Here is a 54,596-nt window from a genome sequence, read left to right as displayed (position 1 = left end):
AGTGTAAAAATGCGGCATGAATTCAGAATGGGCTTTAGAAGGGCATTGGAGATTGCAAATGGCTCTAAGTCTGAAGCTAGCTAAAAAGGCTCATTCTTGACGATAACGGCAGCTACTTAACGCATATGGAGGGATTCTGTCTGGATGCAGAGCAGGTCTAAGGCATGCTCACGCTATAATGCTCGACAAGCTGGATTCGTCGTTGGAATAGGCAAGCTGTAACTGTCTAAGTTTAATAGGAAGGATCGCTGGTAGTGACACAAACTGAAAAAGGCACAAACGTTCAGCCATCTAATGCTGCTGAACCATCCAAAGGGCATTTGAGTTCTACCATTCCATTACAGCCTGCGATCGCTACCTCACCGTCTCAAGAAACCGCCTCTGCTGGGTGGCTACTCAAACGTTTAGCCTTGGTCGCTGTAGCGGCACTTTCGACGGCGATCGGTGTCACTGCTGCACTTTTGCTTCCCTTACCCACAGGCATCGCGTCAAGTCAAAAAGGGGCGCAGTCGTCAGACGGCACGTCCTGGCAGTCTGGTTTTCAGTATCAGGTCGGTCGTCCAGTCAATATTCTGGTGATGGGGATCGATCGTGTTCCTGGCGCAAAGGCAGGCTCAAAAGAGCTATTCAACGGTCGCAGCGACACGATGCTACTACTAAGAGTAGACCCGACTGATGAGTCGGTAAGGTTGCTGTCGATTCCCCGTGATACTCAAGTTAATCTCCCTACTATTGGCACTGCCAAAATCAACGATGCCAATGTCAGAGGTGGTGCAGAACTAGCCGCTAAAACGGTCAGTGGTATTTTGAATGGGGTTACGATCGATCGCTACGTGCGGGTTGACACAGCGGCGTTTCGAGAACTGGTTGATCTCCTGGGCGGAGTCGAGGTTTATGTACCCCAGGCAATGTCCTACGTCGATAAAACGCAGAAGCTTACCATCAACCTTACCGCTGGGCTGCAAACACTGAATGGCAATCAAGCAGAGCAGTTTGCCCGGTTTCGTCACGATGCCTACGGGGATATTGGGCGCGTTCAGCGCCAACAGACCTTACTCAAAGCCTTGCTTAAGCGAGTCACTAATCCCACGGTGATCCCACGACTACCTGGGTTGGTGTCAGCCATGCAGAAGTACATTGACACAAATCTGAGCCTGGAGGAGATGCTTGCACTGACGGGCGCTGGGCGGCAATTAAGCCAGGGTAACTTCAAAATGGTGATGCTACCCGGTCGGTTCAGCACGCCTACTGAGTTCGATGCCAGTTATTGGATTATGAGTACTGAGGGGCGCGATCGAGTCGTTCAACAATATTTCAACAGTGAGTCAGCCACTACAACCACTGACCAGCTTCGCTCAGCCAACGACCTCAAAATTGCGATTCAAAACGCTTCGAGCAAACCTGATGCTGCCGACCAACTGCGTCGCTATTTAGTCAAACGAGGGTTTTCCAACGTTTACATTGCCGCTGACTGGTCTGATCAACAGCGCCAGACCCAGATTATCGCGCAGCAAGGCGATTTAAGCGGCGCTAAAACACTAAAAAGCCTGCTGGGGATCGGTCAGGTCGAAGCTGATTCAACGGGTGATTTAGAATCTGACCTAACGATCCGTGTGGGCAATGATTGGACGATGCCGACCAAATAGGCACAAGCAACGCAAATACTATGAAAGTCGAGGCATTGAAAAAGCGGGTTGTTAGCGAACAGCAGTACATATAGCGATCCTGGATGAATGGTGAGAAGCAAGATGGCTAGCAGCGCTTAGCGGTCAGCGGTCAAAGAAAAACTGATAGCTGACCGCTGATGGTTCAAGGCTTCAGTGCCGCTCACAACTGCTTTGGGACTGCTATATTTAACTCGTCAACCAATTTTTTATGCCGTTATCCTTTATTGCTTTGATAAAACGGTCTCTTCTTGTCCTACTGACGATCGCACTAGCATGTCTGTGGATCATGCTAGGAGCCAGCCCAGCTCTGGCACAAGCGAAAACCATCAACTACAGCAATACGACTTTAGACAACCGAGATTTTTCCAACATGGATTTGGTTGGCGGCGTATTTGTAGCGGCTGAAATGCGCGGTACTAACTTTGCTGGAGCCAATATGGTTGGTGCCATTTTGACAAAGGGCAATCTTTTAGGAGCCAATCTTACCGGGGCGAATTTAGAAAATGCGTTGGGCGATCGCGTCACCTTCTACAAAGCGAATCTAACAAACGCCATTCTGGTTGGAGCGACCCTATCTCGCAGCATTTTTGATGAAGCAGATATCACTGGTGCCGATTTTACCGACGCGATTATCGATCGCTACGACATCACTCAACTCTGTAAACGGGCACAGGGCGTGAATCCATCAACGGGTGCGGATACACGCGACAGCTTGGGGTGTCGCTAAGTGACTGCCAGAGCATTTCGCTCTTAGCGGTCAGCCAGTAGCTCTGTACGGTGGAAAGGATCTAGCGACGTTTGCGACGACGCGATCGTGGGGTCGATCGCCGCACGGCTCCAGCCAGCATGACAACCGAGCCTAAGAGAGTCGCGATCGAGCGGGTTTTTGAAGCCGAGGCTGACCGTTTGCTGGACATTGCGCCACTGTCATTTTGGGTAGTGATAGCTGGATCAACCGATTGCTCTACCGACGACTGAGTTGCCCGTGGCAGACGCACCGCATGGGAACTGGGCGTAATTTCAGAGCCACGATATTTTGCAAAGACCTGCGTAAACTCCGCGCCAAACAAAATAATCTGAGCAGAATAAAAGACCCACAGCAAAATCACAACGAGCGAACCTGCGGCACCATATGTCGATGTAGCGCCACTGCTGCCCAAATAAACGCCAATCAGAAGCTTACCAACATTGAAGAGTAAAGCGGTCGCAGCGGCACCAATCCAGAGATCTTTCCACGCGACGTTGACATCCGGCAGAAACTTATAGATAGCGGCAAATAAGAGGGTGATGAAGCCAAAGGAAACGAGAAAGTTGACCAGTTGACCCACGATCGCCACATCGGGCAGTAACTGGTTGAAAAAGGTGCCGATCGCTGCCAATGCTGCCGAAAGTACCAGCGATACCAGCAGCAAGAAACCAATGACCAGCACCATTGCAAAAGACAAAAAGCGAGCCTGAAGAAAACTTTTGATGCCCTGCCCTGGCTTTGGTTTAACGCCCCAAATTGTATTAAGCGCATCCTGTAGTTGCCCAAACACGCCAGAAGCTCCAAACATCAGTGTAACGACCCCAACCACTGTTGCGATCGTCCCTCCTGATCCCGGTCGATTCGCGTTTTGAATCATTGACTGGATGGCAGTTGCCCCTTCTTTGCCCACCAAGCCTTGAATTTGCCCAACGATTTCACCCCGTGCGGCATCTTCTCCAAAAACGACACCCGCGATCGCGATCGCAATTAACAACAGTGGAGCCAGCGAAAAAACTGTGTAGTATGCCAAAGCAGCCGCCCACAGTGGCACTTTGTCTTCCTGCCATTCTGTCACCGTATCTTTAAGCAGTTTGAACACATCCTTGGGTTTCATGCTTGAGTCTTTCTCCGATCGGCGTTCCAATCATGCTCGAACGTCAGCGGCAATGGCGCATCGGTCTGAAGAATGGCATATGATGGACGCTTAGACAGTTCGCTCTCACCTGTCAGAATTCTGAGCAACAAAAAAGCTTCCTACAGAGCACTTCTCACCAGAGATGTATTGCCAATCGCTGATTCTCTTGCTTTCATCGAAAGTAATCTCCTGAGCTTCCGTTTACGCAATGCCGCAACGTTTAGTCAAATTAGAGCCTTCGCTGTTCATAGCGAACGCGCCACTACTAGCAGTTGGTCTTTTGACGTTATCGTCAGCCTTGTTAGCTGCTCACCCGTCATCTGCTAGCTCGTCAGCTCAGCCAACTCCAACCACTGAGAAGCCAGCAGAGTCTGGACGGGCATCGCCTAAGCAACCTCATCAGGGCAGTTCAACGCAGCCCAATCAACTACGGATACCAGCCGCACTCGCACCGTATCTCGATCCAGGCTTTCATCCAGACTTACGCTTTGAGCCAGATTTACAGCCGACTGGTGCCGAGACACAAGCTCTGCGCCTCGAAATTCGCCTTAGCCGTCGTCAGGTCACGCTTTATCGAGGTGAAACACCCCTGAAGCGCTACGCGATCGCGGTGGGTCGCCCAGGCTGGGAAACACCTACAGGCAGCTATGAAGTCAAGCAGATGATTAAAAACCCCACCTGGATTCACCCCTTACAAAAGGGCGTTGTTATTCCAGGTGGTGATCCTGAAAATCCTCTCGGTCGCTATTGGATTGGCTTCTGGACGGATGGTAAAAACTGGATTGGGTTTCACGGCACGCCCACGCCACGCTCTGTCGGTAGAGCCGCGTCGCATGGCTGTGTTCGTATGTACAACAAGGATGTCGAAGAACTCTTCAAGCAGGTCACGCTCGGCACAGTGGTGACGGTTGTGAAGTGATCGGTGATTACATCATCTTGCTACCTGATCTCTTAACCCTTGAGGCGTATGATTTGAAGAGCGTTGCCCGCGGAGCTAGTCACTTTCGCTCCTGACTTCTACTGCAACCTGACTTCTACTGCAATATGAGAATGAAATAGCATCGACCTTTGTCGGTGAATTGATCCACGCTCCTACGTATTGCGCCAACCATCGGCTTGAGAAGGATATTTGCATGAGCATACAAACAGTTTCAACCACGCCCTTTAGCGATCAAAAACCTGGAACGTCTGGGTTGCGTAAGAAAGTACCCACGTTTCAGCAGCCTCACTATCTGGAGAACTTTGTTCAAGCTATTTTTGACAGCCTGGAAGGGTTTCAGGGGCAAACGCTAGTCGTCGGTGGTGACGGTCGTTACTATAACCGCGAGGCGATTCAAACTATTTTGAAAATGGCAGCAGCAAACGGCTTCGGTCGCGTACTGGTGGGGCAAGGCGGCATCCTTTCAACTCCTGCTGCGTCCTGTGTGATTCGCAAAAACAGCGCCTTTGGCGGTATTATCCTGTCTGCCAGTCACAACCCCGCTGGTCCCACAGAAGATTTTGGCATTAAGTACAACATTGGTAATGGTGGTCCCGCACCCGAGAAGGTGACGGAAGCAATCTTTGCTCACAGCAAGACGATCGCCCAGTACAAAATTCTAGACGCAGCCGATCTTGATTTGGACACTCTGGGCAGTTTTCCACTGGGCGATATCACTGTAGAAGTGATTGACCCGGTGACTGACTATACGGAGCTAATGGAGTCACTGTTTGACTTCGATCGCATTCGTAAACTGCTCACTAGCGGCTCGTTTCGCATGTGCATGGATTCCCTCCATGCCGTCACCGGACCTTACGCCCATGCGCTCTTTGAAGGGACGTTGGGCGCACCTGCTGGCACTGTCCAAAACGGTATCCCACTCGAAGACTTTGGTGGCGGACATCCTGATCCCAACCTGGTGTATGCCCATGATTTAGTCGCGTTGCTGTTTGGGGAGAATGCACCGGATTTTGGCGCAGCATCGGATGGTGACGGCGATCGCAACATGATTTTGGGTCGTCACTTTTTCGTTAACCCCAGCGATAGCCTTGCGGTGCTTGCTGCCAATGCCAAACTGGTACCTGGTTATAAAGACGGACTGGCAGGCATTGCGCGATCGATGCCGACGAGTCAAGCCGCCGATCGTGTGGCGGCACGACTTGGTATTGAATCCTATGAAACACCCACGGGCTGGAAATTCTTTGGCAATCTGCTAGATGCAGGCAAAGTCACTCTCTGCGGTGAAGAAAGCTTTGGCACAGGCTCTAACCACGTGCGTGAAAAAGACGGTCTGTGGGCAGTGTTGTTCTGGCTCAACATCCTGGCAGTGCGGCAAGAGTCGGTTGAGCAGATTGTGACAGAACACTGGCAGCAGTATGGGCGCAACTTCTACTCACGTCATGACTATGAAGGCGTAGACAGCGATCGCGCAGCAACCCTTATGAAAGGCGTTCACGAGCAAATGCCCACGCTGAAGGGCAAAAAATTTGGCGCGTACGAAGTCGAGTACACCGATGATTTCAGCTATACCGATCCTATCGACGGCAGCGTCAGCATCAATCAGGGTGTGCGGATTGGCTTTACCGACGGCTCTCGCATTGTACTCAGACTCTCTGGCACAGGTACGCAAGGTGCGACACTACGGGTTTACCTGGAAAGCTATGAACCCAATGTTGCCAGACATCAGCGTGATCCTCAGCAAGCGTTGAGTGAGCTGATCACGATCGCCGACACGATCGCTGGCATTCATACGCACACGGGTATGGAAAAGCCGACGGTGATTACTTGATGGGGCAGAAGGCAGAAGGCAGAGGGCAGGGGGCAGAAGGCAGAAGCTAATACACCTCATACCTCACTTCCGCGAAGAGGCAGGAGGCAGAAGGCTGTGGGTGATCCCAAACGGATCAGAGGTCTAGCAGCTTTAGCTGGATGGTGGCGATGGCGATCGCTCCAAGATTTCTGGGTTAATCCAGCCATTGCGCGTCACCTGATACAACGCCTGAAAGCGAGTCTTTGCCTTGAGCTTCGCCAGAATGTTATTGATGTGAAATTTGACGGTGCGATCGCTGATATGTAGAGTGATGGCGATATCACGATCGCGCAAACCTTGAGCTAGAAGCGTCATAATTTCTTGTTCACGCTCAGAAAGCTTCTTTAACTCTGAGTCTGACTTGGGCGCAAAACCCCAGGTTTCTCCCTTGGTGACGGCTTCTACTGCGGCGCGTAGCTGAGTCGGTGCGATCGTTAAATCAATTTTGGCGCTGATACGTTTGGGTACCGACTGTCTAAGCATTGGCTGCGTCTGCGTTGAGACCCAAAGAATCGGGCTATGGGTTTCTAGCCCTACGGGATCATCCGTGAGGACAGGGATCGAATCGTCTGCTGCTGCACAAACGGTTAAGCCCGCCAGATATGCCAGATGCGTGAACGCCATTTGCAGTACTGGCAACCCACACTGAATCTGCAAGCGGGGTCCTAACACGCAGCCAGGATAAGGAACCGATAGTAATACCTGTGCAGCACGCTGCTCGGTGCCCGCATAGCTTTGCAGGCTTCCCCCTAAGCAGGTTGCTGCGAACAAAAGCTCATCGAAGGGTGAGGCACTGTGAGCGCTATCATGCAACAGTTTGGGCATCAAGGAAGATGCCATCGCTTCGAGGGAGACTTGTGCTGTGCCGTAGGTAAGGCGACAGTACACGCATTGCAGTTCACGCAAAATCTCTGCCGCCCGCAGAAACAGGCACGTGAGCGGTGCTGATAATGGAATTTCCGTGCCAACCAGTGTCAGGCGTACGTTCACTAAAAGGCTTGCCAGTTGCTCAGAAAGGGGGCTAAAAGTCGGAGGATTGTTTTGAGAAGCCGTTTGCCAGGTTTGTTTCTCCTGCTGCCAGGCTTGCTTTTCTTGCTGATGATGCAGGGCAATTTCAAGGGCGATCGCAACGGTAGCACATAAACTCTGTAAGACTTCCAGAAATTCGGGTGCCATTCCCTGTCGGCTAAAGACTGCCAGCACTCCAACGACATCACCACCAGCCGTCAACGGATAGCCAGCAAAACCGTGAATGCCATTTGCGATCGCCCAGGCTCGATCGCGTACCCATGCTTCATCGGCAAGAGCATTGCTCAAAAACGGAATGCCGTTCTGGGCAATTTTACCGACCTTAAACGCGCCCATGGGCACTCTGGCGAAAGAGCCATCAATGCGAGTGTACATGCCTGACGAAGCAACCAACCGCAGTGAAGTGCGATCGGCTTCGACGAGCCAAATGCGGGCAAACGCGCAGCCAAACTCAGCTACCATGCCCTCCGTCACTCTACGTGCGATCGTTTCTGGTTCCAAGCAACCGCTGAGGCTACGGGCAATCTCATTGCCTTGCTGTAGATCAAATAAAAGTTGGGTTGAGTCTAAGAAACCAGAATGCGACTCAGGCACGAGGAGAGTTTACAAAGCTTTCCCCTCCATTGAGACGCAATTACAAGACTAATTTTGTATCTACAAACACAGTCCTGTTGTATCTCCCAGGCTGTACAGGACGGTTCAGCTTTATTTCTCTATGGAGGCGTTACTCCCTAACGCCTCCATAGAGAATGAGGACTTACGCAAAGATCCCCGACTTCTATGCTTGAGTTGGCTTTTAAGACAGAACTTTAATCAGAAGTCGGGGATCTAAACACCTGATGCGTAAGTCCTGAGAATGAATCGTATAGCTGAACATGACCAAACTCAGATGAGCAGAAGCAACTCATTTGACTCCTGACGAAACACGAATTTGTTTTGAACCAGCACTTAGGAGTTGTACAGAAATAACAGCATGGTCTGTAGCCGCCAGCCGTCAGCTATCAGTTTTTAGCTGATCGCTGATCGCTGATCCAAAGTGTGCAGTTATTTTTTAGCCAGCACTTAGGGAGCGCCATAGCTAACTGCACTCGGACTTTTTGCTGTCGGATTCTTCGCTGTTTTGCGAGGTGTCTGCGTGCGCTTGTTGTACCGTTGATGGACTTCAGCAACAGCAGTCCTCGCATTATCCGAACCTAAAGCTTCGCCATCCCAACTGAATGGGTCAACAGGCAGTTCTAGCAGATCAGTCATGCAGCTTTGCCCCCCTTGATGAGCAGAAGCATCTAATTGACTGGCTTCAACGAACTCTTGCGCTTCAGCAGCGTGAGCGATCGCCCCGGTTGTCGTTCCACTTGTGTCAACCGCATGACTTCGTTGCGACTGCTCAAGGCATTCTTCGTAGCGTCGTCGTTGCAAGGTGCATTGACGAGCATATTCTTCTAAATTTGTTGTGGAAAATAGTGACATGATAAAGCCGTCCTCCTAAAAACTAGGCAATGAAGTGAGTCGGGGTACGGTTTGGTTTTGTTAGCGTGTTTGCAAACAGCATGTTTTGCAAACGGTCAGCCAGCAACACTTCAGTGAGCTGATCACTAACAACCAGTTAACGGGTGATTAACAAAATTGCTGAGCAATGAACGATCGAACGATGCACTTTTGAGGTGAACCGGAAAGCCATCAAGTTTGATTGAAGAGCTGAAGGACAGCAAATGCATCATTGCTCTCCTTCATTTAATATCGCTCTTCTCATTTTAATTTGCCATGCTATCAGGGGTAATCCTGAGTCGGTGACTTTAAGAACGCTGGGATCGCCCATTGGTTCGGTCTTTGTTCAGCGTTAAGATCTGCAACTAATGATTGCGCTATGTAAAGTTTTTCTAATATATCCGTATGTATGTCATCACGGATACCTGTATCCACCGTTCTGTATTCGTGCAAAGGTTGGGAAGGACACTTACAGGCTTTTTGATTCTTCTTAGTGGATCTAATACTGCCATTACGCTTCAAGCATTCTCTAAAGCTACCTGCTTCTGCTAACATAGTTATTCTGCAACTGTTTACACAGTGTAACTCTGTGGAGAGATGGCCGAGTGGTTGAAGGCGCAGCACTGGAAATGCTGTTTAGGGCAACTTAACGAGGGTTCGAATCCCTCTCTCTCCGTTCTAAAACTAAAGCAGAGCCAGCTTTGGAAGAAATCTCTTAGATTTAAGGGGGCTATTTTGACTCCCTTTAAGGGAGTCAAAGTGTCTAGACTATCTTTAGCATCGTTGCGTGAGCTATGTTGAGTCTCTGATACTCGCTGCTGAATTTGGGAGCATTAACACTGAGTTGGTTGCGATCGCATTGGGTGTGGTGAACGAGATCGCTCGTTCTACTAATTTAAGGAAACGATCGTAAATCTTATCTAGAATGACATCTTGCTGGAAACACTTGGTAACAACGACCACGCTTCAATTTGAGTTGCCAAAGCTACTTCAGCAAGGCTGTTCCGTTCTTAATTTTGTAGCGCACCGCTAAATACCAAGGAAAGCCAATAATCCACAGTAAAGCGATCGCAATAAAAAGAACGACAGGTCCATATGAAATACCTGTCTTGTACCGCTTGAGCTGTATCTTCGATGAATCGATTGATGCCCATAGCGACGTGCTGAGAACTATCAACCCTGTAATGGGAAAATTAACAGTAGAAGAAATCACGCTACAGACAACTACGAGTCCGATACTGAAAAGAATGGCGATCCAAGCTTGCATATTGGGTCACTCTAGAGATGAGTTAGCTCGGAGTCGTTGTAGCTGATCGTTTTACAGTGTAAATGATTGTTTCCGCTGTGAGTTTTGGAACGCAGTTAACTAACGTTCCGACTTCCTAAGCGGTGATCGCGCTAATCTCAGTAGCCGATCGCCTAAGGAATATGTCACGATCAGATGTTACTCAAATCGGTTCTGACTAACACGCCCAGTTCCCGCTGAATCGGGAGTACGTCCAAAATATCTTGCTGAGAGCAATACTTCAGGTCTTCAATGATGTCCAGACGCAGCAACCGTTTGCCGTGACTGGCATGGTGGAACAGTCCAAGCAGATCGTCTTGCCATTGACGGTAGAGGCTGACTGCCGCGATCGTCTCATCATTGCCAGCCAGAGCATCCAGCGAACAGCCGAGTGCGGTTTGCAAGCCGTGAGCGATCGCGCCAGCACACACAGTATCCTCCAGTGAAAAGCTGCCTTCCCAACCGGAGCCGACAATCCAGATGGTTTCGGGTGTGTGCTCGACGAGATGCTGCACCACAGCGCGACGGTTAATTAAAGCGGCTGCCAAAACGGTAGGAGCGGCTTCAATGCACTGGAGCGCTCGTGTGCCATTAGTGGTGCTGATAAAGAGACGACGACCACCCACGCGCTCTGGTGTGCAGTCAAGGGGAGAATTGCCAAAATCAAAGCCTTTTACCTGTGAACCACCCCGTTCTCCGGCTCGAATCCGCTTATCAGGTGCCCACTTCTCGCTCACCTCTAGCAGCTTATCCAAATCGCTGAATGCTTGTACGGCTTCTGCACCAGCCCCTAGTGCCGTGGCAATCGTCGTCGTCGCACGCAACACATCGACCGCGATCGCGCAATCAGCCACCATCGTTGTTGGGGTGAGTTCAGGCGTATGGAAAACAAAGACGTTCATAGGTGTTTTGTTGAGTGCAAGGGGATAACGAGTGAAAACCAATATATCTCTACCGATATGTCTATACCGATATGTCTGTTCAGTTGTTCTGTTCCAGTGATACCTTCAGAAAACCCTGTTCGAGGCATAGAGAGAGTAGAACAATTCTTAATAAAGATTTTAGGTGCTCAGCATTACTGATAATAGATGAAAGCCTGAGTACTTAAAGTTTCGGTTTTGATGTGAAGGCAGATTGATTACTTTTGCCGTGCGCTTAAACAGCAGCCACATTAGCGCTGGCAGGCGCAGCTTGGCTGTCCCTTTGATTGCGTCACTTCCCGCTCCTTACTTAAAATAAGCCAAATTTGTCAAAACCGTTACTAGACGGCTCATACTGGAGGAAACATGACCGATCGCCCGATTATTCTTGGCATTGTTGGCGATAGCGCTGCTGGTAAAACCACTCTAACCAAAGGGATTGCTCAGTTTCTGGGTCCTGAAAATGTGACCGTCATTTGTACGGATGATTATCATCGGTACGATCGCAAGCAGCGAGCTGAACTTGGCATTACCGCTTTGCATCCAGATTGCAACTATTTGGATATCATGCAGCAGCATCTGTCCCACCTCCGCACAGGGCAGCCAATTCTTAAACCCATCTACAACCATAAAACGGGCACCTTTGACGCGCCAGAATATATTAAGCCCAACAAGTTTGTAGTAGCTGAAGGGCTACTCGGATACTCGACGCGTGGGGCGCGTGATGCTTATGATGTCAAAGTCTACCTCGCGCCGCCAGAGGAACTGCGGACACAGTGGAAAGTCAAGCGAGATACCCAAAAGCGCGGCTATACAGAAGAACAAGTGCGGGCAGAAATGCTCAAGCGCGAAGCAGACTCCGAGGCATACATTCGTCCTCAGCGGCAGTGGGCAGATCTGGTAGTCAGCTTTTACCCTGCTCCTGAACACATCGCCGAAGGGAACGGGCACCTCAATGTTCGTCTCGTCCTTAGACCCAATATCCCTCACCCTGACTTGACTCAAGTCGTCAGTACTGACGCGATGCACGGCGACTCTGCCATTCGGTTGGGTCTCGATCGTGATATGGGCAAACCAGTTGACGTGCTGGAAATTGACGGTCATGCCACGAGCGAACAGGTAACGAGACTAGAGCGGTTTATCTGTAGCGACATACCGAACTTGATTGACGCGTGCGATCGCTCGACCAACCCAGAACTCGGTAGACTGACGGGTACCACTGGCGAAACGCTACAGAGCTATCCTCTAGCACTGACACAGCTATTAATCGCCTATCACATGCTAAAAGCGACTCAACTGCGTTAAACCCCCGCTCAATATCCTGGTGTAGATGCAGTTTTGCACTCAGCCATGCTTATCCTTTAAAGAACCAGGTGATACAGCAGGTTCTTCGTGGCGCTCTGGGATGAAGCATGGCATTAGCAGGTCGAACGATCGCGGTTCTCAAGCCCCTACGACAGCTCAAATGGGTCTTGTAAAAATCAAGCGACTTGGTTGCGGTGCCTTTTGGCAATACGGTTAGCAGCAACTGGCTTCACAATAACCTTCGCTAGAATGCTAACTTCTGGTGTCTTGACCATAATTTTTGCTGGAATGCCAACCGCCGAAGCATTGGCTGGCACATCACAAAGCACTACCGCATTAGCGCCAATTTTGGCGTGATTACCGATTGAGACTGAGCGGATGATCTTGGCACCACTGCCAATATCGACATTGCCTCCAATGATGACCCCTGAGACGATCGTGACTTGTTGCAGAATTAGACAGTTGGGACCAATCACCGCTTCTGAATGAATCACAATGCCATTTGGATGAGGCATCAACAATCCACCCTGAATGCGGCAATTGAGTGGAATATCCGCGCCCGTAACAGCGCTCCAAAATCTGTGCTGGATCACAGTATATTTAGTCAAAAAGTAACCTAGTACCCCGCCACGCTCTCGCCAATATTGATAGTTGCGTATTGACTTTAAAAGTTGTCGCGCTGGATCCCACCACTGAAGAGATTCTTCACGGCTCCAATCTGGCTCTGACGAAGAAATTTTCCGGGAAATCATAGGTTTGGCATGAGATTGGCTATCTTAGCTATGCCCAACTAAAAGTGGATAACCCGCAGTTGCAGTTAGTCTTCAGGGAAACAATATTTCTCAGTACTGTATTTATAGGAAGTGTATTTAAAGTAGAACGTGTGCTGGAGCAAATCGTTGCAAAGCGGCTCAGTTGCTCAGAAAGCTCCCTCAGTATGGGCTGCAACTTGGTCGTGCATAGCCCAAAGAAAGCCAGATAACTTAGAACATCCAGTCGCCTACACAGCAACAAGGGCTGAAGCTCCTTGACCTGAACCGGACCATCTTTGGATAGCGCTACATCAAACAATACAAACGGAGAGGGGGGGATTCGAACCCCCGATCGCTTTCGCGATGCTCGATTTCAAGTCGAGTGCATTCGACCACTCTGCCACCTCTCCACGAGGACAATCGAGTACGTCGTCTATATTAGCCTGTCTAATGGCTCAGTAGTCTGTGTTGATGGGAAAAGGTTAGCGGTTAGAAGTGAGGAGCCAGGGGTTTTGAGGAGTCGGAATTGACTCAAGTCGTCCTCTTCACCTCTACGACTCTCGCCACAGGGCAATCCCACCCAGCAGCCCAGAAATGTTGGGTACAATCTTGGCGTTGTGGGGTAGCTCGAAGGCAATGAATTTTGCGTTGCCGCCGCCAAGATAGAGCGTGTCATAGTTAAACAGGTGCTCTAACGATGCGATCGCTTTCGTCACACGTTCATTCCATTTCTTTTTGCCAGCTAACTCTAAAGCCGCGTTGCCTAATTGTTGTTCGTAGGTATCACCTTTACGAAATTCGTGGTGACCCGGCTCCAGATTGGGTATTAGCTTACCGTCGAGAAACAACGCGCCACCCACACCAGTGCCTAGCGTGATCACAAGTTCCAAGCCCTTACCAGAGATAGCGCCCAGTCCCTGCATATCCGCATCGTTGATGACCCGCACGGGTTTATGGAGGCGTTGCGAAAGGACGGTTGCCAGGTCGAAGTCAATCCACTCGGAGTCAACATTGGCGGCGGTTTTGGTGATGCCCGCTTTGACAACACCCGGAAAGCCAACCGATACACGATCGAATTCCTTGCCCTGCGCCAGCGCAACGATCGCTGCCAGCATCGGCTCTGGTTTTGCAGGTTGCGGTGTATCCACGCGATCGCGCTCTGTGATGGGGTTGCCCTTCTCATCCAACACCATCACCTTAATACCGCTGCCTCCAATATCAACAGCAAGCGTTTGAATCGTTTTCTTTTCTGCCATGCCAGATTTAAACGCGTTTAAATTAAATGATGCTGCGGTGGTTTGGCAATTGAGCCTGCGATCGCTCCGGTCGAAACAAGCGTTGGTTCACGAATTAATCAAACCAGCCAACATCTCGATTAAAGGTCTTGAGCGAATTCTCTGGTGTTGCAACAGGCGAGGGATCTGCAACAGGCGAGGGTCCCAGCTTTAACTCCTGTAGAGCGTGGGATTCTGCTGTTTTGGTCAGGGCGCTAGTGTTTACAGCTGGCGTTTGTGCCTGTAGTGTTTTTAGTTCTTGAGTCAGTTTTGCGTTTGAGTCGGAAAGCTGACGTGCGTCTTTACGAGTTTGCTCCAGGTCAGTTTGCAATTGCTCGATTGTCGCTTTCTGCTCATCTAGGGCTGACGTTAGGTCTGCGATCTTCTGCATTAAGGCTTTGTCCTGGTTTGGTGCGGGAGTGGTTTGAGGCTCGGCAGTTGTCTGCTTGGTTGATCGACTTTTCGCGGCTGTACTGGCTTTAGTGGAAGCCGATGCTGCGATCGCTGCCGTTTCTTCTACAGCCTCTGCATCTACTACCTCTACATCGTCTGCGTCTGGCTCGTCTGCTGCCTGTCCAGCCCCTGCCGAAGCTTCATCATCTGAGGGTTTGTTTGCTTCCTCGCGCAACATATCTGATAGTCGTCTCCTAGCCATGCGTCCTCCGTTCCCAATGCGTCGTACTAATACTTTAATCGATACCCGTTCAGGTAATGCTATGTGTGGGTTTCTGTTTAAGTATCTCTATAAACCATACCGCCATTTGCAAGCGAAACGCCGCTACAAACTTCTAGCCTTTAGCCTTTAGCCTTTCCCCCTTCTCTTTTCCCCAATCGTGCTGAATTTCTTCAGCCACGCAACGATAATCAGCTTCAGCCTCACGCGCGTTGTTGCCATGCCATAGCATAATGGACAGTCCCTCCAACGCTGCCCGTTCGTGCGCCTTGTAGGCACGAATAAACGCATTACAGGCGGGAATTCCTAGCTCTCTCAATGTGTTTTGCGCTTCTACCGCTTCGTTTAAGCTGCGAGGATCGACTCGCGTGAGCAGAACTCGATGGGCAATACCTTTTGGCGTGACTGTACTCCTCACGGTCTCAATGAGGGCAGTTAAATCCATGGGGGCGGGTGGAGTGGGCAGAATGATGTAGTCTGCGATCGGTAGAACCGCTGTTAACACCTCTGAAGCGAGAGCAGGAGGGGTATCAACCACAATCAGCTCGTAGCCTCCCACATGGCGAAGTGCGGCAAGTTGCGTTGGATTGGTTTCTTGCCGGAGAGCAAAGCCCATGGGGCGATCGCCACGCCCAGCCCACCAGGTTGCTGATCCTTGCGGATCGGCATCAACTAGAAGCACACGCTCTTTTTCAGCAAAGGCTGCGGCTAAGTTGATTGCCGTTGTCGTCTTACCAACGCCTCCTTTGCCATTGAGGACAACGAGGATTTTTTTTGGCGATGACAACGGCATGGGCTAATGGCTCTCTAAAAGTGACGATGAGATGGGGCTTCACGGACGATCGCAAATCTAGAACGGGCTAGTCATTGACACTAACGCAGAATGCAACCGCTGCGGGGGGGTAGTTCCAGGGTGAACCCGCTCGGTTCTTCACCGATACCGAGCGTCAACTGCCCAGCCCCAAAAATGATTGTTTCAGGTAAACATCCCAGCGCTGTTTGCAATGGTATGCCAGCTTTGCCAGTAGTGCTGCCGATATTTACGGCAATGATAATCGCTTCTGTGCCCAAGGTGCGGGCAAAAACATAAAGAGTGCTTTCTGCAAACAGAATGTGGTATTCGCCTGTCCGCAGAGCAGGATGGGCATGGCGTAGCGCAATGAGGTGGCGGTGGTACTCCCAAATCTCGTTGTCCCAATCAGCTTCTAGCGGAAAACCGCGACGAGAATCAGGGTCGATCGCGCCCGGTAGTCCCACTTCGTCCCCATAGTAAATGCTGGGTGCTCCAGGAAACGTCAGTAGTAGTAGTGTTGCCAATTCAACACTAGCGCGATCGTTCCCTGCAATGGTGATCAACCGGGCAGTATCGTGGCTTGCCAGCAGGTTCAATTGGGTCAACTGGATTTCCCAGGGATAGAGGTTCAAGAGTGCCTGCATCTTTTCGCCATACTCTCTGGCAAATAAGGGCGGAAAGGGCTGATAGTCGCGCCCCTGCACCTGCTCCATCACAACACGATCGCCTGCTGCAAAGGCGATCGTTGGTCCTGCAAACAGGTAATTCATCACACCATCAAATTGGGTACCATTAAGCCACTCGCGCGAGTCACCCCACACTTCACCAACGATGTATGCCTCTGGGTTGATGGCTTTGACGCGATCGCGAAATTCTTGCCAGAAACCAGGCGTTTTAATTTCAAACGGCACATCCAATCGCCAGCCGTCAATGCCAAATTTGATCCAGTATTCGGCAATCTCCATTAAATACTCGCGTACTTCTGGGTTGTCGTGGTTAAACACAGGCAGCGCCCGGTTGCCAACCCAGCCCTCATAGTTTGCGGGAAATTCGCCTGTATAAGGTGCCAGGGGCCAGCCGTGAATTTTAAACCAATTGACCCACGGTGAATGGGGACCGTTTTCTAAAATGTCATGAAAGAAGAACAGCCCTCGACTGGCATGGTTAAACACGCCATCCAAAACCACTTTTAGCCCGCGACGATGCGCTTCCTCTAGCAATGCTTTGAACGCTGGATTGCCGCCCAGCATGGGGTCAACCTGGTAATAGTCGTGCGTATGATAGCGATGGTTGCTGGCAGATTGAAAGATCGGTGTGAAGTAAATCGCTGTGATGCCCAAGTCTTGCAAATAGTCCAGCTTTTCCATCACGCCCCACAGATCGCCGCCTTTGTAACCCTGGAGCGTGGGCACTGCTTGCCAGTCTTCCCACCGTGCATTGTTTAACAGCCGCTTACGGGGTTGTTGGCTACGGGCAAAGCGATCGGGAAAAATTTGATAAAAAACGGCGTGCTTGACCCAATCCGGTGTCTGAATTTCCATGCGTGCGTCCTGCTCTTATGGCTATCATCAATTACACCTCAACTCCAATTGATCGAGAGCTTGTCTACGATCGCCTGTTTCCAAAAGAGACCAATCAGCCTGAGGATCTATTTGCTTGCTAAGATTGCAGCAACAACTTTTTAATGCAGCAAGAGCTTACGATGCGATCGCCCTTTCCGGGAGTAGACCCTTATCTGGAAGCCCCTGAGTTGTGGTCAGAAGTTCACAGCCGTCTCATTGTGGCGATCGCCGATACGCTGACGGAACATCTCACTGAAAAGTATCGGGTGGCGATTGAAAAGCGTACCTATTTCAGCTCCGAAGATGATAGCCTCTTGGTTGGCATTCCTGATGTTTCGGTGATTGCAAGACGCGGTGATGAGATCCTGCCAGGGCGGACTGCCAATTTAGCGACTCTAACCGAACCGATTTCTGTGACATTACCGAATGTCCAGGAAGTACAAGAGCGCTATTTAGAAGTGCGGGAGATCGCAAGTGGAGCGGTAATTACGGCGATCGAGATTCTCTCACCTAAAAATAAACGTCCTGGAGAAGGACGGAACGCCTACGAACGAAAGCGCTATCAGATACTCGCCAGTTTGACCCATTTGGTAGAAATTGATTGGCTGAGAGGTGGACAACCCTTGCCAATGTTGGGGAGTCAGCCCTCGCATTACCGCATGTTGATTAGCCGCAGCGATCGTCGTCCTACGGCTCAACTCTATGCCTTCAGCGTGCGACAACCGATTCCGTCGATCGTCATTCCTTTGACTGCTACGGATGAAGAACCCATGCTGCCACTGCAAGCAGTTCTTCAAACCGTCTACGAGCGGGGCAGGTATCAGTTAGCCGTTGATTACAGCCAGCCAGCAACGCCCCCACTCTCCAGTGAGGATGCAGCATGGGCAGAGGCGTTACTTTACGCTCAAGGCTTCAGAATCTAGGAGCGGGACTCACAACCGATACCGTCTTTGTCGCGATCGAACCGATGGGGGTCAGGCGACAGGACGCGAAAGTTTCGGAAGGTAATGTCTTTGCAGTCGAGATCGGGCAGTGGCGACGGAATGCACACATCAGGATAGGCGGCATCACAGCCAGCGGGTGCTGACCATAGAGGAGTTGGCAGCACCAGTTGCAGGCACACGATCGCCAACCCAAACCCAAACGCAAGTAACCAGCGCATCAAAACGTTCCTCATGCGGACACGTTCTAGCTTGCTCCCATTGGTCTGGTTTATGAGCAAAACAACGGAACGATTGCGTACTCCTGATGGATTAATGAAGTGTCGGCGAAGTTATTGCCGTGTTGCTGACAGTAAGCCAAAGCGGACTAACCCACTTTGATAGCCGCGTTGCATGAGTCCGAGTGAAAGTGCTGCCTGAATCGTTGTCCAGCCAGAGGTGAGTAGACCGACGATCGCCTCAAACGTAAAGGTGGAATCAATCACCACATCCCAGAACGGTGCGACGGCAGTAGACCAGTCAGCGGTGCGGATTTGCTGAAAGTTGAGGGTCTGGGCGATCGCTTCGTATTCTGGCAGCGACAGTACGTAGGGCAGGCAGTAGACACGATAGATATCGGCGAGATGCTTCTGCTCGTCGGCTGTGAGGGGTTGGCAATCGATCGGTCGATGGCACCACGTCACCATCAAAAAGGTGCCGCCCGGTTTCAGCACGCGGTAGCATTCCTGCATAAACGTCGCTTTGTCAGGCATGTGTTCGCCGCTTTCGAGTGACCAGATAAAGTCAAAGGACTGATCCGCAAAGGGCATATTTAGCGCATCGGCAACCTGAAACTGGGCGATCGCGCCTGCTCCACTTCCCATCATGCCTGCGCTTCTGGCGCGATCGGTCGCTCGCTCTGCCTGCACGGGACTAAGCGTAATGCCCGTCACGTTAGCATTAAACTTCTCTGCCAGGTAAAGTGAACTGCCGCCAATCCCACAACCCACATCCAAGATGCGTTCTGGTCGTCCAATCGGTGCCCATTGCAGCAGTTCTTCAATCAGGTCAATCTGCGCCTGCCGACGGTCTTTTTGCTGGCGACCATCGACACCGTAGTAGCCGTGATGCATATGTTCGCCCCAGATCTGCTCCCACAGCCCGGAAGAGGCATCATAAAACTGCTGAATTTGCTGATTGAGGGTAGAAGTCATGGTGGCGAGAGTAGAGAGGGTTAAGGGATTAGTAAAGCATGAATGGGAGGCGGAGGGAGCAGGGGAGGCGGAGGGAGCAGGGGAAGCAGAGGGGGTAGGGGAAGCAGGGGGGGTAGGGGAAGCAGAGGGGGTAGGGGAAGCAGAGAGGGTAGGGGAAGCAGAGGGGGCAATGTGCAACTATTTAGTGCAACTCCTGACCTCGGACTCCTGACTTCTTAACTCAAAGCTCCCCTTGCTCCCTCCGCCCCCCTTGCGTCCTCTGCCTCTCCCGCCCTTTCACGTTCTCATCGCAACATACTGCCCAGTATGAGTGGCAACAATAGTCTCCCCGCACCGAGTTTTGGCATTAAGGGTAATTCTGGCTTTGCCGTGTCGTTTCAGGGTCGTGTAAAAGGTTTGCCAATGGGCACGATCGCACGTACAGGAAGCCACGATCGCATCCGTTGCAGGCTTGATGAAGTTTGTGCTGCTGGATTGAATCACCAACCGATTTGGTGTTTCTTCTGCCTGAAGTTTTGCCCACAAAAGCGCCCAACCCGCCAAAATACCCAGGCTAGAAATACTGCCACCAAAGATCGTCTCCCGGTGGTTGATGTTGGGTGCATGGGGTGCGAGAAGAGAAATTTGCGCGTCGTCTACTGCCAGAACCATGATTCCCATCTGTTTGGTGATGGGAATATGCTCGTGAGCGTATTGCGTGATGACATCTGGTTCCACAAAGGTTTGCCAAATACAGCGGTTTAAAGCTCAATGAAGCAGACAGCTAAATCTAGAAGCCTTAGCTCCAAACCTTTCACTTCTGCTTTCTATCTAGCGGTCAGCCGTCAGCCGTCAGCTTTCTAGCCTTTAGCCTACCCTTCGGGAAGCAAGCTACATCCCTCATCCTCCGTCCCTCATCCCTTCTGCCGCCTGCCTTCTGCCCTAGCAAATTACTAATAGTCGTAAGGATTTTTGGGTTCTGCAATGGGTTTCAGCGTTTTGGCGGCGATCGTCAACTGACGCTTACCAGCGAGGTCTGCTGTCATCATTTCTCCCTCAATTTCGAGCCAGGTATCGGGTTTATAGGCATCGCGTCCTTGAGAAAGTTTGACGGGCAAGCTGATGGGATAGGCATCTGCTGCACAGCATGTAATCACAAACCGCGACAGCAAGAAGTAGTCAGCAGGCAAATCTTTTGGATACACCACAAAGCCCTGCACCTTCGCCTTCTGTCCTGTATAAGCATCCGGTTCGGGGTAAACTGCCAGCGTTCTCACCCAATCGACCAGGGTTTTATCAGCACTGTTGGTTGCCACACGAAACGCCTGTGGCTTGACACGTGTGAGGGTAATGGTGTCGTTTACGCCGCGATCGATCGCGGTCTGACTGGCAAACGCGCGCGGTGAAATCAGCAAGCCCAACATTGCAGTACCCAGCAGCAGTGCTGTACTCCAACCGGGCGGAAAGAGTGTCAAGTGTTGCTCTGTTGCTCCACCCCGCACCGATCGTCGCCTCTGCTTGAACAACAGCACCGCTTTGATGCCACTTACTAGCAGCAAAACTACTCCTGCAACGACGGTCAAACCCATATAGTTGGGATGAATCAGCAGGTTCAGCTTGCCCGTGAGCCAGTATTTGAGGAAAAGAATACCCCAAGCAGCGATCGCAAGCACATCCAGCCAGGGGAGAAGGGGAGAGAGGAAGCGAGGGGGGAAGGGGGGCATGGGGGGAGAGGAGGGATGGGGAATGAAAGTTATGGGATTTGAGTTAGCAGTTTGGAGTTAAAACTTCTCTGCGCCTTTGCGTCTCTGCGGTTTCCTGCCTTCTGCCTGCCAACACTAACTCACATACAAATTCACGATGAGCGTAAACAAAAACGTGAGCAACGCTGCTAGAGCAAACAGATAGAAGACAGCTCTTGCTTTGAAGATCGATAGCATCAAGCCGATGCCTTTGAGGTCGATCATGGGTCCAAAAACGAGGAATGCCAGGAGGGAACCGCTGGTAAAGGTAGAGGCAAACGACAACGCGAAAAACGAATCGACGGTTGAGCAAATCGAGACGATCGCTGCCAACAGCATCATCGCCAGAATCGACGTAACAGGACTTTGACCCAGATTGAGAATGACATCACGGGGCACAAACACCTGGACGATCGCCGCGATCGCGCTACCCAAAACCAAAACACCACCCAGTTCCCGCAGTTCTTGTACCGTATTGTCCAACAGCAGCAACAGCTTATGAGACATGGGCTTATCGGCAGTATTCGCTCCCATCATGCGTGCCTGCAACTCTGCCGCATCAATTTGTAAGGGTTTCGCTGACTGCCCCAAAAAATACGTCCCCGACTCCAACAACGGCGAAGCGGACGCTTTCCTCCTTCCCCCTTCCCCCTCTGCCTTCTGCCTTCTGCCTTCTGCCTTCGCCGGAATCGCTCTCGCCACCGCAGGCTGCAACAGCGGACGTAAATCTGCCTGAGCACTGAAGACCCAGCCAATAATCGTGGCGATCGCCAGCGAGAAGCCGACCCGCATAAACACAATTTCGGGTTGGTCACGAAAAGCTGTCCACGTTGCCCAGAAGACGATCGGGTTGATGGTCGGTGCTGCCAGAAGAAAACCGATCGCCACGGGAGACGGCGCACCCTGCATCAGCAACCGTCGTGCCACAGGCACATTGCCACACTCACACACAGGAAACAAAAATCCGACGCAGCTACCCGCCAACGCGCCTAAAAATGGATTTTTCGGCATCCAGCGCACCAATTTGCGCTCATCCACGAAGAACAGTAGCAAACCCGAAAACAAAACTCCCAGCAGCAAGAAGGGTACCGCTTCCACAAGCAGACTCAGAAAAAGTGTAAACGCGCTGTTGAGTTGAGTTGAGTTCATCCGTTTTGCGGTTGCCGTGCGATCGCAGCTTCAGGTCATTCTACAGGAAGGACTATCCTACCGAAACGACCAAAAAGCCAGAAGCAACAAGCTAGATCGCTGAGTGATGAGAGGAGCCTATGTCAGACTGCTTTGGAGCGCTTTGCAAATCCAGGCGATGAATTGAGCGATCGAGCGTCGTACCAACCAGACAGGCACCCGCCAGGTTCACTCCATCCAGGTTGGCGTTTTCCAACTCAGCACACAGTAGGTTAGCGCCAGACAGATTGGCTCCAGCTAGATTAGCGCCTTGAAGGTCTGCTTCCTCAAGATTGGCTTCATTCAGCAAAGCACCCTGTAAATCTGCCTGATTCAGGTTTGCCCCATGCAAATTGGCACCACTGAGATTAGCACCCCGCAAGTCTGCACCGCGCAAATCAACACCTTGCAAATTGACACCCATCAAATTAGCACCGCTGAGCAATGCCCCTGAGAAAGTTGCCTTATTAAGGCTTGCCCGCATTAAATTTGCACCACGCAGGTTACTGCCGCGCAAGTCAGCTTCGGTCAAATCTGCCTGCATCAGGTTAGCGCCCACAAGGCTCGCGCGCACGTCTGCCGCAATCAGTTGACAGCCAACCATGGTGGCACCATCTAACGATGCTCCTGTCAGTTTGGCTCGACTGAGATCGGTACCAGTGAGCCGCGCCCCTGCCAAGTTCACGCCCTGAAGGTTCTGCCCAGACAGATCTTCGTCTTCCAGGTCGGCACCCAAAAGCTGTTTTACCTTACCGGAGCGAATTGCGTCGATGTTCATTTAGAGAAGGGTAGAGGGAAAGAAACAAGGGTTATTCTGACTACTGACTCGCGCTAACGACTAAAAACCATCGCTAAAACCGCCTCTTGCCGTTTATTGGGTACTTTCAGCTTCGCTCACTGCCTTGAATAAATCATCAGCATAGTGAGCATCGATCAGCCACAGACCAGCCGAGATTTTAGGCACGCTGACGGGCAGATTCAATCCCTGCTGAAAACCGCCGACCAGCAATGCCAATGCGTCGATCAGTTTGGGATCCCAGCGATCGCCTTGCTGTTGCTGGCACTCAGCTAGCGCTTTAGTCATGCAGATATCAGCATCGGGCGGCGTATGGGTATTGTATCCAGTCGTACGAAGATCAACCAGGCGCTGCTGAAACTCTGCCGCCAGCCCCAGGATTCTCGATTCCAGCGGAATTTCGTCTCCAGCCAGCCCAGCAGGTTGTCCAGAGCCATTCCAGTGTTCGGTCAGATGGGTGATGATGGTAGCGATCGCCCGCAGCCGGGGCATCGTTCGCAACACCTGCGCTCCAGGCACCAGAGGGCAACTTGGTGCAGTGCTCAGCGCATCATCATCGGCATAGCGTCCAAAGCTACCGGGACTCAGAACGGTTTCTGTTGCTTGCAGTGGTGCAAGACGATGCAGCAAGCCTGCCAGCTTGAGGCGATGCAGTTGCCAAACCGGGAGATCGAGCAGTTGACCGATCGCCTCTGCCAGCGATGCCACTTCAGCCGCCGCCGTAGAATTTGCCGCATCAGCCTGATCCGTCAACTGCGCCATCCGCAGAAATGCCTGCACCTCGTTAGAAACCAGGTTGCTATCCAGTGGGTCTCGATGGAGCCGTTCAGCATCGTGAGCGTTGATTTGAGCGCTCAGGGCTGTCTGTCCGTCCTGCAAGTAGTCCACAACACGCGCCACGACCAGACTAAGATCATCGCGCTTCTCAGTCTGGGCTGCCACGATCGCGTCTAATTGCGCGGTCAGCTTGGCGGCAAGCGCTGCATTGTAGGGTTTGATGTGAGCGATCGACAGTTCGATTGTTTCCTGCACCAGGTTCGGCTCAAACGTCCAGAACCCATAAAACTTGCGTTCTAAATCCTGAGTGGGCTGACCTTGTGCTCCATAATCTTCTGGTGATAGCTCCTGACATAGCACCATAGCCGTATAGGTTGGCGCAAAAATCATCAAGTGCCACTCTTGCGAAACCGGATCGCTTGGATCAAGACTAACCAGTTCGACATTTGCCTTCTGACTCGTCGGATGCTCAGCGAAGCCTGCGTCTGGGGATGCCATAATCACAATTTGCTGCGATCGCGCGGCTAAATCGGCATAGCGATCGGCTTCTTGCAGATACCACTTGCCCCGCTGAAACGCCGTCACGACCAACGGTTCGCTACTACTGGTGAGAATACAGTCTTCTAACGCATGACACAGTGCTACTAATGTGTTTTTGTAATAGACACCAAAGTTGAGCGGTCGCTTGCCAGATTGCCCGGATTGGTGGCTAACGCCTAGCGATTGGAGAATAGAACCTTCTAGCATTGCAAAGGAGACAGTTAAGAGAAACGACAGGCGGTCATAGAACTTAGGCGTGCTTGGTAGCCTACCCTGACGGAACGTAGAAAAGCTGCGGGACTACACTCTGAGAACGATTTTCTGAAACCAACGCACTGAACGCGATCGCACGGCATCACCACTCAGTTAAGAGGCTGAGAGTGCAAGTGGTTTGGCGGTTGGGACGATCGGAGCGGTAAGCGCCGACTCCAAATCTGCCTTGCCCAGCCGTTGCTCCAAAATTGCCATCACTTCGCGCCCAAAGTCATTGGGGTTTTGTCGCCATGCCTGGAGGCAAACTTCCCCAAAGAGGGAGCCGAGTGGTTCTGGGTTCCAGAGCAGCTTTCTGACCGTCCAGGGAGTGATGTTCATCGGGTCGTACCCTGGCTTCAAGATCTTCTGGTCAAAGGCATAGGTTTCCAGATGCGTGTGGGGCTGCAAGCCGATAAAGAAGATGGCTGGCTCCACTTTATCAGCACCCAAAATCCGCTCTAGCTCTCGGTGGTACGCGATCGTCTGTCGGATGGTTTCAGGGCGCTCGTCAATCACATTGAATGAGTAATTGACTGACACGACATCGTTAAAACCAGCGGCTTTCAAATCACGACAGTTTTCTAGCACCGTTCGCAGGTTGTAACCCATCCGCATCTTGCGAACCAACTCCTGAGAACCGCTGGTAATGCCAATCTCAAAGTAGTTCATGCCCGTCTTCACCATCAGGTCACACAAGGCAGGGGTGAGATTGTCTGCCCGAATGTATGCCGCCCAGTGAATGTCCTGCATACCCGCGTCCAGCACTTTCTGTAAAAGCTCAGCGACATCGTCGATGTACTTACGCGCTGGAATCAGTTGGGCATCGGTGAACCAAAAGTTACGCATACCACGATCGTAGAGTTGACGCATTTCTGCGACCACTTCATCAGCCGGGTTGATGCGTACTTGCTTGCCTTCAATGACAGTGTAGATGCAGTAGCAACAGTTGTGCGGGCAGCCACGCTTCGTTTGCACCCCAACGTAGAAGTCTTGTGCCTGTAGATAATAGTCAAACTCTGACCAAATCGTTTCGATGTAGTCGTAGTTGCAAGCAGTTTTCTCAATCGGCGTGGGCACTTCATGAATCATGCGATCGCGGGCGGTTGTTTCGCCAACGACATAGCAGCGTTCATCGAGAAAATCCTTGCCGTGCAGCAGTTTTTCTAGCAATGCCTCGCCTTCGCCAACAGAGACGATCGTACCTTTCGGTAAACTGCGACCAAGCTGTTCGTAAAAAACGCTGACCGCACCGCCGCCTACCACCGATCGCACCCCTGGATTGTATTGCCGAGCACGCTTCATACCGCGTTTAATCAGACCCAGGTTGCGCCAGAGTTCACCGTAGTAACCCTGTGCGACACGCAGCAGACCGATCGCGCCTCGCAGCTTCACCAGTGGATTGCGGGCGTAGTAGAACTCAAACGTGTGCTGGAGTGGGTTGCCACCACGTCCACCAACAGGTGCATAAATCTGAATGTCTCGCCAGGAAAATACCAGCAGGCTGGGCTTAAACTCATCAATGCAGGTGTCAAGCGCTGCCGTGTAGTCTAGAGGCGGTACAGTTCCCAAGTCAAAAATACGCTGCTCGGCGGCTGGAAACTGCTTGTGAACGTGGTCAGCGAGATAAATCACGCCGATCGGAAAAATCGGGTTACAGGGAAGACGAACGTAGAGTATCCGGTTGGTCATCACAAGGTAATTTCTGAAACATCAACGGTTAAATCGATCTTCTTTCACCCAGTTCGTATTCAGGCTGTATTGTCTGCACAGACCTGAAGAGACCAGCAGCCCTTACAAAACTGTCTGAGAGAATTCTGAAAACTATTTTCATATAACTTTACGATACCACTGACTTTCTCTTGCTGCATGGGCATTTTCTCAGTAAAGTGCCTGGAGATGAGAAGATCGCTTGCCAATAACGCTTACCGAGCCGCTTCACTTAGGAGTTGTACAGAAATAACAGCATGATCTGTAGCCGTCAGCCGTCAGCCGTCAGCGAGAAGCTGATAGCTGATCCAAAAGTGTGCAGTCATTTTTTTAGCAAGCTCTTAGCTTTCTCTGATCGATAGACTTGACCAAAGCATGGCTTGGAGCCGTTTAGCGACCAGTTGCTTAGGCTAGATAGATTCGACCCGAGCTACAGGCACTAAAGACTATGCCTTTAAGCATAGATCTTCATTAAAGAGTCGGTTGGTAATAGGCTTTACAGCTAGTGGGATCGCAGAATGGTAACTTATTGAATCTCTTATTGTTTTTGCGTGGGTCTTCTTCATGGCTCAAATCTTCGATCCGCTGCCGTCGCATAGCACCAATCCGATCTTGTGCTGCTACGTCAACGCCACAAGCCACATTCAGATCGCTCGCATCACGAACGTTTCCAATTGGTACTTTGAGCGGGTTGTGTTTCCGGGGCAACGGCTAGTCTTTGAGGCATTGCCAGAGGCACACCTGGAGATTCACTGCGGTATGATGGCAAGTGCCATTTTGTCGGACACGATTCCGTGCGATCGTCTCAACATTCAAGAAGAACTCAGTACCCCTTTTGACTTGCCAGAGTCGCCAGAGGAATTGCGTGAGGGGACTGATTTAGATAGTGATAGAACTACTACACCAGCGACCGCTGCACCCTAAGGACAACAGCGGCAATTTGAGCGTTTTCGTTGGGGGTTAGATGATGGTTAGCGGCTTCTCGGGGTTTTGCTTAGCTCGAGCTTTGATCTAGACGCTCACGCATCGTTTCATAGACCCATTTGCCGCAGTCCGTCGCGCAACCTTGCTGCTTCCGGCGATCCTTGCTGTTCGTAGAGTGCGATCGCGTGTCGAAAGGATTCCAGGCTTTCTGTCACACTTCCCGCTTTCAACAGCGCCACACCCAGATTTTGGTGTGCCTCAGCATAGGTCGGTTGGAGTTGCAGGGCGCGGTTATAGTGGGCGATCGCGTCCCTCAACTGCCCCATCGCTTTGAGCGTCAGTCCGAGGTTGTAATAACCGATTGCAAACGTCGGGTCGATCGCGACTGCTGTCTCATAAAGTGTTTTTGCTTTTACCAGTTCGCCTTGATCTTTCAGTAAATTACCCCAGTTAGTGTAGGCACCTAACTTTAGATGCTGGGGTAGCGGCTGGTCGATCGCGGTTTGGTAATGAAATTCCGCCCGCATTGGCTCTTGCAATTGACTGTAAAGACTACCCATGTGGTAGTGCAATTCGTACAGTACGGGTACCTCAGTCGCAGCGTTTACCCCTCGTTGCAGAAGCGCTAAACCTTGCAGCGGTTCGCCCAGATCGGCGTAAAGCGCGCCTAGTTTGCTGCAAATGTACGCGTCATCAGGGTGAGTCTTCAGATGTGCTTCCATAATGGTGCGGGCACGATCGACCTTTTGCCGCTGGGCGATCGCGGTTGGCTGATACCCCGTGTGCTGAATGGCAATACCTGGTAAAGCCATGACCTGCCAATGCGGTTCTTGTTGCAACAGTGCGGTGACGCTGTCGTCGATTAGTTCGTGATAGGGACGGGTAAACGTGATGGCAGGGTGTCTGCGAAATAAACGCGAAAGCTGAGAGTGGGGATGGGTGGTATCTAATTCTTCTCGTAGAAGGGTAACGGCGATCGTCTCCTCTTGTTGCGTTGCCTGTTGTAACGCTGGCACGCGTTCTGACACCAGCACCTCATCGGCATCGAGTACCAAAATCCAGTCGCCGTGGGCATACTTAAGCGACTCGTTACGGGCAGCCGCGAAGTCATCACACCACGTAAAGCTGTAAACAGTTGCCCCTAGTTCGTTGGCGATCGCTACGGTGCGATCGCATGAGCCAGTGTCAACGAGAATAATCTCATCCACAACGTCTATGACACTAGCCAAACAACGCCGTAGGGTTGCTTCTTCATCTCGCACAATCATGCAAAGGCTTAAATGCATCGCCTCAGGCACCATGCTTACTGTGGTTTCATTCTCCTCTGAAAAGACCCGCTTTCAAAGGCAACTACTTTACAAAAAGCCTTCTGATTAGTCGGTAACCACAATTAATTGTGAGGGAAGGGTTTGGGAGCGTTGCCTCTAAGATTATTTTTAGTTTAATTACGCCCAGTCACTTTAAAACGTCTTTTGTTTGACAGCGCCGTCTTCGAGCGTCACGACTCGATCGGCAAAGTCAATAATGCGTGCATCATGCGTCACCATTAGCACCGTGCGGTTTTGATCTTTTGCCAACCGATGCAGCAGTTCAATCACGGCATGTCCAGTCTGTGAATCTAGGGCTGCTGTTGGCTCGTCTGCCATAATCAGCTTTGGATCGCCACCCAGCGCCCGCGCGATCGCCACCCGCTGTTTTTGCCCACCCGATAAGTCACGGGGCAACTGATGTGCTTTCTCTGTCAGCCCCACCTGCTCTAGCAACAAGCGTGCTTGCTTTGTAGCCGCATGTTTACGAATGCCTTTGACGTTCAAAGCAACTTCCACGTTTTCTAGCGCCGTCAGAGCTGGGAACAGGTTGAAACCTTGAAAGATGAAGCCGATGTGCTCTAACCGAAACCGCGCTAACTGCGATCGTGACATACCTGTAATTTCCTGTCCTAACAAGCGAACGCTGCCCTTAGTAGGAGTGAGGATCCCCGCCAAAATGGACAGCAACGTTGTTTTACCCGATCCAGACGGACCCATCAGAAGCTGAATCTCACCACTCTTCAGTTCCAGGTCAACATGCTTGAGGGCTTGATAGTGGTCTGACCCTGACTGAAAGCTCATGTCAATGCCCTTAGCAGCAATTGCCGGAGTGGTCTTGGGTAGGATCGGTGCGTGCGCGATTGGGGCTGAAATCGAGCCTGAATAGGTCGCCAAGGGCAGCTGATATGCAGTCATGGGGTGATGAACGTCGTATTACATGGTTTTAGACGCTGGCAAACGCTAAAAAGTTCAACGCGGTGCTAAGGTCTTTTATCTGCACACAAACAATGAGGCGATGGAGCGCATTATTCGAGAAAAACTGGGCAAGTAAGCAAGCGGACTGAGAAACCGGGTTTTTTAGGCAAAGGTTGCTGCCTGACGCTCAATGCGATCGCCAGAAACCCGGTTTCTTGACACCCTACGCCCTACGTTTCGAGTAAAAAGCTTGATCGTTTGAGCAAAAAGCGCGGCGTTTCGAGTTCTGAGGTGCAAGTTCGGAGCAAAAAGCTCGATCGTTCCTACTTCAAATGCGATCGTTTCTGTTTCAAACGGCAACTTTCCTGTTTCAAGTGCGATCGTTCCTATTTCAAGTGCGATCATTCCTATTTCAAACGGCAACTTTCCTGTTTCAAGTGCGATCGTTCCTACTTCAAACAGCAACTTTCCTGTTTCAAGTGCGATCGTTCCTATTTCAAGTGCGATCATTCCTGTTTGAGATGTGATCGCTCCTGTTTGAAACTGCAAGTTTCCCGTTTGAAGTGCGTTCGCGCAGCGTTCCAAAGGAATCGTTCCAGGTTAAACCTGCAACAATCAAGCTCAAAGCACGATCGTTGCTTACCGGGACTGGGACTCCAGCCAAACCTCCAGGTCTGCGATCGCTTGAAAATCTAATAATGCCTCTGCCAGCGCTTCTAGCTGCTCCACGGAGAGAGCCGTAATCTGTGCTGTGAGAGTTTCAGACAACACGCCGACCCGACGGGTCAATTGACGCAGGATGAGCGATCGGACTGCTTGCTGCCGTCCTTCTTCCCGTCCTTCTTCCCGTCCTTCTTCCCGTCCTTCTTCCCGTCCTTCTTCTTTTGCTTCTTGATAAACGCGCGTTTTCTGAAGTGCAGTACCTAGCATTGCCTCAACCTCCCGTCGGCTCAAGTTTGTAAACTTATAAACCATAATTGTTGTAACCATTTCTATTATGGCGCGACTCGCCGCTTGTGCTTGCCCTTCCTCTGGTACCGCGTCCGAGGAGATAGCGCGTAAGCGGGCTACCAACGATCGAGCGATTGCTGGAGCACTGGCTGCGTCTACCGCGGTGAGAGCCATCAACGCCACCCCGATCGGCAACTGTTGCACGTCACCGAGTTCATCTAAATAGACCCGGTGTACCTGGTTGCTGGCTAAGAGCGATCGATAGGGATGCGTGTCCCGTTGCTCGGTGGAGCGTGTGGGATAAATCACCACCGCGTGCCAATCGCTGAAGCGACTGCGGTTTCGGTAAAAGTACAAAAATGACTCGCCAAAAAGACGCTCGTAAAGCTGTTCGTCTTTTTGAAACTGCACTTCGCAGAAATAAACCACTCCGGGCGCATCCGCTTCGGGTGGCAAAAACACGCCGTCGATTTCAAATTTGGGTTCTTTGACGGCAACGGAATCGAAGCGATAGTTTTGAGCATTGGGCGGAGACTCGTCCAATAGCTCGAATAACAGCGTTGGCGATTGCTGAAATAAGGCATAGAAAAGAGAATCCCGTCGCATGTTTTGTTCATCGCCCCTGCAAAATTTGAGCGGTATTGAGTTGCAGCGCACCGAATAATGGCGAGGTGATCGGGCTTTCTCCTGCATACACGGCTTCTTCATACAGCCCCTCCACCCATTCCAGCACCGTCACCTTCTGCTGCATCGGGTCAACAATCCAATATTCGGCAATGCCTCGTGCTGCATATTCTGAGCGTTTGTAGCGGTAGTCTCGTGTCTCCTGGCTAGGGCTGACCACCTCAACAACTAACAATGGTGGCGGCATCTCTGGCATGACGGTCGATCGCGTGGCTCCTTCTAGAGCGATCGCCAACTCCTCAGACAGGATCGTCACGTCAGGGAAACGCGTCGTTGCCCGTGAACCGCTGACGACAATTTCAGTGCCAATCCTCAAACGATAGGGTGGGATTCCCTGTTGCAGAAAGTAAGCAAAAAGCAGCGACGCAATTCGCTGGTTCAGATCACTTTCGGGCGGCATAACAAGCAACTCTCCATTCACTAACTCATACCGAGTGTCTGTGCCATCGTCGTACTTGAGGTACTCTTCCAGCGTCATCAGTTGGGATGCGGTGTTTTGAGCTGCCAAGGTCATAGAGGCTCTTACCTTCTATTAAAGGTTTGTAGAAATCAAGCGGTCAGCGGTCAGCGGTCAGCTTTGAATCTGGTTAGCTTCATTATGTCCACCGACTTGGAAATGCTTCATCAGCACCAGTGGTTCCAGTCTACTCAAACACCTGAAGCTGAGCGTTTAGCAAGGTTTGAATGCCCGTTTCGGCAACATCCAGAATGCGGTTCAGTTGGGCGCGGCTAAAGCTGCCAGTTTCAGCCGTACCTTGAATTTCGATCAGCTCCAGTTTTTCGTTCATCACGACATTGCAGTCCAGCTCGGCAGCGACATCTTCGGGATAGTTGAGATCGAGCATGGGTTCATTTTCCAGCAAGCCGACAGAGACAGCGGCAACCTGATGAATGATGGGCGATCGCGCCAGTTCTCCTTTCGCTACCAACTGATCTAGCGCATCCTTCAGCGCCACGAAGCCCCCTGTAATGGATGTGGTGCGAGTACCCGCATCTGCCTGTAGCACATCGGCATCGATCGTAATGGTGCGTTCGCCCAGGGCTGCCATATCGAGGGTCGATCGCAAGCTGCGTCCAATCAATCGTTGAATTTCCTGCGTCCGACCAGACAGTTTCATCAGTTCGCGTTCTTGCCGTTCTGGCGTTGCTCCTGGTAGCATTCGGTACTCTGCCGTCAGCCACCCCTTTCCCTTTCCTTCCAAAAATCTGGGTACTTTCGGCTGAATGGACACGTTACAAAGCACCTGCGTATCGCCGCATTTCGCCAGCACAGATGCGGCTGCAAACCGAGTAAAGTTGCGCTCAAAGCTTACCGGACGTAGTTGATCCGGTTTTCGACCGTCGGGACGCTGCCAAGCCATTATTGTTGTCTCAAAGCCACTGATTCAGGATACAGGAGTTGGGGGGAGTAGGGAGTGGGGAGTGGGGAGTGGGGAGTGGGGAATGGGGAGTAGGGAGTAGGAAGATGAAGATCTGCTGACAACTCACTCCTCTCTCCTCTCCCTTGACGGACTATTACATATGGTGTTTGATGTGGAAGAAATTCGTTAAACTACGCTAGATTCTGATTACTTCAAAAGAACTAGAACAAACGTTGATACGAGTTAATCGTTACCTGGGCACGAATTATGGTTTCACAGATCGAAACCCCCTCGCTGGATGTCAATCATCAACTGACGCACCGAGTTGAAGGCTTGGTGCAGGTTTTTACGTGTTCGCATCGCAGCTTTTTCACAAACGTGATGGCTCAGGCGCTACGCATTGCGGGACAGGGGACACCTGTTTTGGTGGTGCAGTTTCTCAAAGGTGGCATTGGGCAGGGATATGAACACCCAGTGCAGCTAGGGCAGCATTTAGATTGGATTCGCTGTAGTTTGCCGCGCTGTATTGATACACCGCATTTGGATGAGAGTGAGGCTCGATCGCTGCTGGAACTCTGGAACTATACGCGATCGATCGTCCTTGAAGGCAAATACGAATTGGTGGTGCTGGATGAACTCAGTCTGGCAGTCAACTTTGGGTTGATTGCTGATACTGAAGTGCTGTCGTTCTTACAGCAGCGCCCGCGCCATGTGGATGTCATTCTCACAGGACCAGAAATGCCGCGATCGCTCCTCGACGTTGCCGACCAAATTACCGAACTCCGCCGCAGCCATCAGCCCTAACAAATCTCTACATATATGCGTAAGGAGTTGCTATATTCTTAGAACTCGTTTTCGTAGTAGAGGTCAAGCATGTTAAAGAATGATAAGTGGATTACTGAACAAGCTAAGTTGGGGATGATAGAGCCGTTTGAAGATTCTCTTATACGTCATGCTGAAGATAGACGGGTTATCAGTTACGGATTATCTAGTTATGGATACGATTTGAGGCTAGCGCCGACAGATTTTCGTGTTTTTAGACATATTCCAGGTACAGTCGTTAATCCAAAGCGGTTTAACCCTGAAAATTTAGAATCTATTCCTCTTCAAGCAGATGAGGATGGTGAGTTTTTCATCATTCCAGCCAATTCATATGCGTTGGGTGTATCGTTCGAGCGACTAAGAATTCCTCCCAATATTACTGTCATTTGCATTGGAAAATCTACGATGGCACGCTGTGGAATTATTGCTAACATAACTCCTGCTGAAGCTTCGTGGGAGGGCTATTTGACCCTAGAGTTCAGCAATGCTGCTAGTGCTGACTGCCGAATCTACGCTAGAGAAGGTGTTCTACAACTTCTTTTCTTAGAAGGAGAACCATGCCAAACAACTTACGCTGATCGTTTCGGGAAATATCAAGGTCAGCCTCAAACAGTGACCCTTGCCAAAGTTTAGTAGTCTGCAAAGCGTCTATTTTTGAAGATTTTCTACTCTTTGAGGAGGTTGCGTTTTCGCTTTTTGTTCTTGTAAAACTTGCCAAATTTGAACTGCACCTACAAGGCTGCTTACAATCAGAGATAGACAAATAAGAAGTGCCTGATTTGTTTCAATGAGGTCCCTAACTCTACCCCACACTCTAACTCTAGAGCTACCAGCGATCCTTTTAGGCTCTTTGTTGTAGGGAATAACACCACCTTGAACGTCAAGGACATAAAGGGTACAAAACTTTTGTCCTTTCTTAAGAGCAATAGTCCTTTTCCCTAAATTAAAAACTGTTATGGAAAGTTTTCCGCAATATCCAGGATCCACTTTGGAGGAAGTATTAGACAAACCATCCTGCAAAAGAGATACTTTAGGAACTATATGTCCAAATCGAAACTTTGGAAATTGAACGAATTCGGCTGTTTCAATGATGACGGCAGATCCAGGTTGAAGGCATATTTCGTTACCATCCGATAGATCAGTTTTATTAAAATCTCTATGGTCTCTGTATTCGTTACCGACTCTTAGGTCATAACTTGCGTTGCTAGAACTTGTATTAACAATTTGGTCTCGATCAAGATTTTGTATGTAAATTACTTTTCCACTGATACCACCTGCATCGTCAAAGTCTTGCCTACTCTCTACTACCGTCCTACCGTCATCAGCCAATATAAATGGGATAACACTCATTGTTCTGTTTGTTTTGTCGCTGTATAATATCGCTGAGTGATTATAGTGTACTCAGCAGACAGGTAGGACACTATGTCTTTGCTTTTTCCTGTTACTTTCCTACTTCACCGATCGCCGCCAGTTAAAAAAACCTTCCAGAAAGTCTTGCAGCCTCGTGTTTTTCTGAAATTTAAGGCGATGCCATTCAGCGGCAGTCTGTTGAATAATTGCGGCGAGGGAAGACGACGGCAAGACGAGATTGGCGATCGCCTGAATCTTGAGGTTTTGCTGCATGGTAAGAGCGATTATACCGATCAGCTCTTCAGCTTGCGAACCAACGATGTGTGCGCCCAATAGCGTCCCGTTACGATGCACAATGAGTTTACAGAATCCGGTTGTTTCGTCCTGAAGTTGGGCTTTAATTAACGTCTTGAAAGGTTGTTTAAGGATAACCACATCTTTAAACTGCTGCCTCGCAGAGGCTTCTGTATGTCCGATTCGTGCTAATGCTGGAGCCGTAGAAACAACCCAGGGAACCGGGCGATCGGTGCTTTTGGCGATCGGCAGAAAGAGTGCGTTTTTGAGCGCAATTTTAGCGTCGGCAATCGCCAGATGAGGACTGTCGCCACCACCCACTTGTCCGCGACAGGCATAGATACGAGGATTGGTCGTTTGCAGTTTGGTATTCACTAAAATACCGGAAGCAGACGCATCGACCTTGACGGCTTCAAGGTTAAGCGTTCGCCAATCAAATGGCGTTGTGGCTGTCAGTATGATTTCATCCGTTTCGATCGCTCGATTGCCTGCTTGCACCCACTTCTTGTCATTAATTTGCCGTACTTGAGTAACAGTGGTACCCGTTAAAACCTGGACTCCTTCTGCTTCTAGCTGCGCCTGAATCAAAAAAGCGGCTTCAAAATCTTCGTAGGGGAGGATATGAGGCGTTGAGACGATGAGCGTGACCGATCGCCCAAGCCGAGCCAGGCTTTGAGCCAGTTCAACGCCGATCGCGTCACTGCCAATAATGACCAGCCGCGACAATGGCTCCAGCGCTGAAATTTTTTGCAGCACTGCATGAGCATTCAAATAGCTGACTGCTGCCAAGCCATCAATGTCTAAAAGAGGGAGCGGCGTTGGTGTTGGCTGCTGGTACATAGCAACCACGGGGAGCTGCTCGATCGCAAGCAGGTAAGCACGCGATCGTAGCGATCGACCGTTGACCATAAACCCCATTCTGGGTTTCCGATGAAACGCACCACAGTCAGAGATAACCTCAATTCCCAGCGATGTGAGGACGGCAGGAGAGAAGGTTTCGGCGATCGCCAGCGCTACTGTGTCTGACCAGCGCTTTGCCGCTGCCCACGTTGCGGTAGATGAAGCAGCAGTGTCCCAAAAGCCTAGCTGAGCTGCCCATGCTCCACAGTGCAAGATCTGCCCAACTTCGGTTAAAACACGGGTGCCGAATCCTGCACCAACGGTGGCACAGCCTTGGTCGACCAGCACCACACGAGCGTTTAGATGGGCAGCAGAAAGGGCTGCGTAGATGCCAGCCGCACTACTACCGACGACAACCAGATCGTAATCAACTGGCATAAAGGCAGGGTAAGGGGTGAGGGGTGAGGAGTAAGAAGTTGCAGAGAAAAGCACGACTCAACAGTAACCCTATTCTCCATTTGAGAGGATTTGACTCAATCCGTCTAGTAATTGCTGGTTTTCAGCTTCAGTGCGGATAGCGACGCGAAAGTAACGATCGCCCAACTCTGGAAAACTGACACAATCTCGAATCAGAATTTGATGCTGTTTCAAGAGTTCTGTTTGCAGTTGCATAACCGATCGCGCCGACTTAACCAACAAAAAATTTGCCGCACCAGGAGACGGGTGCAATCCTGGTAAGCTAGAAAGCCCTTGAAATAACTGTGGTTTTGCTGCTGCCAACCATGCCCACGTTTGCTGTTGAAACGCGGTATCTTGCACAATCACTGCACCCGCTGCGACGGCTAGTGCGTTTACCGACCAGGGATCGCGCCACTCTTGCCACCGCTTGAGCCGATCGGGATGGGCGATCGCATACCCCAATCGTAGCCCTGGCAAACTGTAAAACTTGGTGAGCGATCGCAAGACGATTAGATGAGGATGCTTCAACACCAGATGCATGACACTCTGCTGTTGGTCTGGTGGTAAGAAGTCCATAAACGCTTCATCTACTACCACCAGTGCGTAATGTGCCAGAAGCGCAGGTATAAATGCTTCTGGTACAACGCCTCCAGTGGGATTGTGAGGATTATTCAGCAGTACACCCACTGCTTGAGGCGATGCACCTGGATGGAGCCGATCAGACAGCAAGGCTCGATCGACTGCCCACGCTCGATCGTCCAAAGGCTCTAAAGGATAGTTCCAGATCGTGGCGTTAAATGCCTTCAGCGCCCGTCGATAATCGCTAAACGCAGGAGTAATGAGGCACGTTGCATCAAGGGCGGCTAAGTCACGACACGCCCAGGTCAAAAGCTCAGCCGCACCGTTTCCGGGCAGAATGTATTCTGGAGGAATCTGGTGGAACGCACCTAGCGCTGATCGCAACTCACCATACTGGGGATCAGGGTACGCCTTCAGTGCGCCTAAGTTAGCCTGAATAGCGGCGATCGCAGATGCTGGTGGTCCTAATGGATTGATGCTGGCAGAAAAATCCAGGATGGCAGAAGGGGAGCAGTTTGCGAGTGACGCTGCCCAGACTAAGTTTCCCCCATGTATCGGGCGATCGGCTACTTGGTCAATCAAAGCGTCATGCTTTCTTCTCAGGGGCGACCTTCTCTCTAAATAACTTTCCAGCCGAAAACGCGGGTACTTTTGTAGCTGGAATATCCATCTTGTCACCTGTTTTAGGGTTACGCCCTTCGCGTGCCTTTCGTTCCCGTGATTCAAACGAGCCAAAGCCAACCAGCGTGACTTTATCGCCACCACTCACGGCTTCGACGATCGCGTCTAAAGCAGCCGTCAACACTGCATCTGCCTGTTTCTTCGTCATGCTGGCTTTGTCTGCCACCGCATCCACTAGCTCTCCCTTGTTCATAGATTCTCCTTGGGTTCTGAGGGCACAATGCATGGTTGATCAGAGTTTTGGGTGAAAGACTTTCTACCGAAATTCCAGCAAAAGACTTGGTAAAAAGGCTGAAACACCCGTGAAATCTAACTTTCAATGCCCTATTCTAAAGCGTTCCCCTGGCTCTTGATCCACGAAACCTTTAAGATATATGGCTTTTGAGACTTTTTTGCTGATTCTTAATGCCTGGAGCGATAAGGAAGGCATATGAAGAAGGGGAGTGGGGAGTGGGGGGGTAGAAGGCGGAAGGCAGAGGGCAGAGGGCAGAAGGTGGGAGTAGTGGGTAGTGGGGAGTAGAAAGGTGCGATCGCGCATAAAAATACCCCGATGGGGCGATCGGGGTGAAATGAAAAAGTGAGCTTACGGTTTAAGGGTAATTGCCAGCCGTACCATCTTCGTTTCTCCACTCCACAGAAGCAACGCGAAAATCAGGGCGATGATCTTTGTCGGTCACACTTGCCTGAAAATCAGCGTATCCCCCAGGTGCAAGGGAAAATTGATCTGTCCGGGTACGCGGCGTTAATGTCTGCGATCCCGCTTGAACTATAAGCGTCACTGACATGCCACTAATTCTTTGCTGTGTTTGATTCTGTATTTTGCCAGAGAGAGTCCAACTACCAGAGCCGTTATCTTTAATCTCACGCGCTGTTTCCACGACTTGACCACTGTTAGCAGCTTTTTTCTGAGGTCGCAGACTAGCCATCTGGTTCGTCGGAGTTTTGTCTAAGTCAATGGCGACTGGTTTACCAGCACAAAGAGTTGTCAGGTTAATCACACGCCCCGACAACGTCCTCATATAGCAGGGATAATCAGGCTCAGTCGATGCATTTGCAGCCCGAACAGCAGGCAAAAGGAGCATAGCGGCGACGGCTGGTACAACAGCCCAACGAAAAAGTTTCATGATTTGACCGGGTGAGTTCTGTTTAAAGAATTCCCGTATCAATAGAAAAATCCCTAAACTTGTGATGAAGAGTTGACGAAGAAGATGGTGAGCCAAGCCTTTGAAGCAAACTTCATCCTCACTCCTCACCCCTTACTCCTCTCTCCTCTCTCCTCACCTCCTACACCAACGCTTGCAGCCGCTGAATCAGCTTCTCCGCAGGCACCACACCTTCAATGCGTTCCACAGGCTGTCCGTCTTTAAAGAGCACCAGCGTTGGCAGTGCATGGATTTGGTGCTCTGTCGCAATTTGCGGATATTTGTCAGTATCGATCTTGATCACCTTCACCTGATGCTTCATCTGAGCATTTACCTGCTCCAAAATGCCCGCCATCATTTGACAAGGACCGCACCACGTCGCGTAAAAATCAACCAAAACAGGCAATTCTGAGCCAGAGAGCAATTCTTGAAAGCTATCAAACTGCTTTTTAACCGCCATAGGAATTCTCCGATCGCCTGCTGGCGATTCTAGTGTTGCTAACTACGATCGCCCCTCCCACCCCTCCTCCCACCAAAACTCAACACTTTCTTAATCCTTGCGATCGCGGTCTTTCTACTGCTGTTTCCAGACGCACAGTTTGGTCAGCGGTCAGCAATCAGCGGTCAGCGGTCAGCGGTCAGCTTTTTAGCCTTTAGCCTTTAGCCTTCATCCCCCTGCTCCCTCTGCCCCCCTGCTTCCCCTGCTCCCCATGCTTCCTATCACCCCTCACTCCTCTCCCTCCCCACTCCCCCTTTCCTCTATGATCATTAAGCGACATTTGGAGAGATAACTATGGAAGCACTGCCAACCAACCTGCAACGGCTCCAGGGAAAAGTGGCGATCGTCACAGGCGGTTCACGCGGGATCGGTCGTGCGACGGCGCTGGCATTGGCAGCAGAAGGGGCAAAGGTTGTGGTGAACTATGCCAGTTCTCGTGAGTCTGCCGATCGCGTAGTCGCTGAGGTTGAGGCGATGGGGAGTCAGGCGATCGCGCTTCCCGCTGATGTGTCGAAAGCCGATCAAGTGGATGAGTTAGTCAACGCGGTCATGGAGAAGTGGGGGCAGGTGGATGTCCTCGTGAACAATGCCGGGATTACCCGCGATACACTGCTGCTGCGGATGAAACCAGAGGATTGGCAGGCAGTCATTGACCTCAACTTAACTGGGGTCTTTTTGTGTACTCGTGCCGTGAGCAAAATTATGCTGAAGCAGCGATCGGGACGCATTGTCAGCATTACTTCTGTTGCAGGGCAAATGGGCAACCCTGGGCAGGCAAACTACAGCGCTGCAAAGGCAGGAGTCATCGGTTTTACCAAAACCGTAGCGAAAGAACTGGCAACTCGTGGTATCACGGTCAACGCGGTTGCTCCGGGCTTCATCACCACTGATATGACGGCTGATGTCAAAGCAGAAGGTATCCTGCAATTTATCCCGCTGGGACGCTACGGCAAACCTGAAGAAGTGGCAGGGCTGATCCGCTTTCTCGCTGCTGATCCCGCTGCTGCCTACATCACAGGGCAGGTGATGAACGTCGATGGTGGCATGGTGATGGCGTAGAAACGTGTCTACGAGTATGAATCACAGGTAATCATTTAGCACTCTCTGCCATTGAGTGCTAAAGTCAATGTGAAGAACTGAGCGAGTAGTTATGGCAAAAATTGTTGTCTTTAATGACGAATCGCGGCAGGCATTAGAGCGAGGCGTGAATGCGCTGGCAGATGCCGTTCGCGTGACCTTGGGACCAAAGGGTCGTAACGTCCTTCTGGAAAAGAAATATGGTGCGCCTCAGATTGTGAACGATGGTGTCACGATCGCACGCGAAATTGAACTAGAAGATCCGCTCGAAAACACAGGGGCTGCCCTCATTCGGGAAGTTGCCTCTAAAACGAAAGACCTGGCAGGCGATGGCACCACCACTGCTACCGTGCTGGCACAGGCAATGATCCGAGAAGGCATGAAGAACGTGGCGGCTGGGACAAATCCAGTTGCCCTACGTCGCGGCATTGAAAAAGCCGTCATCAAACTGGTAGACGAAATCAAGGCAGTTGCGAAGCCCGTGGAAGGCAACGCGATCGCCCAGGTTGCGACCGTTTCATCTGGCAACGATGAAGAAGTGGGAGCCATGATCGCCGAAGCAATGGATAAAGTCGGCAAAGACGGCGTGATCACCGTCGAAGAATCCAAATCGCTCAACACCGAGCTGGATTTGGTCGAAGGGATGCAGATCGATCGCGGCTACATCTCGCCTTACTTTGTGACCGATGCTGAGCGCATGATCACCGAGCTTGACGATGTGCTGATTCTACTTGCCGACAAGAAAATTAGCTCCATCCAGGATCTGATCCCAGTGCTAGAGAAAATTGCGCGATCGGCTCAACCCCTTCTCATCATTGCTGAAGATGTAGAAGGCGAAGCGCTGGCAACCCTCGTCGTTAACCGTCTGCGCGGCGTGTTGAATGCAACCGCCATTAAAGCACCTGGTTTTGGCGATCGCCGCAAAGCCATGCTGCAAGACATTGCCGTACTGACAGGTGGCTCGGTCGTTTCCGAAGAAATTGGTCTCAGCCTTGATACTGTCACGCTCGAAATGCTCGGCAAAGCGCAGAAAATCACCGTCACCAAAGACTCCACCACGATCGTTTCTGGCATCGAAAACAAAAAGGACATCGACCAGCGCGTGGCTCAACTGCGTAAGGAACTCGATCGCAGCGATTCCGAATATGACAAAGAGAAACTGCAAGAACGTATTGCTAAACTGGCAGGCGGCGTTGCAGTGATCAAAGTCGGTGCAGCAACGGAAACGGAACTAAAAAGCCGCAAACTTCGCATTGAAGACGCTCTCAACGCGACCAAAGCAGCCGTTGAAGAAGGCATCGTTCCCGGTGGTGGCACTACGCTCATTCACCTCATTCCCAAACTGCTTGAGTTCAGAGCAGGCTTGAGTGCAGAGGAGCAAATTGGAGCCGACATTGTGATCAAAGCACTGGAAGCGCCTCTACGTCAGATTGCGGACAACTCCGGCGTTGAAGGCACTGTTGTGGTCGAAAAAGTCCGCCACTCTGATTTCAACATCGGCTACAACGCGCTCACCGATGTGTATGAAGACCTGATTGCAGCAGGGATTGTCGATCCGGCTAAAGTGGTGCGCTCTGCGATCCAGGATGCAGCGTCGATCGCAGGCATGGTGCTCACCACCGAAGCGCTAGTCGTTGAGAAGCCTGAACCCAAAGGCGCTGGCGGTGGTGCTCCTGATATGGGCGGCATGGGCGGCATGGGCGGCATGGGCGGCATGGGTGGTATGGGTGGCATGGGCGGCATGGGCATGATGTAGTCCATCCGCTTTAAAAACCTTCGTTTTACGAATAAAAAAGCAGCTATTCATTAGCTGCTTTTTGTTTGCGTTTCCGTGTTGGCTACTTCTATAGCAGTGTCTTATCGCGATTCGCACGATCATGTCGCTAATTCTCGTAGTTTAGCGACCCTTGCGAGACACAAAAAACGATCGAGCCTAGAATAGGCAAAGCTTTCAGAGATAGGGTTTTACTAGAGAGAGCATTTTTGACTTTATAAAACAACACGCGCTCAAGCTTGTCCCTTGAGCGCAGGACAGCTATCAATTTAGTTGTCCTGCTGCTTTTATCTGGTAGGTGCAGAAGTTTGCAGACCTCTGCCTCTTTCATCCTTCTCGATCAATAAAATTGTAGCGAAATTAGTCCTATCTATTCAAAATTCAAACGTGATACTGTCGCTGCGTGTGCATGATTGATCTCCGCATGGACTTTCATTCCATCTCACACCAGATTAGTCATACATACTCCTTCCTGACGCATTTTTCATTCCGTCTCACGCCAAACTTGTCATTGCGACTTAATCCAGAACTTTCAGCCATCATTCACGGTTTTAGTCCTTTCATTCCATCCCACGCTAAATTGGTCATTGCGACGGGATCGGTTTCGAGACGCTGGAATTCAAAGGCGACCTTTCATTCGGTCTCACGCCAAATTGGTCATTGCAACCAGGAAGCCCTGTTGAATTTGTGTCACGTCTCAAAACTTTCATTCCGTCTCACGCCAAGTTGGTCATTGCAACATTCTTTTGCCTCTTCTTTTGTCAAGAAAAAATGGCGTTTCATTCCGTCTCACGCCAAATTGGTCATTGCAACCCTTGACAACTAAAACCCTTGATTTGTAACAGTTTCAAGCTTTATTTTGGCAAAGCTCCTCTCTCGTATCACCTTTACCCTTCTGTACAAAGGTATGTGAACAAGAGAGATTGTGAAACCCACAGCCACTCAGGAATTAGAAATTGGCAAAGGTACCAGGAATATAACTCCCGCTCCCGTTTGCCAAAATATCGAGAAGAATTCGTAGCCACCTTGGAGAACCAAGCCCTACCCTTAACAAATCAGAAGAACTGCTCTGCTAAAGGCGTTTAGATCCTTGCGGATCATACTCACTTATCTGGGTTGCACAGACTATGATTGAAGTAGGTCGTGAACCTGTGTCCCTTTCTCTCCGCTGGTGAAAATAGCTTTGTAGTAGATCGTATCCCTCCTTTGAAATACTGCTAGCATTCCAAATCGCTAGGATTTTACGGCGCATTGTATCTACAACAGTAACGACTAAGTGTTTATCGAGATCCAGAAGAACACCGACAAAGATATTGGGAACACCTTCATAAAGTGGGCGATCGGGACGATCGAACAAGAGGGAATTTTGTAGGCAGTCTAGCTTTGGACGCGGTTTTGCCAGATCATCTTGAAGCTCCTGAATTGCCTTTGTCAGAGATCTCATCTTTTTGGACTGGGCTTTACTTCTGAGGGCTTCGGGTACTTCCTCTATGCTCTGTAAAAGTTGCTGCTTTTCCTCTAATTCTTCTTGTTTCTTTCTCAACTTCTCCAATTGAGGCTCCAGTTTGCGCTGGCGAACCTTCTCTAAGCCCTGCTTGGATAGAGAATCGGGGTAGTGCCCTTACGTAAAGGACAGAGAAAAAAGCCTAATTCTGAGAGCTTTATCTAGCAAGCCTTCTAAAAATGGCGATTATTCTTCATCCTTTAAGAAATAGAGCTACCCTGGAGGTATTCACTCAGGCAGTCGAGGCTAGAGTTCCAGCCAGCAATAACGCCCATTTCTTCGTGTTTGCGGCGATCGCTCACCGTCTCATGCATAACCTGAATTGTCAGCTTCGTCTTTCCACCTAAATCTTCAAATAGGACGGTGACAACCATTCCCTGAGGTAGGTCTGCATCCAGCACTTGCTCAATGCCCTCGCCAAATTCATCAGTCGTCACAATTCGTTCGGGCGGAACAATTTCACGAAATACTCCTTCTGATGGATACTCGGTGCCATCAGTACCGATCATCACATAGCGCCAGTGTCCGAGCGGGCGAAAATCCAGTTCCTCGACACGAGTCGTGAAGCCTGCGGGACCAAACCACTGCTCAATATGCTTGGGTTCTGTCCAGGCTTTAAACACAAGTTCACGAGGTGCATTGAAGATACGAGTGATAATGATTTCGCGATCGGATTGATTTGTGGTGGAATGATCGTGTTCCCACATAAGACTCCTACTTGCAATAAAGCAATGACGATTGTTGATTTGGCTAACGGATACCGTCCGCTGCACGCTCGATCGTGGCAATATCGAGCTTGACCATTTGCATCATCGCCTCTTGGGCACGTCGAGCACGGTCTGTGTCGGGGTCATTGAGTAATTCGATCATCCGCTTGGGTACGATCTGCCAGGAAAACCCCCAACGATCTTTGACCCAGCCACAGGCGACTTCCGCTCCACCCTCTGCGATCGCAGTCCATAGGCGATCGACTTCAGGCTGATCATCACAATGGATTTGAAACGACACGGCTTCAGTGAACGGAAACTGCGAGCCGCCGTTTAGCCCCACATATTGCGCACCAGCCAAAGTAAATTCGACCGTCAAGACCATTCCGGCGGGACCACTCGGCGTGTCAGCGGGAGACTTCAAAATCCGGTCGATGCGCGAACCTGGCAGCAGCGAGACATAGAACTCAGCCGCTTCTTCGGCGTTGCCGTCGAACCATAAACAAGGGACGATTTTTTGCATAACGTCTTCTCCTATTTCTTTGCAAGTCCTTTAATTTCTCTGCTCTGGGCTGGGTTCCATGTATACCCACTCCCAAATGTGCCCATCTAAGTCCTGAAAGCCGTGTCCATACATAAATCCATGATCTTCAGGTTCTTTGTACGTATTGCCACCTGCTGCAACGGCTGTTTTCACCATTTCATCCACAGCGGCTCGACTTTCCCTAGACAAGCAAATGAGCACTTCAGTACTTTTCGTTGCATCACAGATTGCATTCGGTGTAAATGTTTTGAATCTGTCGTGCATCAATAGCATCACAAAGATATTGTCATCCACAATCATGCAAGTTGTTGTTTCATCTGTAAACTCAGGATTGAATTTGAAGCCGAGTTGTGTGAAGAACTGCACTGATTGATCAAGCGCTTTCACAGGTAAATTCACAAAAATCTGAGTTGTCATAACTTCTCCTTTCGACTAGCGATCGCTCCTTTTCTCCTCTATCTGTAATTCCTGGAGATACTGATCCAGGCGATCGAAACGTTGTTCCCAGAATTGGCAATAGTGTTCCAGCCAGTTTGCGACATCCTTCAGCGGTTCTGGATTAAGTTGGCAGGGTCGCCATTGGGCATCTCGGCTGCGGGTAATCAGGTGAGCACGTTCCAGAACTTTGAGATGTTTGGAGATGGCAGGCAGGCTGATCTCAAAGGGTTCAGCAAGTTCTGTGACGGTGGCTTCTCCTTGTACAAGTTGTGCCAGAATTGCCCGACGGGTGGGGTCAGCCAGGGCAGATAGAGTAACACTCAGTTGATCAGTGGACATTTAACCCAAGAGTATTTAACCGCGCAGTTAATTAACCACTAGGTTAATTGTACTACTCTGCTCTGTCAAGGGCAATCTTCATTGTTTTGATGAACTTTTGTATTGAAGTTCTATTTCAAAGGGATAACCGTAAATAATGCCGCTGCTGCCAGTGCTGCGATCGTCCGTACATGGTTCCAGAAAGTCCAATCGTTCAGGTATTTTGCCCAGAGAGTTGCGCCTTCTGGGCTGTCGGGTTTCGCGAGTGCCGAAGGCAGGTCAGAGACCAACGCCAGGGCATCATTGAGCGTTACATTGCAGGCGATCGTCACGCCGATTGTGCCAACAAGATAGAGCAGGTACCAACGAGTAAGGAGACAGCACCCGATTGCTGCCATTTGAGCAGAACGGAAACTGCTAGAACGAGACAAGCGAAAGCCGTTCCAAACAGGGCAATCATGAACAACGGATTAATCGCCGTAATATTGATCGATTGCATTGCGGCAATCCCTTGAGATGGCTGAAGTCGAGCTAGCGCAGGCATGACAAACGTGGAGAAGGCGAAGAAGACTCCTGCCATCAACCCGCAGCCGAGTGCGGCGACAAGCATTAAGAGGAAGCGCAAATTGTTAGCAGTTGCCATAAGCCTCCTATGGATTAATGTCAGTTTGACGGACTAGCCTATGTTGCATAGAGGCAGTCTATTAACCTTAGACTGCCTGTTTTAACGTCTAAACCACTGTCGAATCACCTGTCCTTTCCACATCCAAAGTCCAGATAGGAGTATATTCATGAGCATCTGCATCAGAACTTGAAATTGAGTGACTTGAGCGCGATCGCCCAACTCAGTCCCTACCATTTTCTGCGTCTATTCAAGCAGCAAATGAAAGTAACACCCCACCAGTACATTTTGCGATGCCGGGTTGAGCAGGCAAAACATTTGCTGCAACACAGTCAACTTAGTCTTGCCGAGATCGCGGTCAGGGTTGGATTTTGTGACCAGAGTCATCTAACGCGGAGCTTTAAGCACATCTTTGGCGTGACTCCGAACCAGTTTCTGAAATCCTGACGCTCGACTCGTGATTTCTTCCTGGATAGCTCCACGATTTGCTCTGATAGTGCGATCGCAAGATTATCCAAAAACTCCGCAACTTCTTTCTAGAGGTTTCCATTGCCAGTTTTTTAAGCTGTTTAGAAATAGAACTGGGACGAGATCATGCACATTCAAGAAAATGAAATCTTCATTCCCGCTCCTGATGGACAAATGCCTGCCGTACTGTTTGTTCCGGAGAAACTCGACCGCAAACCTGCGATTCTACTTCTCATGGAGGCATTTGGCGTAACACCCCACATTCGTGATGTGGCGAAACGAATTGCCCAGGAAGGATACGTCGTCCTCACGCCCGATCTTTACTACCGTGAATTGCCCAACAACACGTTTGGCTATGATAAGGTTGAGCAGGCAATGGCAATGATGTGGCGCTTAGATTTTGGTCAGTCAATGGAAAACGACCTTCGAGCCGCCTTAACGTTCTTGAAGACTCAACCGAATGTGAACGCTAAACACATTGGGGTTACAGGTTTTTGTTTGGGTGGCGGCTTAACCTTTTTTACCGCTTGCAGATTGTCCAGTGAAATCGCAGCAGCAGCCCCGTTCTACGGCATGGTTCTGGACGAGTGGATTGATGCGGTGAAGGAGATTACTGTGCCGGTGCTGTTGTTTTTTGGAAGGCGTGATGTCTTTATCTCGGGCGATCGCATCCAGCAAATCGACGATCGCTTCCGGGAGCTAGACAAAGACTACACCCTAACAGTTTACCCTGAAGCAGGACATGGATTTTTCTGCAATGAGCGATCGGATTACCATCCTTCAGCCGCAGCAGACGCTTGGCAAAAACTCACTCAGTTCTTTCAACAACATCTAATCAATTGAGGTGGCTCTGGAAACAACACGATTAACAATCCCTACATCATGAACCCGTATTGAGCCGTGATTTTATAATCGCGCGGGCTTTTTCTGGATGTGGCAACATCTGCTTGCTGTGGATCAGAAATGCCACTGCCAAAGCAACAGGCTGCGTACAAGTGAAAGCTGGAATTTGCAGACCCGACGAAGTGATCACGGTCAGCTACTGGCGTTCAGAACAGGACTTAAAACAGTTCTTCCAAGGGGAACCCCATCGGCAGATGATGCAATTTGTGATGAAACATCCCAATAGCCTTTGTTTGTATAACGAGACTTATCGACCCCGACACAGCGGTAAATACAGCCATGAACCCCTTACCCAAGCTTGGCAAGATAAGAGGTACAATCCAAACTCCCGCATCAACTCCCGCTTGTGCGTTTTTTGAGCTAATGGAGGAAGAATTATGGTTTGGCTAGAAGTGACTCAGGGCAGCCAAATTTGGGTCTATGAATACGTAGCAAGACGTTGCCGAAATCGACGCAAAAGGAGAGATCACCGCACTGATGCTCTCCATGCTGGACACGATTTGGGGCAAGCTTGTTATCCCGATGCGATTCCTTACGCTTCCCTGGAATGCTCCTTTTTACTCAAAGCTAGGGTTTTGCGCTGTTGACGAAACTGAACTGACGACTGGTTTTCAACAAATTAGGCTCAAAGAAATGGCAGCCGGATTACCGATCGTCGATCGAGTCATTACGCAGTGTGTCCTTCCGCCGCCTGATCATCCTGTTACACCAAAATGAGAAATAATGGCTGCTACATTGCTTGATTAGCTATCTTCACATTTGAAGATCGATCACAGGAATTTGACAGTGCCACAAGAATTTGACAGCCTGGACTAGAATATTTGCCTAGCCTTGGAAAGGTGCAAGCTGTGATGACATGAAGGGAAGCTTGTTTTGTAAACCATTGAGTCAGAAAGCTCACTTAGAAAAGGAATTGACTGCTGCTCTAGACGGCGATCGCGAGTGGAGGAATGAATCTATATGTCACTACTGTCCACGCTCTGCCAATTAGAGTGCGAGCTACATCAGCCGAAGTGTCGAGGCGATCGAGAGCGCTTGATACAGTTGCTAGCTCCTGACTTCATGGAGTTCGGACGATCAGGAGCGACCTACACGCGCGACCACACTCTAATGTTGTTGCCGACTGATCCAGAACCACCACAGATCCACGCTCAAAACTTTGCTGTGAACAAACTCTCGGATTCGATCGCGTTACTCACCTACCAATCGGCTCACGTAAACCCATCGGGAGAGTTGTTCCATCACACGAACCGATCGTCGATTTGGCGGCTTGATGCGTCAGGCTGGCAAATGGTGTTTCACCAAGGCACACCCACAGCCCCTTTTGATCAATCTGCAACCCAACATAGCCTCTGAAGCGACGAACGGACTCAGGTTAAATTGAGTTGCACTATGAAGTACATAAAAGCGATCGCTAACCAGACGAGAGAACTATATAGAAGAACTAGAGAACACTACCATCTAGAGCGGCGTTCGTTTATGTGAGCAAGTCCGCCTAGATTTCTCGCCGCATTGTCTGGAATCTACTTTGGTTCCAATGTAGTCTTGCAAGTTCTACTCTTGCTTTAAGAAAGAAATGCGCTACCCCAAATTTATCAGGTTTTCTCTCTTGATCAGTTGCGCGATCTCGCTCTGGTTCGCCTGGAATTCAACGATGTTTGGAGTGCGTTTAGCGCAAAGCGCAACTGCAAAGCAATCGCAATCTGCACTCACTGCACAAGCCTCCAATTTGAGTCGAGCTTTTCAGGAACTGGGGGTGAATGGCTCGATCGTCATCTACGACAAAAACAACCAACGCTTCTACGAACACAATCCATCTCGTAATGTCACTGCCTTTTTTCCGGGTTCTACCTTCAAAATTCTGAATGCGCTGATCTCGCTGGAAACGGGGGTAATTTCAGATGATGTTGCCGTTTTAACCTGGGATGGTGTCACGCGCGAGATTCCTGCCTGGAACCGGGATACAAACTTACGACAAGCCTTCAAAGACTCTACCGTTTGGTTTTATCAAGTTCTAGCACGCAAGAACGGGCATGAGCGGATGCAGAAGTTTGTTGAGCAGGTGAGTTATGGTAACCGTCAAATTGGGGCTGCGGATCGAATTGATCGGTTCTGGCTAGAGGGTCCGTTGCAAATTACGCCGAAACAGGAAATTGAGTTCCTGCAAAAATTGGAGCGCAACGATCTGCCATTTTCACAACGCGCGATCGATCTGATCAAAGACATGATGATCATCGAGAGAACACCCGACTATACTCTGCGCGGTAAAACGGGTTGGCTCAACAGTGTGACTCCGAATATTGGCTGGATTGTCGGTTATCTAGAACAGAACAACAACGTCTATTTCTATGCCACAAGCATGGATATGGCAACGATCAAAGATGCTGGCAAACGGTTAGAACTGACTCGCCGCAGTCTCCAAAACCTGGGACTCCTTTAACTAAAATCATGATCACCTTACGCACTGCTACGATCGCTGACCTGACACTCCTGCAACATTGGGATGAGCAACCCCATGTGATTGCCTCAGACCCGAATGATGACTGGCATTGGGAGGAAGAACTCGATCGCACTCCAGATTGGCGCGAACAATTGATTGCTGAACTCGATGGGCGGGCGATCGGATTTATGCAAATCATTGATCCGGCACGAGAAGAAAGCCACTACTGGGGAGAGGTTGCAGACAACCTTCGTGCCATTGATATTTGGATTGGTGAAGCGACTGATTTAGGCAAAGGCTATGGCACAAAAATGATGCGGCTTGCCCTGGACAGATGTTTTGCTGATCCGACTGTAGCGGCTGTGCTGGTTGATCCACTGGTCAGCAATACTCGCGTTCACCCCTTCTACGAACGATTGGGTTTTCAATGTATTGATCGCCGCCAATTTGATGACGATGATTGCTTTGTGTATCGCCTGAATCGAGAAGACTGGCATCCTGAAACTGTCGAATTTAGAGGATGAGTCATGGACACCAAAAGTCGTGGGCTGGGGCTGGTAGACGGCTCAGTACATTGTCAAGTTTCGCTTCGTCAATGTTCTTCCTGAGTGCTACGGCAACGGCTTGAATGGCTATCTCAGGGGCAAAGTTATGATCTGCCCGCAACCCCTGAACTTCTTGAGTCATTTCTATGCGGTCGGCAAAACTACGACGCGGCTCACTGGTATCCCAGTTCGCAACAAATATGGCTCGCAGAACGGGTGGAAGAACCCCAGCAAAGTGAATTGCTTCTGGAAGTGTGAGCCGCCGCCGAAAGGTTTGCAGAACGCCTTGCACCATCGTGTAAGTTTGATTGGTTGTGATTAGACCAGAGGCTTCACGGGCATCCAACAGAAATTTTTCAAATTCAATCGCAGCTCGTTGATATTCAGCTGGCATCGGCATACTTGTTAGTTCCCATTTAATGAGCGATACCTTCATAGCCATCTCTGGCTTTACTACCGAACTGCAACTTTATGCAGCTTCTAGTCAATTTTGAACACTACTGAATCTGCTGCCACTCATTGACACAACTCAACACAGAGGTTTCCCTAAGTAGTTCAAGCCAATTTGGTAGTTTCTCTTCATACGCCTTTCGATAGCTTTTGGCTTGCAACTGATTCTGAACAAATGCTTCAACAGAGGATTCGCACCATCGCTCATACAGGGTGAATCGATTCGCATCCTGCGTGTCTTGGTGCATATAACAGGTCACGAAGGTGTTTTCCTTCGCCATGTGATTAATTACCTCTACGACCGCATCCTTCCACTCTTGTACGCAGTCAGGTTTGACTTGAAACTGAACATAAAATACTAAGTCACGATCGGGCATAATTTTCTCCTATAGATTTCCATCCTTGTGCAACCAAAGCTTTTAGGGCAACTTGAGCGTTGGCGATCGCCTGATTCCGAGCATCATCCCCCAGGGCAAGACTATCGGTGTAAACAAAGTCAGGGTAGCAATGCATAGTAATGGTAAACTGATAAACCAGAATTTCCAACCATTGCAAGCGATTCGATGAACTGCCCCAAGTGCCAATCGACTCAAGTGATCAAGTACGGGCATACTCATTACGGCAAACCACGATTCCAGTGTCGAGACTGTGGGCGGCAGTTTGTAGCGGATGCAACCCGACAACCGATTGATGAGGCAACGCGTCAATTAATTGATCAGTTGTTGCTTAAACGCTTGGCACTAGCAGCGATCGCGCGAGTCACAGGTGTGTCTGAGCGATGGTTACAACTGTACGTCAATCAGAACTTTTACCAGACTCCCCAAACCATCGAAGTCACCCCAAAAAACCGGGTCGGTTGACCATTCAACTCGACGAGATGTGGTCGTTTGTTGGCTCTAAAGCGAACAAGCAATGGATCTGGTTGGCAATTGATGCCGATAGCCGTGAGATGGTTGGAGTCTTCGTGGGTGATCGCTCTCGACAGGGCGCAAAGGGACTTTGGCAATCCCTACCAGCAGTGTACCGCCAGTGCGCGCTTGGCTACACCGATTTTTGGGAGGCGTATGAGCAGATCCTACCGAGCAAACGACATCGGGCGGTGGGCAAAGAAACTGGCAAAACCAGCTATATTGAGCGCTTCAACAATACCTTGCGGCAGCGGGTCGGGCGCTTGGTGCGTCAAACCTTGTCGTTCTCCAAGAAGTTGAGTAACCACATTGGGGCAATTTGGTATTTTGTGCATCATTACAATGCCTCTCTTCGTTCTTGACCATTACTATTCAGCACTACCGCTTTCCTCCTTAGCCATGAGTGTCCACCATTGCCAATGGAGGAAATTTCTAGACGACTGGAGATTCATAGAAGGACGATCTTTAGGCTCTTTCCAGAACTGTGTCAGGCGATTTCTGCCAAGTACGATAAATTCAAAAAGGTCTGTCATCGTCAAGCCATTGAGCAGACTCGCCAGGAAGTCAAGCAGGCTGTTCTAAAACTTTACAGTGAGGGCTTGTAGCCATCTGAAGAACGGGTGGCTCAACTTATCAGTAAACCTGGTTACTTACGATATAAACAGGTACGTGCAGCCATAGAAGAGGCAAAGCTGGACTCTAGCACCGAAAGCAAAAATTTAGGTATGAGTTAGTTTTGCTGCTGTTAGCCTCACCTAAGACGACTGGCTATTCATCCGTAGTAGGAGAGCTTTAGTCAGATAACTCTAAGGCTAAAGGGCTTTAAGCATAATCTTTTAGCCCCTCGGAGGTGTTGAAGGAAATGATAAGGTAGTCTTATAGTACAGCCGAATTCATTGTTTGGAGTAGCAGAAACTTTTACAAGCATTAAGTGACCACGAGCAGTTACAAGCATTAAGTGGCAATTGTGGCAATTAATGCTTGTTGTCCCACCAGAAACCAGAACTGCTGACATCGCTCTACAATGGAGCTAAGCGGATTCGAACCGCTGACCCTCTCAATGCCATTGAGATGCGCTACCAACTGCGCTATAGCCCCTGATGCATTCTTCATAATGCCTCAGTAATCGTAATCCGTCAAGCAGCCTTTCAACGTGAGTAGTGCTCCTTCGTAAAGGGTAGAGGGAAGTAGGCAGTAATCGTTCTTTTCAGCGCCTATGTCAACCATCCCTTTATCCGCTTTCCTAACTGTGGCTCCGATGGCAGCATGAAAAAATGGCACCGCACAGTGGGGCAACCAAAACTATAAAGACCGTGCTTGTGGTCGCCCATTGGTTGAGTAGCCCCAATGAAAGTGCCAGGAACCAAACAGTGTGCGCTGCTTGACCGCTTTTGCATGACGACAACATACTGATACTGTGGCATTGAGCTGGTGATTGAGGGAGCCTTGTTTCTCTCTATCTTTACCAAACAAGACAACCCAGCGTGATTAAGTAGCTAGGTGGAATTAAACGTAGGATGTGTTGGGCGTAGCCATAACGCATCAGAACCTTGAGCAGCATAGGTTACGCTTCACTTTTCTTGAATGCCGAAGGCTATACCAATCCGACGCAGATTTTGTATTTAATTGAACTTTCCTACTCAGGTATTTTCAACTGATCATTCCGCTTTGTATGGGGCGGTAGTCTCCTGCTAGTTGTCATACACTACTAGCCACCAAGGTATGTGAGACGTGAGTAGTACCGACGCTTAGTGTGTCTTTCACAGGTCAAGGCACAGTGAGCGAGGAGGTTTTGTGAGTAAGCAGATGCTGTGATAGGAGTTTCATGCCCATATCGACGAGTAGCTCTAGCGAGACGTGAGATCGATCGATTAAATCCACAGCTCACTAAAACAAACTTTGCGTGAAGCAGCATTGAACAATGGGTTTGAGCAGTGGGTTTAAGCCCCTTAACTTACAGTAGTTAGTCCTGTGCAGGCTCAGATCGAATTGGCATAACCAGCGTTTTGTTACCTGGCTAACAGGAACTTTTTACAAAACCTTTATATTATTGGCTTCATAAAGATAAATCTATTCTCTGTTAAAGAAGCGTATTTTAATTATTGTCTGTCAATAAACAACTTCATGCCACATGGGGATTAGCTGCCCGTTTGCGGTATCGGTAAGATCTGGGGTTCTGCCATGCTTTTGATTCGAGAAATCGTCCAACATGCTTTTATAACTGGCTGCCTGACGATCGAGGCAGAAAACCAATTGCGTCAGCTCTTACGAACTAAGTATGATGCCAAAGACTTAAAGGCGTTTATGCTACTGCAACAAGCAGCAATGTCTGGCTCTGTCCGGCAGGAATCGCGTGAACGGGACGATCGCGTCATGGCATGAACAACGAAGCAGAGCATTACATCAATGCTCTGCTTCACAGTCATCAGCTTACAGATCTTCAGTGAGACAGTTACGACGCGATCGCGGGTGTGCGTCGCTCAAGGCTTACTTCTCGCACGGGTGGCTCTTCAGGATTCTGCATCAAAAAGACGAGCAGTGGGTTACTTTGCAAATCGCGTCGCAACGTCCGCTGG

General features: G+C 50.1%; 62 protein-coding genes, 3 tRNA genes and 2 pseudogenes (2 of these 67 cut by a window edge). 22 read left to right on the top strand and 45 right to left on the bottom strand.

Going from position 1 to position 54,596, the window contains the following annotated elements; translation table 11 throughout:
* Positions 1-18 carry the 5' end (the start) of a 2Fe-2S iron-sulfur cluster-binding protein gene (locus tag AC5JO6_RS25465; RefSeq protein WP_496083841.1) on the bottom strand. 351 nt of this gene lie to the left of the window's left edge, so the window shows 18 of its 369 coding nt (coding positions 1-18); its start codon is at positions 16-18; its stop codon lies beyond the left edge, outside the window.
* Positions 19-254: 236 nt separating this feature from the next.
* Between AC5JO6_RS25465 and AC5JO6_RS25460 the strand changes: the two genes are divergently transcribed.
* A complete protein-coding gene (locus tag AC5JO6_RS25460) occupies positions 255-1,646 on the top strand; it encodes an LCP family protein (protein ID WP_496083840.1) in 1,392 nt (463 codons plus the stop codon).
* Positions 1,647-1,875: 229 nt separating this feature from the next.
* Positions 1,876-2,394 (top strand): pentapeptide repeat-containing protein, encoded by a 519-nt coding sequence (locus AC5JO6_RS25455; protein WP_496083839.1) that lies wholly within the window; start codon positions 1,876-1,878, stop codon positions 2,392-2,394.
* A gap of 61 nt (positions 2,395-2,455) precedes the next feature.
* Here the strand turns inward: AC5JO6_RS25455 and AC5JO6_RS25450 are convergent, their stop codons facing one another.
* Positions 2,456-3,529, bottom strand: a complete 1,074-nt coding sequence (locus AC5JO6_RS25450) for a YihY/virulence factor BrkB family protein (RefSeq protein WP_496083838.1) — start codon at positions 3,527-3,529, stop codon at positions 2,456-2,458.
* Entirely contained in the window at positions 3,526-3,660 is a 135-nt protein-coding gene (locus tag AC5JO6_RS25445) for a hypothetical protein (RefSeq protein WP_496083837.1), read from the bottom strand. The genes AC5JO6_RS25450 and AC5JO6_RS25445 overlap by 4 nt, the downstream gene beginning before the upstream one ends.
* Positions 3,661-3,983: 323 nt before the next feature.
* On the opposite strand from AC5JO6_RS25445, the gene AC5JO6_RS25440 reads away from it, so the two are divergent.
* Positions 3,984-4,469, top strand: a complete 486-nt coding sequence (locus AC5JO6_RS25440; RefSeq protein WP_496083928.1) for a L,D-transpeptidase — start codon at positions 3,984-3,986, stop codon at positions 4,467-4,469.
* Between the two features lie 214 nt (positions 4,470-4,683).
* On the top strand, positions 4,684-6,318 hold the full coding sequence (locus tag AC5JO6_RS25435; RefSeq protein ID WP_496083836.1) for an alpha-D-glucose phosphate-specific phosphoglucomutase: 1,635 nt from the start codon (positions 4,684-4,686) through the stop codon (positions 6,316-6,318).
* Positions 6,319-6,450: 132 nt separating this feature from the next.
* On the opposite strand, the gene AC5JO6_RS25430 is transcribed toward AC5JO6_RS25435, so the two are convergent.
* Together AC5JO6_RS25430 and AC5JO6_RS25425 are read right to left on the bottom strand one after the other, a co-directional pair.
* The gene (locus AC5JO6_RS25430; RefSeq protein WP_496083835.1) at positions 6,451-7,962 is read right to left on the bottom strand and encodes a GAF domain-containing protein; all 1,512 of its coding nucleotides are present in this window, start codon (positions 7,960-7,962) and stop codon (positions 6,451-6,453) included.
* 468 nt (positions 7,963-8,430) lie between these two features.
* Entirely contained in the window at positions 8,431-8,835 is a 405-nt protein-coding gene (locus tag AC5JO6_RS25425; protein ID WP_496083834.1) for a hypothetical protein, read from the bottom strand.
* Positions 8,836-9,444: 609 nt separating this feature from the next.
* Here AC5JO6_RS25425 and AC5JO6_RS25420 point away from each other — a divergent pair.
* Positions 9,445-9,529, top strand: a tRNA-Ser gene (locus tag AC5JO6_RS25420).
* A 309-nt stretch (positions 9,530-9,838) separates the two neighbouring features.
* Here the strand turns inward: AC5JO6_RS25420 and AC5JO6_RS25415 are convergent.
* Positions 9,839-10,120: a hypothetical protein gene (locus tag AC5JO6_RS25415; protein WP_496083833.1), complete on the bottom strand. Its 282-nt coding sequence runs from the start codon at positions 10,118-10,120 to the stop codon at positions 9,839-9,841.
* Between the two features lie 170 nt (positions 10,121-10,290).
* Positions 10,291-11,040: a 2-phosphosulfolactate phosphatase family protein gene (locus AC5JO6_RS25410; protein ID WP_496083832.1), complete on the bottom strand. Its 750-nt coding sequence runs from the start codon at positions 11,038-11,040 to the stop codon at positions 10,291-10,293.
* Positions 11,041-11,424: 384 nt separating this feature from the next.
* Between AC5JO6_RS25410 and AC5JO6_RS25405 the strand changes: the two genes are divergently transcribed.
* On the top strand, positions 11,425-12,363 hold the full coding sequence (locus AC5JO6_RS25405) for a phosphoribulokinase (protein ID WP_496083831.1): 939 nt from the start codon (positions 11,425-11,427) through the stop codon (positions 12,361-12,363).
* A gap of 176 nt (positions 12,364-12,539) precedes the next feature.
* Here the strand turns inward: AC5JO6_RS25405 and AC5JO6_RS25400 are convergent, their stop codons facing one another.
* The 6 genes from AC5JO6_RS25400 to AC5JO6_RS25375 form a co-directional block, all read right to left on the bottom strand.
* The gene (locus tag AC5JO6_RS25400; RefSeq protein WP_496083830.1) at positions 12,540-13,115 is read right to left on the bottom strand and encodes a serine O-acetyltransferase; all 576 of its coding nucleotides are present in this window, start codon (positions 13,113-13,115) and stop codon (positions 12,540-12,542) included.
* A gap of 325 nt (positions 13,116-13,440) precedes the next feature.
* Positions 13,441-13,525, bottom strand: a tRNA-Ser gene (locus AC5JO6_RS25395).
* A gap of 141 nt (positions 13,526-13,666) precedes the next feature.
* Positions 13,667-14,371: an ROK family protein gene (locus AC5JO6_RS25390; protein ID WP_496083829.1), complete on the bottom strand. Its 705-nt coding sequence runs from the start codon at positions 14,369-14,371 to the stop codon at positions 13,667-13,669.
* 94 nt (positions 14,372-14,465) lie between these two features.
* Positions 14,466-15,044, bottom strand: coding sequence for a hypothetical protein (locus AC5JO6_RS25385; RefSeq protein ID WP_496083828.1), 579 nt, complete (start codon positions 15,042-15,044; stop codon positions 14,466-14,468).
* Positions 15,045-15,177: 133 nt separating this feature from the next.
* On the bottom strand, positions 15,178-15,855 hold the full coding sequence (locus tag AC5JO6_RS25380) for an AAA family ATPase (protein WP_496083827.1): 678 nt from the start codon (positions 15,853-15,855) through the stop codon (positions 15,178-15,180).
* A gap of 80 nt (positions 15,856-15,935) precedes the next feature.
* Positions 15,936-17,396: a glycoside hydrolase family 13 protein gene (locus AC5JO6_RS25375; protein ID WP_496083826.1), complete on the bottom strand. Its 1,461-nt coding sequence runs from the start codon at positions 17,394-17,396 to the stop codon at positions 15,936-15,938.
* A gap of 161 nt (positions 17,397-17,557) precedes the next feature.
* Here AC5JO6_RS25375 and AC5JO6_RS25370 point away from each other — a divergent pair, with 161 nt between their 5' ends.
* Positions 17,558-18,340: a DUF4058 family protein gene (locus AC5JO6_RS25370; RefSeq protein ID WP_496083927.1), complete on the top strand. Its 783-nt coding sequence runs from the start codon at positions 17,558-17,560 to the stop codon at positions 18,338-18,340.
* Here the strand turns inward: AC5JO6_RS25370 and AC5JO6_RS25365 are convergent.
* The 8 genes from AC5JO6_RS25365 to AC5JO6_RS25330 all read right to left on the bottom strand — a co-directional run bounded on the left by AC5JO6_RS25365 (position 18,337) and on the right by AC5JO6_RS25330 (position 26,493).
* Positions 18,337-18,579: an excalibur calcium-binding domain-containing protein gene (locus AC5JO6_RS25365; protein WP_496083825.1), complete on the bottom strand. Its 243-nt coding sequence runs from the start codon at positions 18,577-18,579 to the stop codon at positions 18,337-18,339. The two genes, AC5JO6_RS25370 and AC5JO6_RS25365, sit on opposite strands and share 4 nt — an antisense overlap.
* Positions 18,580-18,690: 111 nt before the next feature.
* Entirely contained in the window at positions 18,691-19,551 is an 861-nt protein-coding gene (locus AC5JO6_RS25360) for a methyltransferase domain-containing protein (RefSeq protein ID WP_496083824.1), read from the bottom strand.
* A 276-nt stretch (positions 19,552-19,827) separates the two neighbouring features.
* Positions 19,828-20,268: a YiiD C-terminal domain-containing protein gene (locus AC5JO6_RS25355; RefSeq protein ID WP_496083823.1), complete on the bottom strand. Its 441-nt coding sequence runs from the start codon at positions 20,266-20,268 to the stop codon at positions 19,828-19,830.
* A 215-nt stretch (positions 20,269-20,483) separates the two neighbouring features.
* Positions 20,484-21,254: a TIGR03943 family putative permease subunit gene (locus AC5JO6_RS25350; protein ID WP_496083822.1), complete on the bottom strand. Its 771-nt coding sequence runs from the start codon at positions 21,252-21,254 to the stop codon at positions 20,484-20,486.
* A gap of 114 nt (positions 21,255-21,368) precedes the next feature.
* Complete coding sequence (locus AC5JO6_RS25345) at positions 21,369-22,421, bottom strand: permease (protein WP_496083821.1); 1,053 nt, start codon at positions 22,419-22,421, stop codon at positions 21,369-21,371.
* A gap of 91 nt (positions 22,422-22,512) precedes the next feature.
* On the bottom strand, positions 22,513-23,217 hold the full coding sequence (locus tag AC5JO6_RS25340; RefSeq protein ID WP_496083820.1) for a pentapeptide repeat-containing protein: 705 nt from the start codon (positions 23,215-23,217) through the stop codon (positions 22,513-22,515).
* A gap of 93 nt (positions 23,218-23,310) precedes the next feature.
* On the bottom strand, positions 23,311-24,759 hold the full coding sequence (locus AC5JO6_RS25335; RefSeq protein ID WP_496083819.1) for a DICT sensory domain-containing protein: 1,449 nt from the start codon (positions 24,757-24,759) through the stop codon (positions 23,311-23,313).
* A 159-nt stretch (positions 24,760-24,918) separates the two neighbouring features.
* Entirely contained in the window at positions 24,919-26,493 is a 1,575-nt protein-coding gene (locus tag AC5JO6_RS25330) for a photosystem II high light acclimation radical SAM protein (protein WP_496083818.1), read from the bottom strand.
* Positions 26,494-27,075: 582 nt separating this feature from the next.
* Here AC5JO6_RS25330 and AC5JO6_RS25325 point away from each other — a divergent pair.
* Positions 27,076-27,435 (top strand): DUF1830 domain-containing protein, encoded by a 360-nt coding sequence (locus AC5JO6_RS25325; protein ID WP_496083817.1) that lies wholly within the window; start codon positions 27,076-27,078, stop codon positions 27,433-27,435.
* Positions 27,436-27,542: 107 nt separating this feature from the next.
* Here the strand turns inward: AC5JO6_RS25325 and AC5JO6_RS25320 are convergent, their stop codons facing one another.
* The 6 genes from AC5JO6_RS25320 to rph all read right to left on the bottom strand — a co-directional run bounded on the left by AC5JO6_RS25320 (position 27,543) and on the right by rph (position 32,656).
* A complete protein-coding gene (locus AC5JO6_RS25320) occupies positions 27,543-28,736 on the bottom strand; it encodes a glycosyltransferase (RefSeq protein ID WP_496083816.1) in 1,194 nt (397 codons plus the stop codon).
* 159 nt (positions 28,737-28,895) lie between these two features.
* Entirely contained in the window at positions 28,896-29,660 is a 765-nt protein-coding gene (locus AC5JO6_RS25315) for an ABC transporter ATP-binding protein (protein ID WP_496083815.1), read from the bottom strand.
* 162 nt (positions 29,661-29,822) lie between these two features.
* The gene (locus AC5JO6_RS25310) at positions 29,823-30,245 is read right to left on the bottom strand and encodes a hypothetical protein (protein ID WP_496083814.1); all 423 of its coding nucleotides are present in this window, start codon (positions 30,243-30,245) and stop codon (positions 29,823-29,825) included.
* A 54-nt stretch (positions 30,246-30,299) separates the two neighbouring features.
* Complete coding sequence (locus AC5JO6_RS25305; protein WP_496083813.1) at positions 30,300-31,217, bottom strand: Rpn family recombination-promoting nuclease/putative transposase; 918 nt, start codon at positions 31,215-31,217, stop codon at positions 30,300-30,302.
* Between the two features lie 7 nt (positions 31,218-31,224).
* On the bottom strand, positions 31,225-31,809 hold the full coding sequence (locus tag AC5JO6_RS25300) for a Uma2 family endonuclease (protein ID WP_496083812.1): 585 nt from the start codon (positions 31,807-31,809) through the stop codon (positions 31,225-31,227).
* 130 nt (positions 31,810-31,939) lie between these two features.
* A complete protein-coding gene (gene rph / locus AC5JO6_RS25295; protein ID WP_496083811.1) occupies positions 31,940-32,656 on the bottom strand; it encodes a ribonuclease PH in 717 nt (238 codons plus the stop codon).
* A 267-nt stretch (positions 32,657-32,923) separates the two neighbouring features.
* Between rph and AC5JO6_RS25290 the strand changes: the two genes are divergently transcribed.
* Together AC5JO6_RS25290 and dcd are read left to right on the top strand one after the other, a co-directional pair.
* The gene (locus tag AC5JO6_RS25290; RefSeq protein WP_496083810.1) at positions 32,924-33,460 is read left to right on the top strand and encodes a P-loop NTPase family protein; all 537 of its coding nucleotides are present in this window, start codon (positions 32,924-32,926) and stop codon (positions 33,458-33,460) included.
* A 69-nt stretch (positions 33,461-33,529) separates the two neighbouring features.
* On the top strand, positions 33,530-34,111 hold the full coding sequence (gene dcd / locus AC5JO6_RS25285; RefSeq protein WP_496083809.1) for a dCTP deaminase: 582 nt from the start codon (positions 33,530-33,532) through the stop codon (positions 34,109-34,111).
* Between the two features lie 15 nt (positions 34,112-34,126).
* On the opposite strand, the gene AC5JO6_RS25280 is transcribed toward dcd, so the two are convergent.
* From AC5JO6_RS25280 to trxA, 6 genes are all read right to left on the bottom strand, one after another.
* The gene (locus AC5JO6_RS25280) at positions 34,127-34,828 is read right to left on the bottom strand and encodes a dCTP deaminase (RefSeq protein WP_496083808.1); all 702 of its coding nucleotides are present in this window, start codon (positions 34,826-34,828) and stop codon (positions 34,127-34,129) included.
* Positions 34,829-34,927: 99 nt separating this feature from the next.
* Entirely contained in the window at positions 34,928-36,400 is a 1,473-nt protein-coding gene (locus AC5JO6_RS25275; RefSeq protein ID WP_496083807.1) for an FAD-dependent oxidoreductase, read from the bottom strand.
* 69 nt (positions 36,401-36,469) lie between these two features.
* A complete protein-coding gene (gene cobD / locus AC5JO6_RS25270) occupies positions 36,470-37,582 on the bottom strand; it encodes a threonine-phosphate decarboxylase CobD (RefSeq protein WP_496083806.1) in 1,113 nt (370 codons plus the stop codon).
* A 4-nt stretch (positions 37,583-37,586) separates the two neighbouring features.
* A complete protein-coding gene (locus AC5JO6_RS25265) occupies positions 37,587-37,874 on the bottom strand; it encodes an HU family DNA-binding protein (protein ID WP_496083805.1) in 288 nt (95 codons plus the stop codon).
* A gap of 397 nt (positions 37,875-38,271) precedes the next feature.
* Positions 38,272-38,805: a hypothetical protein gene (locus tag AC5JO6_RS25260; protein WP_496083804.1), complete on the bottom strand. Its 534-nt coding sequence runs from the start codon at positions 38,803-38,805 to the stop codon at positions 38,272-38,274.
* A 160-nt stretch (positions 38,806-38,965) separates the two neighbouring features.
* Positions 38,966-39,283, bottom strand: a complete 318-nt coding sequence (trxA, locus tag AC5JO6_RS25255; RefSeq protein ID WP_496083803.1) for a thioredoxin — start codon at positions 39,281-39,283, stop codon at positions 38,966-38,968.
* A 32-nt stretch (positions 39,284-39,315) separates the two neighbouring features.
* Here trxA and AC5JO6_RS25250 point away from each other — a divergent pair, with 32 nt between their 5' ends.
* The 3 genes from AC5JO6_RS25250 to groL all read left to right on the top strand — a co-directional run bounded on the left by AC5JO6_RS25250 (position 39,316) and on the right by groL (position 42,155).
* Positions 39,316-39,480: a hypothetical protein gene (locus tag AC5JO6_RS25250; protein WP_496083802.1), complete on the top strand. Its 165-nt coding sequence runs from the start codon at positions 39,316-39,318 to the stop codon at positions 39,478-39,480.
* A 136-nt stretch (positions 39,481-39,616) separates the two neighbouring features.
* On the top strand, positions 39,617-40,381 hold the full coding sequence (gene fabG / locus AC5JO6_RS25245; protein ID WP_496083801.1) for a 3-oxoacyl-[acyl-carrier-protein] reductase: 765 nt from the start codon (positions 39,617-39,619) through the stop codon (positions 40,379-40,381).
* Positions 40,382-40,472: 91 nt separating this feature from the next.
* Positions 40,473-42,155 (top strand): chaperonin GroEL, encoded by a 1,683-nt coding sequence (groL, locus tag AC5JO6_RS25240; protein ID WP_496083800.1) that lies wholly within the window; start codon positions 40,473-40,475, stop codon positions 42,153-42,155.
* A gap of 1,090 nt (positions 42,156-43,245) precedes the next feature.
* Here the strand turns inward: groL and AC5JO6_RS25235 are convergent.
* The 6 genes and pseudogenes from AC5JO6_RS25235 to AC5JO6_RS25210 form a co-directional block, all read right to left on the bottom strand.
* The gene (locus tag AC5JO6_RS25235; RefSeq protein ID WP_496083799.1) at positions 43,246-43,725 is read right to left on the bottom strand and encodes a hypothetical protein; all 480 of its coding nucleotides are present in this window, start codon (positions 43,723-43,725) and stop codon (positions 43,246-43,248) included.
* A 152-nt stretch (positions 43,726-43,877) separates the two neighbouring features.
* Complete coding sequence (locus tag AC5JO6_RS25230; RefSeq protein ID WP_496083798.1) at positions 43,878-44,384, bottom strand: SRPBCC domain-containing protein; 507 nt, start codon at positions 44,382-44,384, stop codon at positions 43,878-43,880.
* A 43-nt stretch (positions 44,385-44,427) separates the two neighbouring features.
* The gene (locus AC5JO6_RS25225; protein WP_496083797.1) at positions 44,428-44,907 is read right to left on the bottom strand and encodes a VOC family protein; all 480 of its coding nucleotides are present in this window, start codon (positions 44,905-44,907) and stop codon (positions 44,428-44,430) included.
* Between the two features lie 30 nt (positions 44,908-44,937).
* Positions 44,938-45,345: a VOC family protein gene (locus AC5JO6_RS25220; protein ID WP_496083796.1), complete on the bottom strand. Its 408-nt coding sequence runs from the start codon at positions 45,343-45,345 to the stop codon at positions 44,938-44,940.
* Positions 45,346-45,360: 15 nt separating this feature from the next.
* Positions 45,361-45,705 (bottom strand): ArsR/SmtB family transcription factor, encoded by a 345-nt coding sequence (locus AC5JO6_RS25215; RefSeq protein WP_496083795.1) that lies wholly within the window; start codon positions 45,703-45,705, stop codon positions 45,361-45,363.
* 110 nt (positions 45,706-45,815) lie between these two features.
* Positions 45,816-46,327, bottom strand: a pseudogene (locus AC5JO6_RS25210) (anthrone oxygenase family protein).
* Positions 46,328-46,465: 138 nt separating this feature from the next.
* Between AC5JO6_RS25210 and AC5JO6_RS25205 the strand changes: the two are divergent.
* The 7 genes and pseudogenes from AC5JO6_RS25205 to AC5JO6_RS25175 form a co-directional block, all read left to right on the top strand.
* Positions 46,466-46,753, top strand: a pseudogene (locus AC5JO6_RS25205) (AraC family transcriptional regulator); the annotation flags it as partial.
* A 147-nt stretch (positions 46,754-46,900) separates the two neighbouring features.
* Positions 46,901-47,617: a dienelactone hydrolase family protein gene (locus AC5JO6_RS25200; protein ID WP_496083794.1), complete on the top strand. Its 717-nt coding sequence runs from the start codon at positions 46,901-46,903 to the stop codon at positions 47,615-47,617.
* A gap of 152 nt (positions 47,618-47,769) precedes the next feature.
* Positions 47,770-48,036, top strand: coding sequence for an antibiotic biosynthesis monooxygenase family protein (locus AC5JO6_RS25195; protein ID WP_496083926.1), 267 nt, complete (start codon positions 47,770-47,772; stop codon positions 48,034-48,036).
* Positions 48,037-48,199: 163 nt separating this feature from the next.
* Entirely contained in the window at positions 48,200-48,394 is a 195-nt protein-coding gene (locus AC5JO6_RS25190; protein ID WP_496083793.1) for a hypothetical protein, read from the top strand.
* Between the two features lie 243 nt (positions 48,395-48,637).
* Positions 48,638-49,033 carry a nuclear transport factor 2 family protein gene (locus tag AC5JO6_RS25185; RefSeq protein WP_496083792.1) on the top strand — a complete coding sequence of 132 codons (396 nt, stop codon included), beginning with the start codon at positions 48,638-48,640 and terminating at the stop codon, positions 49,031-49,033.
* A 298-nt stretch (positions 49,034-49,331) separates the two neighbouring features.
* Complete coding sequence (gene blaOXA / locus AC5JO6_RS25180) at positions 49,332-50,117, top strand: class D beta-lactamase (RefSeq protein WP_496083791.1); 786 nt, start codon at positions 49,332-49,334, stop codon at positions 50,115-50,117.
* Between the two features lie 8 nt (positions 50,118-50,125).
* Positions 50,126-50,641, top strand: a complete 516-nt coding sequence (locus tag AC5JO6_RS25175) for a GNAT family N-acetyltransferase (RefSeq protein ID WP_496083790.1) — start codon at positions 50,126-50,128, stop codon at positions 50,639-50,641.
* A gap of 1 nt (position 50,642) precedes the next feature.
* Here the strand turns inward: AC5JO6_RS25175 and AC5JO6_RS25170 are convergent, their stop codons facing one another.
* From AC5JO6_RS25170 to AC5JO6_RS25160, 3 genes are all read right to left on the bottom strand, one after another.
* A complete protein-coding gene (locus tag AC5JO6_RS25170; protein ID WP_496083789.1) occupies positions 50,643-51,062 on the bottom strand; it encodes a DUF2267 domain-containing protein in 420 nt (139 codons plus the stop codon).
* 97 nt (positions 51,063-51,159) lie between these two features.
* Complete coding sequence (locus AC5JO6_RS25165) at positions 51,160-51,489, bottom strand: putative quinol monooxygenase (RefSeq protein ID WP_496083788.1); 330 nt, start codon at positions 51,487-51,489, stop codon at positions 51,160-51,162.
* Positions 51,476-51,667 carry a hypothetical protein gene (locus AC5JO6_RS25160; RefSeq protein WP_496083787.1) on the bottom strand — a complete coding sequence of 64 codons (192 nt, stop codon included), beginning with the start codon at positions 51,665-51,667 and terminating at the stop codon, positions 51,476-51,478. Before AC5JO6_RS25160 ends, AC5JO6_RS25165 begins: the two co-directional genes overlap by 14 nt.
* Positions 51,668-51,675: 8 nt before the next feature.
* On the opposite strand from AC5JO6_RS25160, the gene AC5JO6_RS25155 reads away from it, so the two are divergent.
* Positions 51,676-52,382, top strand: a protein-coding gene (locus tag AC5JO6_RS25155) for an IS1 family transposase (RefSeq protein ID WP_496083786.1) whose coding sequence is annotated in 2 segments (ribosomal slippage) — positions 51,676-51,952 and positions 51,952-52,382 — 708 coding nt in all. Because the reading frame shifts where the segments join, the coding sequence is not laid out codon by codon here.
* A 6-nt stretch (positions 52,383-52,388) separates the two neighbouring features.
* On the opposite strand, the gene AC5JO6_RS25150 is transcribed toward AC5JO6_RS25155, so the two are convergent.
* Entirely contained in the window at positions 52,389-52,553 is a 165-nt protein-coding gene (locus AC5JO6_RS25150) for a hypothetical protein (protein WP_496083785.1), read from the bottom strand.
* Positions 52,554-53,045: 492 nt separating this feature from the next.
* A tRNA-Ala gene (locus tag AC5JO6_RS25145) sits at positions 53,046-53,118 on the bottom strand.
* A 1,083-nt stretch (positions 53,119-54,201) separates the two neighbouring features.
* Here AC5JO6_RS25145 and AC5JO6_RS25140 point away from each other — a divergent pair.
* Positions 54,202-54,402 carry a hypothetical protein gene (locus AC5JO6_RS25140; RefSeq protein ID WP_496083784.1) on the top strand — a complete coding sequence of 67 codons (201 nt, stop codon included), beginning with the start codon at positions 54,202-54,204 and terminating at the stop codon, positions 54,400-54,402.
* A gap of 70 nt (positions 54,403-54,472) precedes the next feature.
* On the opposite strand, the gene AC5JO6_RS25135 is transcribed toward AC5JO6_RS25140, so the two are convergent.
* Positions 54,473-54,596, bottom strand: partial view of a ribonuclease J gene (locus AC5JO6_RS25135; RefSeq protein WP_496083783.1) — the 3' portion only. Its footprint extends 1,640 nt past the window's final position; only the last 124 of its 1,764 coding nucleotides appear in the window; the start codon falls outside the window, past its right edge — the gene reads right to left on this strand; the stop codon is at positions 54,473-54,475.

The organism is Tildeniella sp. (assembly GCF_059505325.1).
The sequence above is the reverse complement of the archived record's forward strand: the minus strand, read 5'-3'. Positions and strand labels throughout refer to the sequence as shown.

What these genes read in the sequence shown, in the direction of transcription:
- AC5JO6_RS25455 (WP_496083839.1), top strand. Translation starts at nt 1,876, where the DNA reads ATGCCGTTATCCTTTATTGCTTTGATAAAACGGTCTCTTCTTGTCCTA.
- AC5JO6_RS25450 (WP_496083838.1), bottom strand. Translation starts at nt 3,529, where the DNA reads ATGAAACCCAAGGATGTGTTCAAACTGCTTAAAGATACGGTGACAGAA.
- AC5JO6_RS25435 (WP_496083836.1), top strand. Translation starts at nt 4,684, where the DNA reads ATGAGCATACAAACAGTTTCAACCACGCCCTTTAGCGATCAAAAACCT.
- AC5JO6_RS25425 (WP_496083834.1), bottom strand. Translation starts at nt 8,835, where the DNA reads ATGTCACTATTTTCCACAACAAATTTAGAAGAATATGCTCGTCAATGC.
- AC5JO6_RS25415 (WP_496083833.1), bottom strand. Translation starts at nt 10,120, where the DNA reads ATGCAAGCTTGGATCGCCATTCTTTTCAGTATCGGACTCGTAGTTGTC.
- AC5JO6_RS25410 (WP_496083832.1), bottom strand. Translation starts at nt 11,040, where the DNA reads ATGAACGTCTTTGTTTTCCATACGCCTGAACTCACCCCAACAACGATG.
- AC5JO6_RS25405 (WP_496083831.1), top strand. Translation starts at nt 11,425, where the DNA reads ATGACCGATCGCCCGATTATTCTTGGCATTGTTGGCGATAGCGCTGCT.
- AC5JO6_RS25400 (WP_496083830.1), bottom strand. Translation starts at nt 13,115, where the DNA reads ATGATTTCCCGGAAAATTTCTTCGTCAGAGCCAGATTGGAGCCGTGAA.
- AC5JO6_RS25390 (WP_496083829.1), bottom strand. Translation starts at nt 14,371, where the DNA reads ATGGCAGAAAAGAAAACGATTCAAACGCTTGCTGTTGATATTGGAGGC.
- AC5JO6_RS25385 (WP_496083828.1), bottom strand. Translation starts at nt 15,044, where the DNA reads ATGGCTAGGAGACGACTATCAGATATGTTGCGCGAGGAAGCAAACAAA.
- AC5JO6_RS25380 (WP_496083827.1), bottom strand. Translation starts at nt 15,855, where the DNA reads ATGCCGTTGTCATCGCCAAAAAAAATCCTCGTTGTCCTCAATGGCAAA.
- AC5JO6_RS25375 (WP_496083826.1), bottom strand. Translation starts at nt 17,396, where the DNA reads ATGGAAATTCAGACACCGGATTGGGTCAAGCACGCCGTTTTTTATCAA.
- AC5JO6_RS25370 (WP_496083927.1), top strand. Translation starts at nt 17,558, where the DNA reads ATGCGATCGCCCTTTCCGGGAGTAGACCCTTATCTGGAAGCCCCTGAG.
- AC5JO6_RS25365 (WP_496083825.1), bottom strand. Translation starts at nt 18,579, where the DNA reads ATGCGCTGGTTACTTGCGTTTGGGTTTGGGTTGGCGATCGTGTGCCTG.
- AC5JO6_RS25360 (WP_496083824.1), bottom strand. Translation starts at nt 19,551, where the DNA reads ATGACTTCTACCCTCAATCAGCAAATTCAGCAGTTTTATGATGCCTCT.
- AC5JO6_RS25350 (WP_496083822.1), bottom strand. Translation starts at nt 21,254, where the DNA reads ATGCCCCCCTTCCCCCCTCGCTTCCTCTCTCCCCTTCTCCCCTGGCTG.
- AC5JO6_RS25345 (WP_496083821.1), bottom strand. Translation starts at nt 22,421, where the DNA reads ATGAACTCAACTCAACTCAACAGCGCGTTTACACTTTTTCTGAGTCTG.
- AC5JO6_RS25340 (WP_496083820.1), bottom strand. Translation starts at nt 23,217, where the DNA reads ATGAACATCGACGCAATTCGCTCCGGTAAGGTAAAACAGCTTTTGGGT.
- AC5JO6_RS25335 (WP_496083819.1), bottom strand. Translation starts at nt 24,759, where the DNA reads ATGCTAGAAGGTTCTATTCTCCAATCGCTAGGCGTTAGCCACCAATCC.
- AC5JO6_RS25330 (WP_496083818.1), bottom strand. Translation starts at nt 26,493, where the DNA reads ATGACCAACCGGATACTCTACGTTCGTCTTCCCTGTAACCCGATTTTT.
- AC5JO6_RS25325 (WP_496083817.1), top strand. Translation starts at nt 27,076, where the DNA reads ATGGCTCAAATCTTCGATCCGCTGCCGTCGCATAGCACCAATCCGATC.
- AC5JO6_RS25320 (WP_496083816.1), bottom strand. Translation starts at nt 28,736, where the DNA reads ATGGTGCCTGAGGCGATGCATTTAAGCCTTTGCATGATTGTGCGAGAT.
- AC5JO6_RS25315 (WP_496083815.1), bottom strand. Translation starts at nt 29,660, where the DNA reads ATGACTGCATATCAGCTGCCCTTGGCGACCTATTCAGGCTCGATTTCA.
- AC5JO6_RS25305 (WP_496083813.1), bottom strand. Translation starts at nt 31,217, where the DNA reads ATGCGACGGGATTCTCTTTTCTATGCCTTATTTCAGCAATCGCCAACG.
- AC5JO6_RS25300 (WP_496083812.1), bottom strand. Translation starts at nt 31,809, where the DNA reads ATGACCTTGGCAGCTCAAAACACCGCATCCCAACTGATGACGCTGGAA.
- rph (WP_496083811.1), bottom strand. Translation starts at nt 32,656, where the DNA reads ATGGCTTGGCAGCGTCCCGACGGTCGAAAACCGGATCAACTACGTCCG.
- AC5JO6_RS25290 (WP_496083810.1), top strand. Translation starts at nt 32,924, where the DNA reads ATGGTTTCACAGATCGAAACCCCCTCGCTGGATGTCAATCATCAACTG.
- dcd (WP_496083809.1), top strand. Translation starts at nt 33,530, where the DNA reads ATGTTAAAGAATGATAAGTGGATTACTGAACAAGCTAAGTTGGGGATG.
- AC5JO6_RS25280 (WP_496083808.1), bottom strand. Translation starts at nt 34,828, where the DNA reads ATGAGTGTTATCCCATTTATATTGGCTGATGACGGTAGGACGGTAGTA.
- AC5JO6_RS25275 (WP_496083807.1), bottom strand. Translation starts at nt 36,400, where the DNA reads ATGCCAGTTGATTACGATCTGGTTGTCGTCGGTAGTAGTGCGGCTGGC.
- AC5JO6_RS25265 (WP_496083805.1), bottom strand. Translation starts at nt 37,874, where the DNA reads ATGAACAAGGGAGAGCTAGTGGATGCGGTGGCAGACAAAGCCAGCATG.
- AC5JO6_RS25260 (WP_496083804.1), bottom strand. Translation starts at nt 38,805, where the DNA reads ATGAAACTTTTTCGTTGGGCTGTTGTACCAGCCGTCGCCGCTATGCTC.
- trxA (WP_496083803.1), bottom strand. Translation starts at nt 39,283, where the DNA reads ATGGCGGTTAAAAAGCAGTTTGATAGCTTTCAAGAATTGCTCTCTGGC.
- fabG (WP_496083801.1), top strand. Translation starts at nt 39,617, where the DNA reads ATGGAAGCACTGCCAACCAACCTGCAACGGCTCCAGGGAAAAGTGGCG.
- groL (WP_496083800.1), top strand. Translation starts at nt 40,473, where the DNA reads ATGGCAAAAATTGTTGTCTTTAATGACGAATCGCGGCAGGCATTAGAG.
- AC5JO6_RS25230 (WP_496083798.1), bottom strand. Translation starts at nt 44,384, where the DNA reads ATGTGGGAACACGATCATTCCACCACAAATCAATCCGATCGCGAAATC.
- AC5JO6_RS25225 (WP_496083797.1), bottom strand. Translation starts at nt 44,907, where the DNA reads ATGCAAAAAATCGTCCCTTGTTTATGGTTCGACGGCAACGCCGAAGAA.
- AC5JO6_RS25220 (WP_496083796.1), bottom strand. Translation starts at nt 45,345, where the DNA reads ATGACAACTCAGATTTTTGTGAATTTACCTGTGAAAGCGCTTGATCAA.
- AC5JO6_RS25215 (WP_496083795.1), bottom strand. Translation starts at nt 45,705, where the DNA reads ATGTCCACTGATCAACTGAGTGTTACTCTATCTGCCCTGGCTGACCCC.
- AC5JO6_RS25200 (WP_496083794.1), top strand. Translation starts at nt 46,901, where the DNA reads ATGCACATTCAAGAAAATGAAATCTTCATTCCCGCTCCTGATGGACAA.
- AC5JO6_RS25190 (WP_496083793.1), top strand. Translation starts at nt 48,200, where the DNA reads ATGCGATTCCTTACGCTTCCCTGGAATGCTCCTTTTTACTCAAAGCTA.
- AC5JO6_RS25185 (WP_496083792.1), top strand. Translation starts at nt 48,638, where the DNA reads ATGTCACTACTGTCCACGCTCTGCCAATTAGAGTGCGAGCTACATCAG.
- blaOXA (WP_496083791.1), top strand. Translation starts at nt 49,332, where the DNA reads ATGTTTGGAGTGCGTTTAGCGCAAAGCGCAACTGCAAAGCAATCGCAA.
- AC5JO6_RS25175 (WP_496083790.1), top strand. Translation starts at nt 50,126, where the DNA reads ATGATCACCTTACGCACTGCTACGATCGCTGACCTGACACTCCTGCAA.
- AC5JO6_RS25170 (WP_496083789.1), bottom strand. Translation starts at nt 51,062, where the DNA reads ATGCCGATGCCAGCTGAATATCAACGAGCTGCGATTGAATTTGAAAAA.
- AC5JO6_RS25165 (WP_496083788.1), bottom strand. Translation starts at nt 51,489, where the DNA reads ATGCCCGATCGTGACTTAGTATTTTATGTTCAGTTTCAAGTCAAACCT.
- AC5JO6_RS25150 (WP_496083785.1), bottom strand. Translation starts at nt 52,553, where the DNA reads ATGACAGACCTTTTTGAATTTATCGTACTTGGCAGAAATCGCCTGACA.
- AC5JO6_RS25140 (WP_496083784.1), top strand. Translation starts at nt 54,202, where the DNA reads ATGCTTTTGATTCGAGAAATCGTCCAACATGCTTTTATAACTGGCTGC.